We start from the raw sequence: 55,320 nt of genomic DNA on the forward strand, positions 1-55,320 counted from the left end.
TGGCCCCAGCGGGGCCGATGGTGCCCGAGACGGGACCGCCACCGCGCCGGACACGGGCGTCACGGCCGAGGCGTCCCCGGCGACGGAAGCGGCCACGGCGTCCGGGGCGGCCGCGACCGGGAGAGGCACACCGGCCGGGAGGGCCACACCGCCCGAGGCGGACACGCCGGCCCAGGCGGCCACGTCGGCCCAGGCGGCCACGTCGGCCGAGGCGATCGCACCGGCCGAGGCGGCCACGCCGACCGAGGCGGTCACGCCGGCCGAGGTGGTCACGCCGCTCCTCCGCGGCATCGCCGTACTCCGCCGGCTGACCGGGGCGAGCGACGGCACCCTCAGCCTCAGCGCCCTGGAGAAGTCCACCGGCCTGGCCCGCTCCACGGTCGACCGCCTCACCGCGACCCTCGCCCGCATGGGCTACGTCCGCCTGGACGGCCGCGACGTGACCCTGGCCCCCCGCCTGATGGAACTGGGCAACGCCTATCTCGCCGCCCTCCGCCTCCCCGCCCTGCTCTCCGCCCGCGCCGACGCCCTGGCCGACGAACTGGACGAGTCGGTGTCGCTGGCGGTCGGCGACCGGGACGGCATCCGCTTCATCCACCAGGCCACCCGCCGCCGCGCCATGTCCCTGAGCTTCCGCATCGGCGACCTGCTCCCGGCCGAACGCACCGCCCCCGGCCCTCTCTTCGCCACGCAGTGGACGGACCCCGACTGGCACCACTGGCGAGAACGCCGGGCCGCGGACCCGGCGGACCACACCTTCCCCGCCGTACCACCCCGCGAACACCCCACCCCGGACGAGGACTTCACCCTCCGTACGGCGAGGGCGGCGACGGACGACTACGCGCTGGACGACCAGCTCATCGAACCGGGCCTGGTGGCGCTCTCGGTCCCCGTACGAGACCCCGGCACCGGCCGGGTGGCCTGCGTGGCGAGCGTCGTGAGCCACACCAGCCGCCACACGGCACCGGACCTGCGGACGGCCCTGCTCCCCCGCCTGCGCGCGGCGGTCGCGGCGATGGAGGACGACCTGCGCACCGCACCGCCGCCGGAACCGGGGCCGCCCCGGGCGGGCCTCGCCACCTGGACGGGCGCGTCGAAGCAGGAACTGGGCCGGGAGTTCGTGGAATCCCTCGCCCGCGGCCTGACCGTACTGACCGCCTTCGGCGAGGGCCGCTCCGCGCTGACCCTGACCCAGGTCGCCAAGGCGACCGGCCTGGCCCGCGCGACCGCCCGCCGGGCACTGATCACCCACGTCCACGCGGGCCTGGTGGCGCCCGCCCCCGACCACACCTTCACCCTCACCCCCCGGGTCCTGTCCCTCGGCTTCCCGCCCCTGTCCCGCACCTCCCTCGCCGAGATCGCCCAGCCCCACCTGACCGCTCTGGCCGACCGCGTCCACGAGTCGGCGTCCCTGGCCGTCCTGTCGGAATCGGGCGAGGAGATCCAGTACACGGCCCGGGCGTCCACGACCCGCGTCCTGAGCGCCCGCGTCACGGTCGGCGCCCGGCTCCCGGCCCGGGCGACGGCCCCGGGCCACGTCCTGCTGGCCCTCCCCGAGGCCCGGACGCGGGGTTACGCCCTGGTCGACGAGGAACTGGAGGCCGGCCTGCGCTCCGTCGCGGTCCCGGTGCGCGACCGTACCGGGCGGGTGGCGGCGGCCCTGAACGTCGCGATGCACGCGGCCCGCCGCACGACGGACGCCTGCCGCACGGAGATCCTCCCGGAGCTGTCCCGAACGGCCACCCGCATCGAGGCGGACCTCGCGGTGGCGGGCCGCTTCGTCCACGTCCCCCTGACGTGACGCGGGCCGGCACCCACCTCCACCTCCACCCCGGCCCCCGATCCGCTAACCTGTTGGCACCGCCGCCCAGCGACGGCACGCCTTCGTAGCTCAGGGGATAGAGCACCGCTCTCCTAAAGCGGGTGTCGCAGGTTCGAATCCTGCCGGGGGCACCAGTTCAGAAGGGGGCCACCTCCGGATTTTCGGAGGTGGCCCCCTTCTGACATCCACGGCTGCCATCAATGCGTGCGGGCGTCCACTGTCGCCTGCGTCCTCACCTGATGCCGCAGACTCACACTGTCAGACGATCTTCAGGATGCGTCGACGTAGGCGTGATGGGCGTCACAGACGGTGCAACGGAAGAGCATGGCTGTCATCCCCTCGCCGAGGTGGGTCAAGAGGCGCTCAAGCTGGATTTCGTCGTGGTGGCCACCGATGCGCAGATCGGTACGCAGCTGGTCGAGGGCTTCGGGATGCTCCGCCAACTCGGTGTACCCGACTTCGCCCACGAAGGCACTCGCGTCGCGGCAGTGGACTAGCCAGTGCGGATCCTGCCAAGCGTGGAACCCAGGTGTGCGGCGGGTGACTTCGTACAACACTTCGTCGCTCACGCCGTCGAGCCCGTAGGAGTCGGTGAATTCACCCGCGAAACGATCAGCCGCGCTTCCGTCTGCGATGCACCAGGGGCAGAAGCGTCCGCTGACCTCTTGCGCGGAGTAGAAGGTTGCCGTGTAGATCCAGCCCGTGTTGCGGCCGCAGCAGGCGCACGACTCGGCGGACGCGCGGATGGACCCGCTTGCCAGAGGATCCGGGTGATACCGGAAGAAGGGCAGGTCGGCACTCATCGCAGCTTCTTGATCTGCGCGGCGATGGCCACGCCTACTGATCCCATGAAGGGCAGTCTGTCCACAAGGAAGTACGGGATCAAGTGGCGTCATCGAACTGCTTCCGGCCCGCCAAAAGGCCCCAGACCAATCACGGTCCGGGGCCCTTGATACCTACGTGCTTCGACTCGGTTGGTCACTGACGACCAGGGCGCCTCCGCAGCAGCCGGTCCATGTGGCTCATGGCCTCACGCTGCGTGTCCTGCACGACGTGCGTGTAGACGTCCATGGTGATGCTGATCTGTGAGTGCCCGAGGATCTCCATCACGACGCGAGGCGCGACTCCGGCCGCCGTAAGAAGCGTGGCGGTGCCGTGCCGGGCGTCGAGCAACCGGATGACGCGGAGGCCGGCGGACTGGGCGACGCGGGTGAAGGAGCGGTAGACGTTCCGCGGCTCGACCTGGCGGCCGGTGCGGGTGGTGAAGACGTAGCCCGACTCCTGCCACTGCTCCCCCGCCTTGACCCGAGCAGCCGCCTGCCGCATCCGGTGCCAGCGCAGGGGCGCGATGCAGAGGGCGGGCAGCGGGACGGCCCAGCGACGGTGACTCTTGGGATCGTCGTCGTAGAGGACACCGCCGACGCTGCGTCTGCTGGCGGACGTAGAGAACGCGGTCGTCGAGGTCGAGTTCCGACCAGCGCAGGCCGATGATCTCTCCCCGGCGGAGCCCCATGCCGCGCCGTAGTGGTCTCGAAGTGCCATTCCTCGGAGGGCGCCCGATCGTGGATGCCCCAGGTCAGTTCGACGTGGCTACCACGGTGCTCCGCTGAGAGTTTCAGGTCAAAGCACAGGGAGTGCCGGGTACGTGTGCCTTCCCAGCCCCCGGAAGTCCTCGGCAAGCGAGCCGAGGAAGGTGTCGAGACCGTCGCCGTTCCAGGTCTCCACGGAGGTCGACTGCTCCGGCTGTACAGCAGCGAAATACAGCATCCACAACGACCAGACCTGTCCTACGGCAGCCGCACCGAGCCGATGCATGTCCCCATACGACCGGTCGGGCCGATCCACATTGAGCTACGGATCAGAAGGCGTACCGTGCCGAGTGGTGAGGTCGTCCGCACGGTAAAGGCCGCGACCCGGGGTGCGACAAGGGTCGGCTGCCTCACCACCACCGCAGGACCGTCCCACTCGGGACCAGTTCAGTGGCTTGATCCCCTCGGACCGGTCCTTTGTCGTGAGCCGTGGCCGACTGCGGGACCGTAGTGGTGGGTGGGGGCGATGGCGGAGACGCTTACAGGAACAGGCGGATCGTCTCGACCACGAGCGGATACAGCGGAAGCACGATGAAGGTCCAGCCAACCAGCCGTGTGACGCCCCCGTAGCGTCGCTCGGCTGCCTGGGACGGTGGCCCGATGCCGGACTGATAGAGGCTGCTCCGGAACCCTCGGTAGTCCCGGACGATGGCTGTGCCCAGAGCGACGAAGGGGACAGCGATGGCCAGGGCGATGAACCAGTCCACGCCCGCAGGGTAGTTGAGGCAACGCGACGCGATGCCCTCGGTGCCGGGCGCGGCGTCGCACCTGCGCTTTCGCAGAGGGCCCTTACGATGGGCCCGTGACCAGGAGCATCCGATCGAGCAGCCGCCCAGGCGGGCGGCTGTTCGTGGTGCTGGTGCTTGCGGTGCTGGCCGGGGTACTGGGGATGCACGGTCTTGCTCCCGGTGGGACGTCGGCGGTGCGGGCGGGTGCTGGGCACGAGATGGTGATGGCCGCGGCGGACGGGGTTCCGCACGCGGACGGGGGGTGTACGCACACGGATGGCGGAGCGGGTCACCTCGATCATGCCGATGGGACGTGTGCGGCCGCCGGCGTCGGTTCGGCGTACACGCCGCCCGCGCTGACCGGCGCCCTGCTGAGCGTGCCTGCGGCCGTGGCGCCCGGTGCGGTGTCCCCGCGGTCGCCGCACGACGGCCGCGCTCCGCCCGACCTCTCCGAACTGCAACTCCTGCGGATATAGAGCGACCCGCAGGCGCCCGTGTGCCCGGTGTCTGCCGGTGCCGGGTGCCGTGCCTTCGCACACTCCACATCCGTTTCCACCGCGTGCCGCGAAACGGCTCGCGTCAAGGAGTTGCACCACCATGATCCGCAAGCGTTCCCTCGTCCGCCGTACCGCCGCCGTGACTGCCGCAGGTGCGGCAGCACTCGTCCTGGCCGCCTGCGGTGGCAACGGCGACGACGACGGCTCGGCCGGACACGGCGGCCACGCCGCCACCGCCTCCTCGTCCGCCCCGGCGTCCGCGTCGGCATCGGCATCGGCATCGCAGGGGCAGCACAACGCTGCCGACGTCGCCTTCGCGACGGGGATGATCCCCCACCACCGCCAGGCCGTCGAGATGGCCGACCTCGCGCCCGACCGTGCGGGGTCGGCCGAGGTGAAGAAGCTCGCCGCCGGCATCAAGAAGGCCCAGGACCCGGAGATCAGGACGCTCTCCGGCTGGCTGGCCTCCTGGGGCGAGGACGTGCCCGCCGAGGGTGCCATGGACCACTCCACGCACGACATGGGCGGCATGATGACGGGCGAGGAGATGACCGAGCTGGAGAACTCCTCGGGCAAGGCGTTCGACACCGCCTTCACGCAGATGATGATCAAGCATCACGAAGGCGCGGTCGAGATGGCGAGGACCGAGCAGGCCGACGGCGCCTACGGACCGGCCAAGAAGATGGCCGGAGAGATCATCGACTCGCAGCGCGCGGAGATCGAGCAGATGAACGAACTGCTCGGCAAGGGCTGACCGCACCAGGCCGGTGCGGGGCGGACACCGAGCGCGTCCGCCCCGCACCGGCCCGTGCCCGCGGCTCACCGCGAGACCCGGGTATCACTCCGCCGTCCCGCGGAGTCGTGTTCCTGCGGGCCGGAGACAGGCCTGGTCACGATACTGAGGGCATGCCCGGGCAACTCCGTGCCATGGTCCTGCCGGACCGGCAACGCCGATCTCTGGACGAGCTCCAGCAGGACCTCGATCTCTCGTACGGGGACAGCCGGTCGAAGCAGTCGGCCTTCTGGACCATGCTCACGCTGTCCGCGGTCATCGCGGCGTGCGGGATCCTGACCGACTCCACCGCCACCGTCATCGGGGCGATGATCATCGCTCCGCTCTCCACCCCGATCATGGGTATCGCCCTCGGTGCCGTACAGCGCCGCCGCGCCACCGCCGCCGCCTTCGTGGGCCTCGGGTGCCTGCTGGTGATGCTGGTCGGGGCGGTGGCCTCACTGGTGGTGCCGCAGTCCTACGACCTGCTGACCAACGGCCAGATCTCCGGCCGGACCTCCCCGGGACTGCTCGACCTGGTCTCCGCCCTGGCCACGGGCTTCGCCGGGGCCGTGGCACTGGCCCGCAGGGACGTCGCCGCCGTACTGCCGGGGGTGGCCATCGCGATCTCGCTCGTGCCGCCCCTCGTCGTCACCGGCGTCTGCGCCGGCCAGGCAGCCTGGTGGCCGGCGCTGGGCGCCCTGGTGCTGTTCCTTTCCAACCTCTTCGCCCTCGTCTTCGCCGGCATGGTCGTCTTCACCGTCCTCGCCTACGCCGGGACCGCCGGCCGGCGCGCCCACCGCGGGCCACGGCGCGCCTACGTCATGCTCGGGCTGCTCTTCACGGCCGTACTGCTCCCCCTGGCCGCCAACACGGTCGCCACCGTGCTGCTCAACACCTGGACCCTCAGGGCCAAGAGCGCCGCCGAGCGGTGGCTCACCCACAGCCCCGGCGCGACGGTCACCAGCGTCGACACGCAGTCCAGGACCCTGTACATCCACGTGCGCGGACCCGATGAACTGCCGCCGATCAAGAGCCTGCTGAACGACCTGGAGGGCGAGATCCCCGACGGCATCCCCATCGTCGTCGACACCACGCGCGGCCAACAGATCACGGCCGGACGGGTCGGTGGGTGACACTCGCCGGCAGACTCACGGCGGGCCGGCCGGCCCCGGCAGCGCGCAGGCCGCCGGTCACTGCCGGGTCACCGCGCGGGAGATGCCCGCGGTGACCGTCGTGGCCAGGATCCAGCCCGCCGCTATCAGGGTGTAGGACAGCCACTGGCCGGGGCCGTGTGGGGCGAAGGCCGGCTCCTGGCCGAAGGTGATGATCGGGACGAGGAGGTCGAGGGTGTAGAAGACGGCGTTGAAGGGCGGTGCCTTGCCGGGGTCGAGGGGGGCCGGGGTGTGCAGGGCGAAGTAGAGGGACCCGCAGGCGAGCAGGGCCAGGAGCCACAGGCCTGCGCGGAGGGGGCGGTAGCCGTAGCCGACGGACAGGTCCTGGGCGTGGCCCCACAGGCGGGTGTGCGCGGGGAGGGTGGCACGGCGGTGGCGCTGTTTGGCCAGCAGGACCGTGCGGGCTTCGTCCTCGTGGCCGAGACGCCGGTAGGTCGCCGCCAGTTGCTCGTACGGCTGGGGGAGGTAGTCGCCGGTCGTGCGGCGGATCCAGCGGACCCGTTCCGCGGCGGGGAGCGGGAACGCGAGGGTCTCGTACGTCGCGTCGGCCAGGCGGAGGTCGGTGGGCCAGGTGTCCCGGTCGTCGTACAGCGTGCCGAGTCGGGCGTTGCGGGCGTCCACCGCTCCGTCGACCGGCCGGCGGGTGCGCAGGTCCGTCTCCCGGGCCTGGACCGCCCGCAGGGACAGGGCGGTGCCGTCCCCGTGGGTCAGTTCGGCGTCGCGGAAGCTCAGTTCCGTACCCACGCGTGTGCCGTCGAGTTTCACCGCGCCGTCGACCGTGAGGCCGAGGCCCAGGTCGAAGTTGCGGTCGACGGTGACGTCCACCGCCTCCAGGGCGGTGTCGCCCGGGTTGCTCAGCCGGGCCCCGCAGAAGCCGATGGCCGCCGCGACGGTGGCCCCGGAGAGGATGATCCGGCCCTCGGCGCTGAAGCCGGGGTGGAAGGTGAAGTCCTCGGCGACACGGACGTGGTAGGCGTCCAGGGCGTGACGGCCGGGGGCGCGGAGCGAGGCGCCCTCCAGGTCGAACTCGCCGTCTATGGACGCGCCGGAGAGGCGGAACGTCCCCTCGACGGCCAGGTTCGCGCAAAGCGCGTCGCCGCCCACATGGGCGTGGTTGGCCGATACGGCCTCGCCCGCGGGGAAGCCGATCGCCGTCTCGCGCAGGTCCAGGTCCCCGTTGATCTGCGCGCGGTTGAGGACCAGGGGGCCGGTCAGGCGGCAGTGGGTGACGACCAGGCGCCCGTCGATCTGCGCCGTGTCGGCCACCAGGCCGGGCAGCGTGCAGTCCGTGAGGACCAACTGCCGGGTCCGGGCGCCCTGCAGCAGCGGTGCTTCGTCGAAGCGGCAGTCGGTCAGGTGGATCGGTGCCGCGACGTCGGTGAACCCGAGGTCCAGGCGGCCCGTGATGTGCGCACCGGTCAGACGCAGCGCGGGGCGGTCGCCGGGGGCGGGCTCGGCGTGGGCGCCCAGCAGCAGTGCCGCGACGACGTCCGATCGGATCACCGGGTCCGGCGCGGCCGGGTCGTCGGACACGTCGAGGCGGCGGCCTTGCGAGAAGGCGTCCCACAACCGGCGTTCATGGGCGTTGAGTTCGTCGATGCGCACGAACGACGATCTTCCTGGCCGACCGTGCGCCGGACAACCCCGGTTCCGTCCGCTCCGTCCGCCTCTCAGGCCGGGCGGCGTGCCCCGCGGGTGAGGCGGAGGGCGGAGGCCAGGAAGAAGACGCCGCCGAGGAAGGCGTAGCCCGCGAGGCTGCCCAGCGACGGGTCGTCGGCGCCGGCCTGCGTGGCGAACGAGATGCCGGCGAGCGTCGAGATGGCGCCGCTGACGATCATCGCCCACTGCCCGCCCAGTCGGCGGCGGACGGCGCCCGCGACGAGCTGGACGATTCCCGCGGTGACGGCCCACGCGCCCCAGACGCGCAGGACGGCGGGGATGCCCGAGGTCGCGGCGAGGGCGAGGGCGAGGACCGTCAGGGAGCTGATCGCGATGTTCGCGTACAGGGGTGCGACCGGTGCGCCGTCCGCCCTCGCCGACCGGACGTCGACGACCGCGGCCGCCACGTCGAACAGCGGGTAGACCAGCAGGAGTGTCGTGCTCAGCGGGCCCAGCGTGTCGGCGGTGGCGAAGAGCAGGGCGGCCCATACGGCGGCGAACGCGAAGCGGAGGAAGTACAGCTTCCGGAGGGTGGCGGGGAGGCCGGCGGGCGATGCGACGACGAGGGTGTCCACGGGAGTGCCTTTCGGTGAGGCGTGCGGTGACCAATGCGGTGCGGATGCAGCGAGAGTGAGAGAGGGAGAACGTTCGGTCTCGTCGTGCAGTCAACGGCCTCCCGCCATCGCTGTCAAGACCGAACGTTCTCCCTCAGCGCCTTGATACGCTGGCCCCATGAGTCCGAGCACAGAAGCCCGCAACACCTCCGCCGCGCGAGCCCGGCTGCTCGGTACCGCCACGAAGATCTTCTACGCCGAGGGGATCCACTCCGTCGGCGTCGACCGGATCACCGCCGAGGCGCAGGTCACCCGGGCCACGCTGTACCGGCACTTCTCCGGCAAGGAAGACCTCGTCCTCGCCTACCTCGACCAGGCCGACCAGGGGATCCGGGAGCAGGTGGCCGCGGCCATGGGCAGTACGCCCTCGGCCGTCGGCCAGGTCCGGGCCGTCGCCCGGTCCATCGTCGAGGGGATCCGGTCGCCCGGCTTCCGCGGCTGTGCCTTCCTCAACGCCGTGGCCGAGTACCCCGACCCCGCCCACCCGGTGCACCGCGCGGTGCTGGCCCACCGGCAGTGGTTCCTGGACACCGTCACGGAGCTGCTGGCACGGGTCGGCGACGGCGACGTGCCCGCCGATGCCGCCGGGCGGCACCTCGTCATGCTCCGGGACGGCGCGATGGCCGCCGGGTGCCTCTTCGATCCGGAGCTGGTGTCCGAGACCTTCCTGCACGGCGTGGAAGGGGTCCTGGAGCAGAGGACGGCGGCGGCGGACGAGGTCGACAAGAAGTCCCGGAAATAATTGCCGCCCGGCCGTCCGGCCGTGTCGAGAACGAGGTTCCGGCTCCGTCCCAGGGGTGAACGAGGCCACAATGGCCGCACCAGCACCTAGGAGACGCATCATGGCCAAGTACCTGCTGCTCAAGCACTACCGTGGCGCCCCGGACCCGGCCAACAACGTGCCCATGGACCAGTGGACGCCGGACGAGATCTCGGCGCACATCCAGTACATGAACGACTTCGCCGCCCGGCTCGAGAAGACCGGCGAGTTCGTCGACGGACAGGCACTCGCCCCCGAGGGCACCTGGGTGCGGTACGACGGTGAGGGGAAGCCGCCGGTCACCGACGGGCCGTTCGCCGAGACCAAGGACCTCATCGCCGGCTGGATGGTGATCGACGTCGACGGCTACGAGCGCGCCGTCGAGCTGGCCGGGGAGCTGTCCGCCGCCCCGGGGGCGGGCGGGAAGCCGATCCACGAGTGGCTGGAGCTGCGTCCGTTCATGGGCGCGCACCCGACCGTCACGGAGTGATCCCGCCGATGGACGAGGCCCTGATCAGGAGCCTCACGCCCGGCGTGCTGACCGCCCTCGTCCGCCGCGGAGCCGACTTCGCGGCGGCCGAGGACGCGGTCCAGGACGCGCTGGTCGAGGCGGTCCGCGCCTGGCCGGCCGACCCGCCCCGGGACCCGAAGGGGTGGCTGGTCACCGTGGCCTGGCGGCGGTTCCTCGACGCGACCCGCGCCGAGACCGCCCGCCGGCGGCGCGAGGACCGCGTCGAGGAGGAGCCGGCGCCCGGGCCCGCCCCGGACGTGGACGACACGCTCCAGCTGTACTTCCTGTGCGCGCACCCCTCGCTGACGCCGTCCTCCGCCGTCGCGCTCACCCTGCGCGCGGTCGGCGGGCTGACCACCCGGCAGATCGCCCGTGCCTACCTGGTGCCCGAGGCGACCATGGCGCAGCGCATCAGCCGGGCCAAGCGCACCGTCTCCGGCGTCCGGTTCGACCGGCCCGGCGACGTCGGCACCGTGCTGCGCGTCCTCTATCTCGTCTTCAACGAGGGCTACTCCGGTGACGTCGACCTCGCCGCCGAGGCCATCCGGCTCACCCGGCAGCTGGCGGCCTCGGTCGACCATCCGGAGGTGTCGGGGCTGCTGGCGCTGATGCTGCTCCACCATGCGCGGCGAGCCGCCCGGACCGCGTCCGACGGCAGTCTGGTGCCGCTCGCCGAGCAGGACCGCGGCCGGTGGGACACCGCGTCCATCGCCGAGGGGGTACGGATTCTGCAGGCGGCGCTCGCCCGGGACCGGCTGGGCGAGTTCCAGGCCCAGGCCGCCATCGCCGCCCTGCACGCCGACGCGCCCACCGCCGGGGAGACCGACTGGGTGCAGATCGTGGAGTGGTACGACGAGCTCGCGGGCCTGACCGACAACCCCGTCGTCCGGCTCAACCGCGCGGTCGCCGTCGGGGAGGCCGACGGACCGCGCGCCGGGCTGGCGGCGCTCGCCGCGCTGGACGACGCGCTGCCCCGGTACACGGCGGTTGCGGCGTACCTGCGCGAGCGTGACGGCGACCTGGACACGGCGGCGCGGCTGTACGCCGAGGCGGCCCGCAAGGCGTCCGACATCGCCGAACGCGACCACCTGACACGCCAGGCCGCCCGCCTCAACTCCCGTCACCGGCAGGGCCGCTGACCAGCCCCGGGGAGGGCCGGCGGCAGCCCGGCCCCCACGGCGTGCCCTGGGCGCGGCGGCCGTACTCCGCGAGGGCCGGGGTCAGCAGGTCGAAGGCCCGGGGTGCCTCCCGTGCCAGCACCTCGGCGATCTCCGGGTTGGTGCGCCCCGCCAGGGTCAGTTCCTGGATGCGGGTGAACAGGACGCGGTGGACGCCGCCCAGCAGGGTCGCGGCCGTGCGGGGGGTGATGTCGTCGGGCGGGGCGCCCGTCGTGTCGGCCAGGGCCGCGGCCAGCGCCTCCTCCCGACGGTCGTGCAGGCCGCGCAGACACGAGGCGAGGGTGGGACTGTCCGCGATCATGCGGATGAAGGCCGGGCCGGCGAAGCCCGCGACCGGGTCCTGGGCCGCCACGGCCGCCAGGAAGGCGCGGCGCAGCGCCGCCAGGGGGGTCTCGTCGGCTCCGCGTGCCGTCACGGTGGTGGCCAGGGCGGCGACGAACTCGTCCTGGTGGTCCAGGGCCAGGTCCTCCTTGCGCGGGAAGTAGTTCGTCACCGTCTTCTTGGCGACGCGGGCGGCGTCGGCGATCTCGGCGATCGTCGTGTGCTCGAAGCCGCGCTCCATGAAGAGCCTGGTGGCGTGGTCGGAGATCAGCTGCCGCGTCTCGCGCTTCTTGGCCTCGCGCAGGCCCAGCGCCGGGGCGTCGTTCGGGTCCATGGGCGAATCTTACCTCGGTAGTATTTTTATGTTGACAGCCAAAATAGCCTCAGCATACTTTTCTCCCGATGAACGAATTCAACGAGAGGCACGACACCGACTCCGTACGCGAGTTCACGGTCGGCGACGCGGACGCCGGCCCCTACGCGCTCACCGAGGGACCGGACGGCGCCCTGTGGTTCACCCTCGTCCACCGGGGCGCCGTCGGCCGCAGGGACCCGGACGGCGGGCGGGTCACCGTCCATCCGGTCGGCGAGGGGCCGACCGTGATCGCGTGCGGGCCCGACGGAGCCCTGTGGTTCACCGAGTACCGGACGCACCGCATCGGCCGGATCACCCCGGACGGCGACTACTCCTCCTTCGCGCCCCTCACCCCCGAGGGCGGACCGTTCGGGATCACCGCCGGGCCGGACGGGGCCATGTGGTTCACGCTCTCCGCGGCCGACCGCGTCGGCCGCGTCACGGTGGAGGGCGACGTCACCGAGTACGCGGCGCCCGGCGCCTTCCCGTCCGCCCTCACGACCGGGCCGGACGGCGCCCTGTGGTTCACCCTCAACCAGGGCAACGCCGTCGGGCGGCTGACCACCGACGGCCACGGCACCGCGTTCCCGCTGCCGACGGAGGGCGCCGCACCGGTGGGCATCGCCGCGGGGCCCGACGGCGCCCTGTGGTTCACCGAGATCGGGGCCGGGCGGATCGGCCGGATCACCGTGGCCGGCGACATCACCGAGTACCCGCTGTCCGACCCCGCGGCCGGGCCGCACGCGGTCACGCCGGGGCCCGACGGGGCGCTCTGGTTCACCGAGTGGGGCAGTGGCCGGATCGGCCGGATCACCACCGACGGCGGCGTCACCTCGTACGCCCTCTCCCGCGCCGACAGCGAGCCGCACGGCATCGCCGCACACGGCGGCGCCCTGTGGTGCGCCCTGGAGACCGGCTCCCTGGCCAGGATCGAGGTCCCGTCCTGACCGGCGCCGCCCCCGATCCCACACCCCGCGCCCGCTCCGGGTGCCGTCCCCGACCCGGTGTGCGGCACCCCCTCGCGCAGCATCCGCGTGTCCCCACGGAAGGAAGCATCCGCTTGACCGACCCGACGCACTCCCCCGTCTTCGACGCCGCCGCCGAGTTCGACCGGCAGGTCCGCACCCTCGTCTCGCTCGGCTACCCGGCGCTGTCCGGCCGCACCCCGGACCGGTTCGCCGAACTGGTGGCGCCGCTGCGCGCCGAGGCCGTGGCCCGCACGGACTCCGCGGCGTACGCGGGACAGGAGCCCGCCGTCACCGGCCGGATCCCCTTCGTCCTGGTCGTCGGACGCGAACTCGCCCCGGTCGAACGGACCGTGCCGCTGACCACCCTGCACGGCGGCCGGCTGCCCGGGTTCGTCGACCGCACCTTCGAACCGGGCTCCCTGGAACGGTTCGTCGCCACCGGGCCGGCCCTGCCGCCCGGACCGGACGGCGTCCACCTGCTGTTCGACGTCGAGCGCGGGGAGGAGTTCTGCGGGGTCGTGCCGGCCGACGCGATGGCCACCGTCGCCGGGCGGGGCCGCACGCCGCTCACCATCGAGGAGGGCGTCGCCGTGCTGACCCAGGTCCCGGAGGTCCTGGTCAAGAACAAGTGCTTCTCGCTGGGCGGTTCACGGTGCGGCGACCGACGGGTCCCGGCGCTCTGGATCAGCAAGCGCGCCCCGAAGCTCGGCTGGTGCTGGGAGGGCAACCCGCACACCTGGCTCGGCATGGCGTCGGCCGGTGCGCGCCACGCCTGAGCACCGTCACGCCTGACCGCTCAGAGTTCCCGAGCGGTCCTCGGCCCGGTCGAAGCCGAGTCGCGCCACCGGACCGGCACGTCGCACGGACCGGTACCTCTCGCGGACCGGCGCCTCACGCGGACCGTATGGCCGCCCGCCTGGGCAGCAGCCCCCCGTCGGGCGCGTCCCGGCGGCTCGCCACCGTCAGTGTCAGCGTCACCGCGAGCGAGGTGAGCGCCATCACCGACATGGCCGTCGCCGGTGAGGTGAACTGGGCCACCGTGCCGGCCAGGGTCGCGGCGAGGCCCTGAAGGGTGAGCATCCCCGCGGAGTGCAGACCGAGGGCGTGCCCGGAGAGTTCCTCGGGCGTGAGGGCGACCAGGCGCTCCTGCTGCACCAGGCTCGCGCCGAAGCCCACCGACGCCAGGCCGACCAGTACGGCCGTCAACGGCAGCGGCGGGCGCAGGAAGAGGACCAGGTACGGGGCCGCCAGCAGCACCAGGAGCGGGACGCCGAGGCGCGGGCGCAGCCGGGCGGGCACCAGCCGGCCGATCGTGACATCCCCGGTGAGCATGCCCAGCGCGCCGCAGGCGAACAACGTGCCCGCGGCGCGCGGGTCGTAGGAGACGAACAGCGATTCGCAGCCGACGACGAGGCCGTTGGGGATCCACAGGGCCAGGTACACGTGGCGGCGCGGACGGGCGGACCAGAGCAGGGCGTTGGCCCGCCGGGTGGCCGTGACGGAGGGGCGGCCGGAGACCCGGGGCGGGCGGCGGGTCAGGCGGAGCGCGAGGGCGGCCGAGGTGCCGTACAGGGCGGCCGCGAGCAGCAGGCACAGGCGCGGCGACAGCAGGGTCACCAGGACGCCCCCGGCCGCGTATCCGGCGATCTGCATGACGCCGCTCATCATGTTGAACAGCGAACGCCCCGTCAGGTAGCCGTCCTTGGCGAGGATCTCGGTCAGCAGGCCCCAGCGGACCCCGCCGCCGAGCGAGGCGATCAGCCCCTCGACGAGGACGATGACGAGCATCGCCCACACCGGCAGGCCGGGCAGCGCGAGGGCCGCGGTGGCGGCCGCGAAGCAGAGCGAGAGGCCCGCCAGCGTCGCGCGCGGCGGCAGCCGGTCGGCGCCGGAGAGGAAGAGCGTGGCGCCCAGCACCTGGGCGAGCGCCGGGCCGAACATGCTGACCGCGGACAGCAGCGGCGAGTTCGTCGCCCGGAACACCAGGGTGCCGAGCGCGAGGCCGCTCACCGTCTGGGCGGCGATGTTGGCGGAGGAGGAGAGGAAGAGGGGGCTGAACTCGGGCGTGCGGAAGAGGTCGGCGTAGGTCCTGCGGGCGGTGTCCGGCATGCGGGGAGTGTGGGGCGGAGCCGGGCGCGGCCGTTATTGTTTCGCGCCGAGGCGAAAGGTGCGGAGGACGGGGACCGTATGGGCTGGTGGGAGATCAACGCCGACACCCTCGCGCGCAGCCGTTTCGTCGTCTCGCCACTCGACGAGACCCTCGCCTGTCTGAAGTTGCTGCACGCGGGAGTGGCCGGGCACCCCGGTGAGCGGGCCTGGCTCGCCACCCACCGGCCCGCCCATCTGCGCCGCATGGCGGCCGACCCGGTGACCGCGCTGCTGGTGGCCTCGGGCCTGGGCCGGGAGTGGAACGCCGACTTCCTCACCCCCGCCCCGGCCGAGGGCGTCGGCTTCGCGGAGGGCGTCGCACGGATCCGGGCGACCCGGCCCGACGTGGCGCGCGCCGACCTGGCCGTCTCCCTGGGGGGCACGCTCCCGGCCGCCCTGGACCGCGACGACCTGCCGGAGCGGGCCGCCACGCTGCTCGAGGAGGTCTGGGCCGAGGCGGTACGGCCGGACTGGGACCGGCGCCGCCGGGTCCTGGAGGCGGACGTCGTCGCACGGACCGCGCAGGTGAGCCGGGGCGGCTGGGCGACGGTGCTGGACGACCTGCGGCCGGGCACCCGCTGGCTGGGCGACAACCGGCTCCAGATCAACCTGAACCCGTACCCGCCGCGCGAACTGTCCGGGGCGGAGCTGATCCTCGTCCCGATCACCGCGCAGCGGCACGGCTGGGTGGCCTGGGAGGAACCCGAGCGGTACGCGGTGGTCTACCCGTGCGCGGGCGCCCTCGCGGACGACGGTGCCCGGCACGTGCCCGCCGCCCTCGGCGCGCTGCTCGGCCCGGCCCGCGCGGGCGTGCTGACGCTGCTCGGCACCCCCATGAGCACCAGCCAGCTGGTCGGCGTGACCGGCCAGGGCCTCGGGTCGGTCGGCCGGCATCTGCGGGTGCTGCTCGACGCGGGCCTGGTGGAGCGGCGGCGCGCGGGCCGCTCGGTGCTGTACTCGCGGACACCGGCCGGGGAGGTGCTCGTCGAGGCGGGCATGGGCAGCGGGAGGGGGCCGGGGGTGCCGGGCTAGCATCCGGTGCATGACGACCTCAGCGAACACGCGGAACGACGACAGCCTCCCCCTCGACGTCGAGATCGGCGCCCTCCAGGGCGGGACCGCGGACCTCTCCCAGTACGCCGGCCGGGTCGTGCTGGTGGTCAACGTGGCCTCCAAGTGCGGGCTGACCCCGCAGTACTCCGGCCTGGAGCGACTGCACGCGCGGTACGCGGAGCAGGGTTTCACCGTGCTGGGCGTGCCCTGCAACCAGTTCATGGGCCAGGAGCCGGGCAGCGCCGACGAGATCGCCGAGTTCTGCTCGGCGACGTACGGGGTCACCTTCCCGATGACCGAGAAGGTCGAGGTCAACGGGGAGGGCCGGCACCCGCTGTACGACCGGCTGACCGGCTTCGCGGACGCCGAGGGCCACAGCGGGGACATCCGCTGGAACTTCGAGAAGTTCCTGATCGGCCGGGACGGCAGGGTCGCCGCCCGCTTCTCGCCGCAGACCGAGCCGGAGGCGGCCGAGGTCGTGGCGGCCGTCGAGGAACGCCTCGCCGGTTGACCTTGCCCCTGGGGGAAGGCCGATCGTCCCCGTCACCGGGCGGAACAGCCGCCCGGCGACGGAGGATGACGGCGTGGACGACTACGTGGACGGCGGCGTGGACGAGGTGTGCGACGACGAGTTGCTGACCATCGGCGCGTTCGCCGCGCGGGCCCGGCTGTCGGCCAAGGCACTGCGGCTGTACGACCGGCTGGGCCTGCTGGCGCCCGCCCACGTGGACGGGGCCACCGGCTACCGCTACTACCGCGCCGGACAGGCCGAACGCGCCCGGCTCGTGGCCCTGTTGCGCCGGCTGGACATGCCGCTCGCCCGGATCGCCGAGGTGGTCGGGGCGGACGGCGGCCGCGCCGCCGGTCTGCTCGACGCCTACTGGGCGGACGTGGAGACCCGGGTGGCCGGGCAGCGCACGCTCGTCGAGTACCTCCGTGGACGACTGTCGGGAAGGGACTCCGAGGTGTACGGAAAGTTCGTGGTCGAGACGGTGGACGTGCCCGAGCACGTGGTGCTCAGTGAGACCCGGCACACGCTGGCGAGTGAGCTGCCGGCGTGGATCGGGGCCTCGCTGGGGCGTCTGGAGGAGGCAGCCCGGGGCTGCGGGGGCGTGACGGCGGCGCCGTACGTCGTCTACCACTCGGACGTGTCGATGGAGAGCGACGGACCGGCCGAGTCCTGCGTGCCGGTCGCCGACGAGGCGGCCGCGCGGGCGTGGAGCGGGGAGCGGGGACGGGCGTGGCAGACGCGGGTACGGGTGGAGCCGGCCGGCCGGCTGGCCTACACCCGGATCACCAAGGCCCAGGTGGCGTACCCGCAGATCCTGGCCGCCTTCGGGGCGGTGGAGGAGTGGATCGCCGCGCAGGGACTGACGGTGGCCGGGCCGTGCCGCGAGGTGTACTTCGCCGACTGGGAGGCAGCGGGCCCCGAGGACCCGGTGTGCGACGTGGCGTTCCCGGTGAGCTGAGCTGATCCGGGCCGGCGGGCGCCCTCTCGGCAAGGTCGGCGAACTGGTCGAGAGGGCTCCGTCGGTGGTACCGGCGGGTGAGGCGTGGCGGCGTTACTCCTTGACCGACGTCACGAAGGCGGTCCACGCGTCGGCGGGGAACGCGAGGACCGGGCCCTCGGTCACCTTGGAGTCGCGGACGGCGAGCGCCGCCACGACCGGTGACCGGACCTCGACGCACGCGCCGTTCCCTCCGGAGTAGGAGGACTTGGTCCACGATTCCTGGGCGCCCTGAAGAATTGCCATGTCTGCTCCGATGGCGAGTCGCGAGTGTGGTTTACGCCAATGACGTTTGATCTTTGGCGTGATCGACGCTACTCGCTGGCCTCCCCGCACGGAGCAGGCATTCACTCGACCGGATGGCATATTCCAGGTGAGTCTTCCGGTGCATCGGGGCAGGGGTGTACTATCCCGCCTTCGCCCGGTTTCTCGGGCTTCAACGGCTCAGTCGCGCGTATTCCTTCGCCACGTCCTCGATGCGCTGCCGCGACTGCTCCACGTTCAGGGCCTGGGCCCGCAGGTGCTCGTACATCACCGTGTACTTCTGCACGTCCGGCGCCTTCTCCAGATACAGGTCGCTGGTCACGCCCTCGATGTACACCACGCTGGAGTCGGCCGTGTCGGCGAACTCCAGGATGGAGTACTGGCCGTTGATACCGGGGTGCGCCCCGACGTCGAAGGGCAGCACCTGCACGGTGATGTGCGGCAGCTGCGACATCTCGGCGACGTGCTCCAGCTGCTCCCGCATCACCTGCCTGCTGCCCACCACCCGGTGCAGGCAGGCCTCGTCGAGGACGACCCACAGCCGCAGCGGGTTGTGGTCGGCGGAGATGCGCTCCTGCCGCCGTATGCGGACCTGCACCCGTTTCTCCACGTCGGCCACCGACGTCTCGGGCAACGCGCCCTGGATGAGGGCCTCGGCGTAGGGGCGGGTCTGCAACAGGCCGGTGATGATCTGGGGTTCGTAGGTCCGCAGCGACTCCGCGTCGGTCTCCAGGCCGATGTAGACGCTGTACGGGATGTCCCCGAAGGCGTGCCACCAGCCCTGCTGGCGCGAGTCCTTCGCCATCTGCATCAGCGAGTCGACGATGCGCTGGTCCTCGACCTCGTACACCCCGCACAGGTCGCGGACGTCCCGCTGGCTGATGCTGCGCCTGCCGTTCTCCAGGCGGCTGATCTTCGACTGGGAGACCAGCAGCCGCTCGGCGACCTCCTCGGCCGTCATGCCCTTCAGCTCACGGAGCCGGCGCAGCTCCTGGCCCAGCCGACGCCGCCTTACGGTGGGATTGACACTCGACGCCACGGGACGCGCACCTCCGGCTGGGTGACTCATACTTGCCACTTTGTGTATCTGCTGCTGAGCAGACTGCCACCAAGGTGCTTTCTACCGCTGGGAAACGGTCGATATGCGCCGCGTACACGCCAGTTCGGAACGCCACCCCCACATGCGGCCGCGCGGGGTGGCGGAACCTTTCCGCGGTCCGGGCGGGCCGGACACACGGTCGGTTCCGCCGCCCCGCGCGGACCTGCGGCTCCCGTGACCGGGCTTGGGGACTGGCGGTGCGGCGGTGCGGTCGTGCTGTGGTGCGGTGCGGTGGTGCGGTCTTCCGGCCTGCGGCGGTGGCTAGTGGGCCACCGCCCGCGCCATCGACCCGTGGCGCGGTTGCGCCGGAACGCCGCGGGCGGGTTCCGGGGCGGGCCTGGCTCCCGGTCCCGGGGCCTGGCGGCCGGCCGGGGCCTGACTGCGGCGTGGCTGTGCCGCAGCGCCGTTCTGGACGTCCATCACCGCGTGCGCCACCAGACCGCCCATGGGGTCGTGCCTGATGAGGTCCCGCAGCCGGGACCGCGACGAGCGTCCTTCGTTGCCCGGATAGAGGTGCTTGCCGAGTCCGACCGCGTGGGCCAGCGCGGCGAGCGCCGCGGTCCGCGGGTCCGGCGGGACGCCGGTGCGGATCGCCGAGTCCAGCCGGGCCTTGATCTCCCTGCTGATCGCCGTGTCCGTCGCCTGGTAGCGAGTCGTCGGCAGCACCCCGCACATCTGGCCCTCCACGGCATGCACCATGCCGCATCGCTCCAGATGCGAGAGGTAGGTCTGGCGCAGCCCCAGGCGGGGTCCGCCAATCCAGTTGACCGCCCGTACGGGAGCGCCACGCCTTCGCAGCAACTCCAACGCGCAGTCGAGTGTTGGATCTCCTGTCGGCCGTGGGGCCACCACGGCGATACGATCCCCGTCTGGGGCTATCCGTCCGGCCAGCGCCAGCTCCACCAGCTGTGCTCCGGCCAGACCGAGGTCGAGCGACTGCGGCTGTGCGGTGGTGCCCGTGGTCGGGTCCAACGCCAGCAGCAGAAGCTCCTCCGGAAGTGTTCTGCGGCTCCTGCCCATCCATGCCTCCCCGCGTGGATGACAGACAGGGTGACCCCTCTCACATTGGTCTGTCGAGGGTGCGTGACCGCTTCGTAGTGGAACCAGTAGGTATGTCGTTCTCGTCTTCCGCGTGGGTTCCACCCGTACACAGGACACTGGTAAATGGTTTCGGTACGGGTTCGGTAGCGCGCACAGGACGTGCGGCGCATGGAGGAGGCATCGGTGGCGGGCGAGTCCCCCGACAGTTCGAAGCAGCGCGAGTCGTCGGAAGAACCGACGTCGGGGAGCGCGGGTCCGGTTCCCGAAGCCAGGACCGAGGCGAGCGAGCGGAGTGATCCGCGGCTGGCGGTGGCACGGGAGGACGCGAAGCGCTCCGCGGGGTCCGGTGCCGGGTCCCGCGGTGGCGTCGACACGGCGACCCGCGTGCTGTCGGTCCGCGAGACGGAGGCGGAGGCCTCCGGCGGTGACGACGACGCCGGGACGCCCGAGGCGGCCGATACGCCGTCGGACGCGTCCGGGGAGTCCGAGGGCGACCGCGTGGAGTCCGCCGCCGGCAAGGACGGCCGGCTGCGGGACGCCGTCGCGGCCTGGGTGGCCACCGCGGACGAGCGCGCCGCGGCCAACGCGCGGCCGGAGGACGCGGAGAAGCCGTCCGGGGACGGCGGCGAGTCCGGCGGCCGGCGGGCCGCCACGGCCGCGGACACCCACGAGGACGAGACGGCCCCGCGGCCCGCCGGCGAGCCCGAGGGCGCCGCGGACGACCCCACCGCAGGCACACCATCGGCCGCGGGCTCCGGCACGGACGCAGGCCCGGACCCCGACGTGGCCCCGGCCCCCGGCTCCGGCACGGGCCCGGCGTCGGACACGGCCTCGGCCTCCGGCACGGGCCCGGACTCGGACGCGGGTGGGGCGGCGGGCTCCCCCGCCGCTACGGACCGCGGCTCGGACGAGGGGGCGGGGACCGACACCGCTTCCGGCGCGGACGCCGCCCCGGAGGCGGCCTCGGACTCGGCGCCGGTGTCCGACACGGACCCGAAGCCGGGCGCGGACACCGACCCGGAGCTGGACTCCGGTGCCGACGCCGGCGCTGCCTCCGACCCGGAGCCGGGCTCGGGAACCGACCCGGAGCCGGGCTCGGGAACCGACCCGGAGCCGGGCTCGGACGCGCAGACGCGCGCGGACGCCGACCAGGGTGCGAAGGCGGGCGCCGACGCCGACCCGGACGCCAAGGCGGGCTCCGGTGCGGACGCCGACCCCGAGCCGGGCGGCGACGACGACCCCGAGCCGGGCAGCCGTGACGGCGACCCCGAGCCGGGCAGCCGTGACGGCGACCGCGAGTCGCCGGTCGATCAGCCCACTGCCGTGTTCAAGGCGCCGCGGCCCGCCGTGGATCAGCCGACGACCATGCTGAAGCTGGGCGACGCCGCCGCCGCGTCCAAGAAGGCCGGGAAGGCCGGGAAGGCCGGGCAGTCCGGGCCGGGCGACGACGCCGAGCGGACCAGCAAGTTCGTGGCGCTGCGGAATCCGGACGATCCGGCGACCCGCAAGCCCCCGCGGGCCCCGGAGAACCCGGAGAACCCGCCGGCCCGGACACCCCCCGCCGAGGCGCCCAAGGCGTCGCAGGCGCCCCGCACCGGGGTCACCGCCGCCAGGTCGCACGTCGGGCCCGACCGGACCACCCAGCAGCCGCTGCCGCCCAAGCCGCCGCTGGACCTGCTGGCGGAGCTGACGAACACCCCGCCGCCGCCGGAGACCCCGCTGCGCACGACGGTGCGCCGGGTCAAGATCTGGACGCCGCTGGTCATCCTGCTGCTGATCGTCTTCGGCGTCGTGCAGTCGATGCGCCCGCTGCCCGCGCCCACCCTCGACCTCACGGCGCAGGACAGCTTCACGTTCGACGGCGGCAAGCCGGAGATCCCCTGGCCGTCCAGCGGGCAGGCCGCGCTCGACGTGCAGGGCATCGGCTCCTTCGGCTCGTCCGGCGACCAGAAGCCGGTGCCGATCGCGAGCGTGGCCAAGGTCATGACCGCGTACGTCATCCTGCGCGACCACTCGCTCAAGAGCGGCGCCGACGGCCCGAAGATCAAGATCGACCAGGCGGCGGAGGACCAGTCGCAGGCCGGACAGGAGTCGACGGTCAACGTCACCGCGGGCGACTCGATCTCCCAGCGCGAGGCCCTGGAGAGCATCCTGATCGCGTCCGCGAACAATGTGGCGCGGCTGCTGGCCCGCTGGGACGCGGGGTCCGAGAAGGCGTTCGTGGCGAAGATGAACGCCGCCGCGAAGGACCTCGGCATGACCAACACGACGTACACCGACCCGTCGGGGCTGAACAACACGACGGTGAGCACGGCCGTGGACCAGGTGAAGCTGGCCAAGGAGGCGATGAAGGAGCCCGCGTTCCGCGAGGTCGCCGCGATGATGTCGTACGACGACTACAAGGGTGTCAACCACTCCAACTGGAACCACCTGGTCGGCCACAACGACGTCGTCGGCATCAAGACCGGCACCACCACCTCCGCTCTCGGCAACCTCGTCTTCGCGGCGAAGAAGGAGGTCGGCGGCGAGACCCGGACCATCGTCGGTGCCGTGGTGCGCCAGCCGGCGGGCGGCGCGGACAACACCATCCTCGGTGCCGCGCTGGACTCCAGCGACAAGCTGATCCGGGCCGCGCAGGACACCCTGAAGTCGTCGACGATCCTGAAGAAGGGCAGCGTCGTCGGGTACGTCGACGACGGCCTCGGCGGCCGTACGCCGGTCGTCGCGACGCAGGACGTCAAGGCCGTCGGCTGGGCCGGACTGACCGTGAAGCTGACCTTCGACGCGGACGAGGTGCCGCACACGGCGCCGGCCGGCACCAAGGTCGGCACCCTCACCGTCGGAGACGGCGGCACCAGCGGCGCGGTCAAGGTGCCGGTGGCCCTGCGGGACGACCTGGCCGAGCCGGGCCTCTCGGCCAAGCTGACCCGCCTGGGCTGACGGGCGGCCCGTCCGGGCCGAAGCGACGCCCCGTGCCCCCGCGGCCACCCGGCCGCGGGGGCCTTCGCGTCCTCGCGGCCCGCGGGCGCCCCGGGGCCGCGAAAGGCAGGAGGCAACGGTGCGGGGGCGCGTGCTAGCGTCACGAAGCGGGGCAGTCGCCGGTCGCGGGAACGGGACACGGCCCAAAGGAGAAGACGGGACACGGGGAGTGCCTTCAGGTGGCCACTGCGGAGCCGACACGCGCCGACGACACCGATCCGGGTTCGGGAGGCGGCCCGCGACCACGCGTACCCGCGCCCCGCAGGGACGACGGTGAGCCCCGTCCCGACGGGCACCGGCCGGCCGAGCCGAAGGCGCCGTCGGCGGTGAACGCCGCCTTCCTCGCCCTGCGCGAGCGCATGCTGCGCCACCCGGTGCTGTCCGTGACCGCCCTGGCCGGGGTGCTCCACATAGCGTGGTTCTTCACGTTCGCGAACAGCGGCGGCGACCTCGCGGCGCAGGACGCGTGGGCCGAGTTCGTCGGCCGGCACCCGGCCTCGGCGTACAACCTCGCCTGGTACGGCGGCATGCATCCGGTGTCGTACAGCGTGATCTCGCCGTATCTGATGTCGGTGCTCGGCGTGCGCACCACGATGATGATCGCGGGGACGGTGTCGGCCGGGCTGCTGACGATGGTCCTGATCCGCAGCCGGGTGGTCCGCAATCCGCTGTGGGCGTCGCTGGCGGGCCTGTTCGCGCTGCTGGGCAACGCGGCGTCGGGGCGGGTGACGTTCGGGCTCGGCATGATGTTCGGCCTGGGCGCGGTCGCGGCGGTGTTCTGCTGGCCGTACCGGTGGCGGCACGAGCGCTGGGCCAAGGGGCTGTGCGCGGCGCCGCTGGCCGCGCTGTCCACCATGGCCTCGCCGGTCTCGGGCCTGTTCGTGGGCCTGGTGGCGGTCGCCCTGTTCCTCCAGAAGCGCCGCCCGGGGGCCTGGGCGCTGGGTGTGGCGCCGAGCGTGGTCGTCGCGCTGTCGGCCGTGCTGTTCCCCTTCTCCGGCACGCAGCCGATGGGCTTCGGCTCGGCGGTACTGCCGATCCTGTACGCGGGCCTGGTGTACTGGTTCGTGCCGGACACCTGGAGGACGGTGCGGATCACGTCGGCGGTCTACGGCCTGTCCGTGCTGCTGGTCTGGCTGATCAGCTCGCAGATCGGCTCCAACATCACACGCCTGCCGATGCTCTTCGCGGGGGTGGCGCTGGTGGCGGCGCTGCCGTTCACGGTGCCGAAGTCGCGCAAGTGGTACGCGCTGGTGGTCTCGATCGTCGGCTTCGTGGGCTGGATCGGCTTCAAGTCGGCCGACGACATCATCCACACCACGCCCGCCGCCTCCTGGGCACGGGAGCTGGCGCCGCTCGTCAACGAGTTGCAGGAGGTCGGCGCCGAGCAGGGCCGGGTGGAGGCCGTACCGGCCCGCTCCCACCGGGAGGCCTCGGCGCTCGCTCCGTACGTGAACCTGGCCCGCGGCTGGACCCGGCAGGCGGACATGGAGCGCAATCCGCTCTTCTACGACGACACGCTCAACTCGGCGAACTACCACGAGTGGCTGAAGCGCTGGGCGGTGCACTACGTGGTCCTGCCCAAGGACGAACCGGACGGCGACGGCGGCAAGCGCGAGCGGGAGCTGCTCCAGCGGGGCCTGCCGTATCTGAAGCAGGTCTGGGGCGACGCCAACTGGCAGCTGTTCCAGGTGACCGACCCGACGCCGCTGGCGGAGCCCGACGCGGTCGTCCAGCGGGCCGAGCAGGACGAGTGGGTCATCGACGTGCGGCGGCCCGGCCGCATCCTGATCCGGATGCCGTACTCGCCGTGGCTGAGCCTCGTCGACGACGAGGGCAACAAGCTCGAGCCGCCCCAGGAGACGGAGGCCTCCAAGGACGCCCCGGAGGGCACGCCGAAGACGTACGACAACGTCAACGGCTGTCTGACGGAGACCGAGGAGACCGCGGACGGCGACGTGTGGACGACGCTCGTCGCCCCCCGGGCGGGTACGTACCGGCTGTCGGCGCCGTACGGGCTGAAGCGGGGCACGCCGTGCCCGGACGAGCTGAAGTAGCGGACCGGGCGGCCGCCGCCCACCCCCGCCGACGTTCATGTAGGTGAACGCAGGTCAGTAAGCCGAACCTTTTTACTTCCTCTTGACCTTCCGCTTCCTTGTCGTGCCCGCGTCGTCGCACCCACGATGAGCGGGCACTTCGCGGCCTGCCACGCCCCTACCCCGCTCGTGCGAAGTGCCAACCAGCTGAGCGGAGTTCACAAGGCGGACCCCGGAAGGGGGCACATGAACGGTCTCGACTGGTCCGTGCTCATCGGCTACTTCGCCGTCATGGTGGCGATCGGTGTCTGGTCGCACAAACGTGTCGACGACGTCAGCGACTTCTTCACGGCCGGCGGCAAGATGCCGTGGTGGCTGTCCGGCATCTCGCACCACATGTCGGGCTACAGCGCGGTGATGTTCACCGGCTACGCCGGCATCGCCTACACCTACGGCGTCACGTCCTTCGTGACGTGGTCCTTCCCCATCGCGCTCGGCATCGCGATCGGCTCCAAGCTGTTCGCGCCGCGCATCAACCGGCTGCGCTCACGGCTGCACGTGGCCTCGCCGCTCGAGTACCTCAAGAACCGGTACAACCTGCCCACCCAGCAGGCGCTGGCCTGGTCCGGCATGCTGCTGAAGATCGTGGACGTGGCCGCGAAGTGGGCGGCCATCGCCACGCTGCTGTCGGTCTTCACCGGCATCTCGCTCAACCAGGGCATCCTCATCACCGGCGTCATCACGGGCATCTACTGCACGATCGGCGGTCTGTGGGCGGACGCGCTGACGGAGCTGGGGCAGTTCATCATCCAGCTGCTGGCCGGTGTCGCGATGTTCGTGGCCGTCGTCATGAAGCTCGGCGACCACGGCGGCTTCTTCGGCGTCTGGGACGAGCCCGCCCTCCAGGGCCACGGGAAACCGCTGGTCGGCCCGTACGGGACGGTGTTCCTGCTGGCCTTCCTCTTCATCAAGCTCTTCGAGTACAACGGCGGCATGCTCAACCAGGCCCAGCGCTACATGGCCACGGCCAACGCCCGCGAGGCCACGCGCTCCGCGCGGCTGTCGGCGGTGCTGTGGCTGGTCTGGCCGTTGGTGCTGTTCTTCCCGATGTGGATGTCACCGCTGCTGGTGGAGTCGCAGAAGCCGGACGGTTCCGACTCCTACGCCCTGATGACCGAGCAACTGCTGCCGCACGGGCTGCTCGGACTGGTCATCGTCGGCTTCTTCTCGCACACCATGGCCATGTGCTCCTCGGACGCGAACGCCATCGCGGCCGTGTTCACCCGTGACGTGGCGCCGGTGCTGTCGAAGCGGGCGCGCGGCTGGGGCCGGCGGTCCGGACTGCTGGCCGCCCGGCTGACCACGGTGATCTTCCTCGGTCTGTCGATGGCGGTGGCGACGCAGGTCGACTCGCCGACGTTCAAGGACATCATCACCGTCGTGATCAAGTGGGTCGCCGGGCTGATGGGCCCGATCGCGATCCCGATGATGCTCGGTCTGCTGCGGGCCTTCCGCCGCTCGGGCCCGACGGCGGCGCTCACCAGCTGGGGTCTGGGCCTGATCGCGTTCTGGCTGGTCAACTACCCGATCAACTGGAACGTGGACGGCGGGGTGCCCCTGGAGTACCAGGTCTCCGTCCCGCTGGCGGTCTCGCTGATCCTGTACGTCCTGGTCGGCTACCTGAAGCCGGAGGACACCCCGGAGCGGCTGGCGATCATCGAGCGCGTCAACACGGACGGGGACGGCGACGCCTCCGGCGCGGCGGCCGCGATCCCGGCGCAGAAGGACGACGAGGCGGTGAAGCCGGTGGGACGGAGCCAGGTGGGCGACTAGGCGCCGTCCGGCCGGGCGTGAGCGACCGGTGCCCGCACGGGGGGGCACCGGTCGGGATCAGCGCAGCTCCTGGATGCGGATCTGGTTGCCCGCCGGGTCCCGGAAGGCGCAGTCGCGGATGCCGTACGGCTGCTCGGTCGGCTCCTGGACGATCTCGGCGTTCCCGGAGCGCACCTTCTCGAAGGTGCCGTCGAGGTCCTCGGTGGCCAGGAGGATCCACCCGTAGGTGCCCTTGGCCATCATCTCGGCGATGGTGCGGCGCTCGGTGTCGGTGATGCCGGGGTCCACGGCGGGGGGCGACAGGAGCAGCGAGACGTCCGGCTGGCCGGCCGGGCCGACCGTGATCCAGCGCATCTTGCCGTTCCCGACGTCCTGGCGGACCTCGAAGCCGAGGACGTCCCGGTAGAAGGCCAGGGACGCCTCCGGGTCGTCGTGCGGGAGGACGGTGGTGTGAATGCTGATGTCCATGGCTGCCACGCTAGCCGCGGCCCCCGGGCCACCGCTTCTCGAAACCTGACCGCTGCGCCCGACCTGGCCGCTACGCCCGCGGATACCGCGCCAGCCACCCGGGGGACGAGCCGGCCGGGCCGTGCAGGGCGGGGCCCTGGGTCATCTCCATGGCGAAGTCGTCGGCCAGTTCCAGCACGGTCGGGCGGCCCTCCAGTTCGGCCAGCCAGGCCGGGGGCAGGGCCGTCTCGCCGTGCAGGGCGCCGAGCAGGCCGCCGGTCAGGGCGCCGGACACCGCCGAGGGGCCGTCGTGGTTGACGGCGAGCCGCAGCCCGTGCCGTACGTCCTCGCCGACCAGGGCGCAGTACACGGCGGCGGCGACTATGCCCTCCGCCGTCCCCGGGCCGATCAGCTCGGTCACCCGGACCGGGCTGGGCAGTCCCTGCCGTACCGCGCCCAGCGCGTGTTGCAGGGCGTTGGTCACGGGCTCGTGCCCGGGCCGGGCGACGAGCAGCGCCAGGGCCCGCTGCACGGCGGCGTCCAGGCTCTCGCCGCGTGCCAGCCCGTGCACGATCACGGCGTACGCGCCCGCCGCCAGACAGCCGGTGGGGTGGCCGTGGGTCTGCGCCGCGCACTCCACCGCGAGCTGGGCGACCAGCTGCGGCTCCCAGCCGACCAGGAGCCCGAAGGGCGCCGAGCGGGCGGCGGCCTCGGGCCCGCGCTCACCGGGGTTCTTGGGCGACTCGGGGGTGCCCATCGTCTCGTCGCCGAGGCCGAGCAGCAGCGCGCGCGGCGCGTCCCGGCGGACGTACAGCCACTCCTCGTGGGCCAGCCAGCCGTCGTCCTTGCGCCGCAGGTCGGGCCCCCAGTCGCGCTGGGTGGCGGCCCAGCGCCGGTAGGCCCGGTGCAGGTCGGTCGGCGGGTGCCAGGCGCCGGTGTCCCGCCGGACCTGGGCGCGGATCAGCCCGTCCACGGAGAACAGGGTGAGCTGGGTGAGGTGGGTGACGGCACCGCGCCGGCCGTAGGCGGGGGCCAGGTCGGACAGTCCCTCCGCGCCGTGCTCCTCCCGGATCGCGTCGAGGCCGAGGCCGGCGACGGGCGCGCCCAGGGCGTCCCCGAGGGCCACACCGAGCAGCGTCCCGCGCACCCGGCTGCGGAAGTCCTGCTGTTCGGCACGTCCCCAGACGGCGCCGGCTGTCCCGCCCACCCTGGACCTCCCCTCGGCACCGTCCACGCCACTGCCCGTGCGTACGGCCGCCCGTACGTACGACGTCCAGCACTGTATGCGAACGGAAGTGGTCGGTCAGGGCCGGAACCGTGTGGAAACGTTCACGTACCGGCGCAGACCTCGCGGCAGCAGCGGACGAAGTCCTGGACGACGGGGTCGGCGTCGTCGGCGGGGGCCCAGGCGACCCCGACCCGGCTGGGAGCGACCCCGGTGACGGGGCGGTAGACGACGCCGGGCCGGGTGTAGAAGCGGGCCGCCGACTCGGGCGCGAGGGCGATGCCGTAGCCGTTGGCGATCGCGGTGAGCCAGTCGTCCGGCTGCTCGGTGACGGCGCCGATGCGTACGGGGTGGCCCCCGCGCTCGTCGGCGGCCAGCCAGTACGCACGCCAGGGGCCCGTCTCGGCCGGGGCGGCCACCAAGGGCTCGTCCCGCAGTTCGCGGATGTCGATCGTCTCGCGTGCGGCCAGGGGGTGTGTCCCGGCGAGTGCCACGCAGCGTGGCTCACTGAACAGCTCCACCACCCGCAGCGCCTCCTGGCCGGGGAACGGCAGCCGCACCAGGGCGACGTCGACGTCCGAGTCGGCGAGCCCGGCGGACGGATTCGACCAGGCGGCCTGCCGCATCTCGGCCCGCCAGCCCGGCCGGCGCCGGGAGAACTCCGAGACGATCGGCTGCGTCGCCTCGTTGGCGGCGCTGGCGAGGAAGCCGACCCGCAGGACGCGGGCCCCCCGGCTCGCCACGGCTCTCGTCTCCCGCAGCGCCGCCTCCCACCCGGCCAGCAGGGCGGGGACCCGTTCCGCCAGCGCCCGGCCCGGCCCGGTGAGCGTCATGCCGTTCCGCGAGCGGGTGAACAGCTCCGTGCCCACCACGGCCTCCAGCTGCCGGATCTGCTTGGTCAGCGCGGGCTGGGACACGTACAGCCGCTGGGCGGCCCGGGTCAGGCTGCCTTCCTCCGCCACGGCCGCGAAGTACCGCAGCAATCGGGTGTCGACATCCATTCCACCAGGTTATAGACGCAGGTATTGGACGTCGCGGCGGGCGGCGGTGAGGCTGGACGCAGGTTGCCGCTGAAAGGGGTTCCCGTGTTCACCGCCTATGTGGTCGTCACCGTCGCCGCGATCGTCGCCGACGTCGGGATCGCCGTCGCGGACCTGGTGCGGGCCAGGTCCGTCCTCGCCAACTCGGCCGAGGTGGCGGTCCCCGAGTCGTGGCTGCCGGGGCTCGCGGCGCTCAAGGCCGCCGGAGCCGCCGGGCTCCTCGTCGGTCTCCTGGGCGTCCGGCCCCTCGGCATCGCCGCCGCGGCCGGTCTCGTCCTCTTCTTCGTCGGCGCGGTCGCCGCGCACGTCCGCGCCCGGGTCTTCCACAACATCGCCTTCCCCGCCGGGTACCTGGCTCTGCACGCGGCCGCGCTCGCCCTGGTGGCCGGGGTGAGCGGAACGGCGTGAGCCCGCACCGGAGGGCCCGTACGCTGCGAAGTGATCACGTTCCCGGGCCCTGCCTGCTCGCCCCGTCCCGGGCTTGGGAATAGTGCTGCCATGACCAACATCCCCCGCAGCACCCTTTTACTCGCCTCCACCGTGCTCACCGCGGTCCTCGCCCTCTACATCGCCCTCGTGGCCCTCGGGAACATCACGGACTTCGACAACAACCAGCAGTACGTGCGTCACGTCCTCGCGATGGACACGACGTTCAAGGACGACGACCTGATGTGGCGGGCGATCACGAGCAAGGGGCTCCAGGACACCGCCTATGTGGCGATCATCGTGTGGGAGACCGCGGCGGCGCTCGTCCTGATCTGGGCGACCTGGCTCTGGATACGCCGGCAGCACGCTCCCGCGCGGCGCTTCACCACGTACGGCACGCTCATGCTGATGCTGCTCTTCGGCGCCGGGTTCCTCGCGATCGGCGGGGAGTGGTTCGCGATGTGGCAGTCGGAGGACTGGAACGGGCTGGACGCGGCGACCCGGGTGCTCCTGTTCAGCGGCGTGGTGCTGATCGTGGCGCACCTGCCGTCCGGCGAGGCGGAGACTACGCGACCACGGTGACCGTGGTGCCGGACGTGCCGAACTCCCAGAGCGCGTCGCCGTCCGCCTCGGTCAGCCGTATGCCGCCCGTCCTGGCACCGCCGGCGGGCGGCGGCGGGGAGGACCCGTCCACGGCGTTGGAGAAGGCGACCCAGACGCCGTCCTCCTGGGTGAAGTACATGATCTGCTCGATCCGGACCCCGTCGGAGCCCGTCGTCGGTTCCTGGCGGCGGGTGCCGACGCTGTACTTGCCGGGGTCGGGGTCGACCGTGCCCGGCCACACCTTGAACGACCGCCGGGTGGCGTCGCTGGCGTCGACCAGCCACACCCGGTCCTGACCGACCGAGTAGACGACCCGCCGCCCGGAGCCGGAACCCTCCGGTACCGGGGCCGGGGCGGTCTCCTTCGGCGCGGGGTGCGCGTCCGCGGACGCCGACGGCTTCGGCTTCGTCGCCACGGCGGTGGGGTGGGGCCCCTGGTCCGCCTGCACGGCCAGGACGGTCACCGCCGCGATCGCGCCCACGGTCAGACCGGAGACCCACGCCCATGAGGGAAGTCGGGCAGGCACGGGCACGCATCTCCTCAGCTACGAGAACCCCGACACACCGGGGGCCCGATCATCGTACTGCGCGCCCGCCGCACTCCCGAAGCGCGCGCCCGTGCCCGCCGACGCCCGCGACGGCTCAGTCCAGCACCGGCAGCAGCTCCGGCAGGTGCCCGTCGGAGTCCCGCGCCGCGCGCTGCCGCTCCTCGGGGACCGGGCCGTAGAGGGTGGTGCGCGGCTTCGCCGGGCGGCCCGCGGCGTCGGCGACCGCGATCAGGTCCCTGACCGACTTGTACGACCCGTAGGAGGAGCCCGCCATGCGCGAGATCGTCTCCTCCATGAGGGTGCCGCCGAGGTCGTTGGCGCCGGAGCGGAGCATCTCCGCCGCGCCCTCCGTGCCCAGCTTCACCCAGCTCGTCTGGATGTTGGGGATGTGCGGGTGCAGGAGGAGGCGGGCCATCGCCGTCACCGCGCGGTTGTCCCGGAGGGTGGGGCCGGGCCGTGCGATGCCCGCGAGGTACACCGGGGCGTTGGTGTGGATGAAGGGGAGCGTCACGAACTCCGTGAAGCCGCCGGTGCGCTGCTGGATCCCGGCGAGCGTGCGCAGGTGGCCCAGCCAGTGGCGGGGCTGGTCGACGTGGCCGTACATCATCGTGGACGAGGAGCGGATGCCCAGTTCGTGGGCGGTCTCGATCACCTCGATCCAGGTGGCCGTCGGCAGCTTGCCCTTGGTCAGGATCCAGCGGACCTCGTCGTCGAGGATCTCCGCCGCCGTGCCCGGAACGGAGTCCAGGCCCGCCTCCTTGGCCGCGGTCAGCCACTCGCGGACCGACATCCCGGTGCGGGTCGCGCCGTTGACGACCTCCATCGGCGAGAAGGCGTGCACGTGCATGCCGGGGACGCGTTCCTTCACCGCCCGCGCGATGTCGAAGTACGCGGTGCCGGGCAGGTCGGGGTGGATGCCGCCCTGCATGCAGACCTCCACCGCACCCACCTCCCACGCCTGCTGCGCGCGGTCGGCGACCTGGTCCAGGGAGAGCGTGTAGGCGTCGGCGTCGGTGCGGCGCTGGGCGAAGGCGCAGAAGCGGCAGCCGGTGTAGCAGACGTTGGTGAAGTTGATGTTGCGGGTGACGATGTACGTCACGTCGTCGCCGACGACGCTCTTGCGGACGTCGTCCGCGACGGAGCACAGGGCGTCCAGCGCCGGACCGTCGGCGTGCAGCAGGGCGAGGGCCTCGTCGTCCGTCAGCCGCGTGGGGTCGTCGGCCGCCGTGGCCAGCGCGGCACGTACGTCGGTGTCGATGCGCTCGGGCGCCATGCCGGGGGCCGCGGCCTCGCGCAGGGCGCCCCAGTCGCCGTACACCTCGTCGAAGTCGTCGCGGCGGTCCGACGTACGGCCCTCGGTGTCGATGGTGGCGTGCAGGTCGGTGCGGCCGGTGGCGGTGAACGCCTCGTCCGGCTCCTGCCAGGCGTGTCCCTCGACCACCGCGGCCTCGCGCGCCAGGCCCGTCTCCGGATCGGCGAGCGCCGCCACGTGCGGGCGCAGCCGGGGGTCGAGCCAGGGTTCGCCGCGCTGGACGAACTCCGGGTACACGCACAGACGTTCCCTCAGCTCGAACCCGGCCGCCCGGGACTTGGCGGCGAGTTCGTCGATCTGCGGCCAGGGGCGCTCGGGGTTGACGTGGTCGATGGTGAGCGGGGAGACGCCGCCCCAGTCGTCGATGCCGGCGCCGATCAGCCGCTCGTACTCCGCGTCCACCAGGTTCGGCGGGGCCTGGAGGCAGGCGGACGGGCCCATGATGTGCCGGGCGACGGCCACGGTGGCGACCAGTTCGTCCAGCTCCGCGTCCGGCATGCCGCGCATCGCGGTGTCGGGCTTGGCGCGGAAGTTCTGGATGATCAGTTCCTGGATGCCGTGGTAGGAGCGGGCGACGCGGCGCAGCGCGAAGAGGGACTCGGCCCGCTCCTCGTACGTCTCGCCGATGCCGATGAGGATGCCGGAGGTGAAGGGCACCGAGGAGCGCCCGGCGTCCTCCAGGACGCGCAGCCGTACGGCGGGCTCCTTGTCGGGCGAGCCGTGGTGCGGGCCGCCGGGCTCGGACCACAGGCGGGTCGCGGTGGTCTCCAGCATCATGCCCATGGACGGCGCGACGGGTTTGAGCCGCTGGAAGTCCGTCCAGGTCATGACGCCGGGGTTGAGGTGCGGGAGCAGGCCCGTCTCCTCCAGGATGCGGATCGAGATCGCGCGGACGTAGGCGATCGTGTCGTCGTACCCGTGGGCGTCCAGCCACTCCCTGGCCTCGGGCCAGCGGTCCTCGGGCTTGTCGCCGAGGGTGATGAGGGCTTCCTTGCAGCCGAGGGCGGCGCCCTTGCGCGCGATGTCGAGCACCTCGTCCGGCGACATGAACATCCCGTGGCCGGCGCGGCGCAGCTTGCCGGGGACGGTGACGAAGGTGCAGTAGTGGCACTTGTCCCGGCACAGCCGGGTCAGCGGGACGAAGACGCTCTTCGAGTACGTGATGACGCCGGGCCGCCCGGCGGCCTCCAGGCCCGCGTCCCTGACCCGGGCGGCGGACGCGGTGAGGGCGTCGAGGTGCTCGCCGCGCGCCTGGAGCAGCACGGCGGCCTCGGCGGCGTCGAGGGCGACGCCGTCCCGGGCGCGTTTGAGGGCGCGACGCATGGAGTTCTCGGTGGGGCCGGTGGGGTCGGCGGGTCCGGTTCCGGAGCTCGCGGAAGTCGTCATCCTTCGAGCATACGAGCGGCGTGATCACACCGGGTGTCCCGTCCGGCCGCCCACCGCCCGGTTCCCGGTCCTCAATGCGCCGAACCCCTTTCCTTGTCCGGGAGTTCACGGCTCAATACGAGGGTTGCACGCACCACCCCCTGCACCACCGATGTCATGTCACTGACGACACTGGGAGCAGCAGCATGTGCGAGGACGACCACGGGCAGGACCCTGCCGGGATCGGCAGACGCGCGGTGTTCGCGACGGGAGCCGCCGCCGCGCTTACGTTGGGAAGCGTGAGCTTCGCCTCGGCGGCACCCCGGGAACGGCGCGGGACAACGGTGCGCGGCACCCTCCCACCCGGCTCCCCCGACTTCGTGTACGTCCCGGTGGAAGTCCCCCGGGGCGTGCGCGAGATCCACGTCGCCTACACCTACGACCGCCCCACCGTCCCGGCCGGCACCCCGGGCAACGCGCTGGACATCGGCCTCTTCGACGAGCGCGGCACCGAGCTGGGCGGCCGGGGCTTCCGCGGCTGGTCGGGCGGGGCGCGCACGGAGTTCTTCGTCCGCGCGGACGCCGCCACCCCGGGCTACCTCCCGGGGCCGGTGCGTGCGGGCACCTGGCACATCGCGCTCGGCCCGTACACGGTGGCCCCGCAGGGGCTGTCCTACGAGATCACGGTCACGCTGACCTACGGCGAGCAGGACCTGACCCCGCGGCCGGTGTACCCTCCCGAGCGGGCCAAGGGGCGGGGCCGGGCCTGGTACCGGGGCGACTGCCACCTGCACTCCGAGTACTCCGACGGCCGCTACACCCTCGCCGAGATCGCGCAGCTGGCGCGGTCGGCGGGCCTGGACTTCATCAACTCCTCCGAGCACAACACGCACTCGGCGCACCCGCACTGGGCCCACCTCGCCGGGGACGACCTGCTGATCCTGCTGGGCGAGGAGGTGACGACCCGCAACGGCCACGTCGTCGCCCTCGGCACCGACCCCGGCACCTTCGTCGACTGGCGCTACCGGGCCCGCGACAACCGCTTCGGCCGCTTCGCCCGGCAGATCCGCCGCGCCGGGGGCCTGGTCGTGCCGGCCCACCCGCACGCCACCTGCATCGGCTGCAACTGGAAGTTCGGGTTCGGGGAGGCCGACGCGGTCGAGGTGTGGAACGGCGCCTACACGCCCGACGACGAGGTGGCGCTCGCCGACTGGGACGGCATGCTGGTCGCCTCCGTGCGCGAGGGGCGCGACGGCCGCGGGGGCGGCCGGGGCTGGATCCCGGCGATGGGCAGCAGCGACTCCCACCGCTCCCCCGACGTGATCGGCCGCCCGCAGACCGTCGTCCTGGCCGACGACCTGACCCGCGAGGCGATCCAGGAGGGCATCCGGGCGGGCCGGTCGTACGTGGCCGAGTCGTCGAAGGTGTCGCTGTCCTTCACCGCGTCCGGCGGCCGGGGCGAGCACGCCGGGATCGGCGAGCGGCTGCGCGTGGCCGCCGACACCCCGGTCACCGTCCGCCTGGAGGTGACGGGCGCCCCGCGCTGCACGGTGCGCTTCGTCACGGACCAGGGCGTGCTGTTCACCAGCGATCCGCTGCCGGTGTCCGGCGCGGGCACGGTGGAGTGGCGCACGACCGCCTCGTACGCCGCGTACGTACGGGCGGAGGTGCGGCACGAGGCGGCGGCGGGCCCGCTGCCGGGCGCGCTGGCGGCGTTCACCAACCCGGTCTTCCTGGGGAGTTAGTCTCCAGGGGCCACCGGGCTCCGTCACCGACCGCGGAGCCCCCGAGCGAGACGGAGCGGGGACCCACGATGCCGAAACCGCCGAACCCCGAGCGGAAGTACCGGACCGTCACGGCCTTCCAGCGCCGGCTGAACGCCGTCGTGCGCCGGCTGCCCGGCCAGACCCTCCTGGAGACCACCGGCCGCGCCTCCGGTCTCCCCCGCCGCACACCGGTGGGCGGCCGCCGGGAGGGCGGCTCGTTCTGGCTGGTCTCGGAGTTCGGCGAGCGCTCGCAGTACATCCGCAACATCAAGGCCGACCCGCGGGTACGGGTGCGCATCCGGGGCCGCTGGTACCCGGGGACGGCCCACCTCCTGCCCGACGACGACCCGCTGGCCCGCCTGCGCCGCCTCCCCCGCTTCAACAGCATGGCGGTACGGGCGATGGGCGTCACGACGGGGCATCTGACGGTACGGGTGGAGCTGGAGGGGCAGGGGTAGCGAAGCTGATGAAGAACCTGTGATCGGCGTCTCCCACGGCTGACGTGGTCGGCATGAACAAGGCAAACTGACGTGGTTGCTCAGGATGTCTAGGGGGACGGCATGGACGGTGGACCGCGGGTTCCGGAGCAGCGGCGTCCCGGATTCCCGGCGGACGGGGAGGAATCGGGTGCGCTGCGCTTCGGTGTGCTCGGGCCGGTGCGCGCCTGGCGGGGCGGGGAGGCGCTGGCCACCGGCTCCCCCCAGCAGCGCGCGCTGCTGGCCGCCCTGTTGCTGCGCGAGGGCCGTACGGCCACGGCGGCCGAGCTGATCGACGCCCTGTGGGGCGAGGAACCGCCGTCGCAGGCGCTGGCGGCGGTACGGACCTACGCGTCCCGGCTGCGGAAGGTCCTCGACCCCGGCGTGCTGGTCAGCGAGTCCGGCGGGTACGCCGTGCGGGGCCTGGCCGAGGGGGCGTCGGACCTGGCCGCGGCCCAGGACCTTGCCGCCGGGGCCGAGAAGGCCAGGACCGCCGGGGACCTCTGCCACGCCCGTGACCTGCTGCGCCGCGCGCTGGCCCTGTGGGACGGCGAGGTACTGGCCGGCGTGCCCGGCCCCTACGCCGAGACGCAGCGCGTCCGGCTGGAGGAGTGGCGGCTCCAACTCCTGGAGACCCGGCTCGACATGGACCTGGAGCAGGGCTGTCACGCCGAGGCGGTCTCGGAACTGACGGCGCTCACCGCGGCCCACCCCTTGCGTGAACGCCTGCGCGAGCTGCTGATGCTGGCCCTGTACCGCAGCGGCCGCCAGGCGGAGGCGCTCGCCGTCTACGCGGACACGCGCCGCCTGCTCGCCGACGAGCTGGGCGTCGACCCGCGCCCCGGCCTCCAGGAACTCCAGCAGCGCATCCTCCGGGCCGACCCGGGGCTGGCCGAGCCCTCGGCACCGGCCGCGGAGACCGCGCCGGCGACGGTCCGGCCGGCGCAGCTCCCGGCGACGGTGTCCGACTTCACCGGGCGGGCGGCCTTCGTCCGTGAGCTGAGCGACGTACTGTCCGCGGCGTCCGGCGAGTCGGGCCGCGTGATGGCGGTCTCGGCGCTGGCCGGCATCGGCGGTGTCGGCAAGACGACCCTCGCGGTGCACGTCGCCCACCAGGCGCGGGCCGCCTTCCCGGACGGGCAGCTGTACGTCGACCTCCAGGGCGCGGGCGCGCGGCCCGCGGAGCCGGAGGCGGTGCTGGGCGCTTTCCTGCGGGCCCTGGGCACGGCCGACTCGGCCATCCCGGACTCCCTGGAGGAGCGCGCCGCCCTCTACCGCTCCGTCCTGGACGGCCGCCGTGTCCTCGTCCTGCTGGACAACGCCCGCGACGCCGCCCAGGTACGGCCGCTGCTGCCCGGCACGGACGGCTGCGCGGCGCTGGTGACGGCACGGGTGCGGATGGTGGACCTCGCCGGGGCGCACCTGGTCGACCTGGACGTGATGTCGCCCGAGGAGGCGCTGGCCCTCTTCACGAAGATCGTGGGCGAGGAGCGGGTCGCCTCGGAGCGGGAGGCGGCGCTGGACGTCGTCGGCGCGTGCGGGTTCCTGCCGCTGGCGATCCGCATCGCCGCGTCCCGGCTGGCCGCCCGCCGCACGTGGACCGTCTCGGTCCTGGCCGCGAAGCTGGCGGACGAGCGACGCCGGCTGGACGAACTGCAGTCCGGCGACCAGGCGGTCGAGGCCACCTTCGAACTGGGCTACGGGCAGCTGGAACCGGCCCAGGCCCGCGCCTTCCGCCTGCTGGGCCTGGCCGACGGCCCGGACATCTCCCTCGCGGCGGCGGCGGCCGTCCTGGACCTCCCGGTGGAGGACGCTGAGGACCTCCTGGAGTCCCTGGTCGACACGTCCCTGCTCGAATCGGCGGCCCCGGGCCGCTACCGCTTCCACGACCTGGTCCGCCTCTACGCGCGTGCGTGCGCGGAACGAGACGAGAACCCGCCCAGCGAGCGGGAGGCGGCGCTGTCGCGGCTGCTGGACTTCTACCTGGCCACGGCCGCGGGGGTCTACGCGATCGAGCGGCCGGGGGACCGGCTGGTGGAGGACCTGGAGTCGACGCGGTACCCCGGCCTGCGCTTCACCGACGGACCCGCGGCACTGGACTGGCTGTACACCGAGTCGTCGTCCCTGCTGGCCTGCGTGCGCCAGGCCGCCGGCACCGCGCGGCTGCGCCGGGCCGTCGACCTCCTGTGGGCCGCCCGGGACCTGGCGGAGTCGGGCGCCAACTCCCGTCAGTACGAGGTGACGGCCCTGGCGATGCGTGAAGCCACGCAGGCGGTGGGGGACACCCGGGCCGAGGGCAGAGCGCGTATCGCCCTCACCGGCTTCCTGCTGGTGTCGGGCCGCATCCGGCCGGCCGCCGAGGAGGCGGCCCTCGCCATGGAGCGCGCGACCGCCTCCGCGGACCCCACCGCCGCGAGCTGGGCCGCGCAGGACTGCGGCCTCATCGCTCTCCACCGGCACCGTTACTCCGACGGCAAGATGTTCTTCGACCGTGCCATCGAGGGCTTCCGGGCTGCCGGGAACGGCTTGTGCGAGGCGACCGCCCTGTGCAACCTCTCGCGTGCCTACATGGGGATGGGCAACACCGCCAAGGCCGTCGAGTTCGCGGAGAACGGCCTCGCCGTCCACGTCCGGGTCGGCAGCACCATGCGCCTGGCCAACGGGCACTACGCCCTGGGTGTGGCCCTGACCACGGCCGGCCGGCACATGGACGGCCTGGCGCAGTTCTCCCGGGCCCTGACCATCTTCCTCGACCACCGGCAACGGCTGTGGGCGGGGACCACCCACTTCAGGATCGCCGAGACCCATCTGGCGGCGCGGCGCCCCGGCCCGGCCGCGCAGCACGCCGAACAGGCCCTGGCCCTGGGGTGCATCGGCGGTGACCAGACGCGCGGCCATGTCCTGAAACTCCTCGGGCAGGCATTGAGCGATCTCGGACAGGTCGACCGGGGCAGGGCCTGCTGGCGTGAGGCGCTTCCCCTCTACGAGGCGAACGGCGCTCCCGAAGCGGCCGCCGTACGAGCCCTGCTGGAGCCCGCGACAGCGGCCTGACGCCGGCGACGGCGGGCGTTCAGCGTTCGTTTATCGGCCTCGGGCACTCTCGTCCCTGTCACACCGTCGCGTCGGGGGGCAGACGGGTGACCAGCGAGCCGACGGATTAGTGTGCGGCTCCGAACGTCCGTCCGGTGAGCCACGGGGGAGTCACCGGACGGACGTTCCACACTCGTTCACCATCGCAGAGGAGCACGCGCATGAGCGACAAGAAGACGGAGCCGGTCGCCACCCCGCAGGACAACAACATGCCCGTCCCGCCGGCAACGGACGAGACCATCACCACGATGGACAACAACATGCCCGCCCCGCCGGCCAAGGACACCATCACCACGATGGACAACAACATGCCGGCCCCGCCCGCCCTGGACCGGGACGGCGACGGCAAGTAGACCTTCCTCCACACGGGGATCGGCCGCGGCGGCGCGGAGGGGAGCCGCCGCGGCCGACGTGTGTCCGGCGTCAGCCGAGGAGGGCCTGGGTGATCTGCCGGGTGGTCTGCGCGGCGACCCGGGGATGGCCGGCGGCGTGGGCGACATGGGCGTTCAGCCCCGTGGCCAGGGCCCAGCCGCGTCCCCGCGTCCACGTAGCGTCGTCCACGCCGAGCGCGTCGCGGAAGACGGCACGGCTCGCGGGCGACATCAGGGTGAAGGCGATCATCAGGTCACGGGCCGGGTCGCCCCGGCCGAGCCCTTCGAAGTCGATGACGGCGCTGAGGCGGCCGTCGACCGTCAGGAGGTTCCCGGTGTGGAAGTCGCCGTGGAACCAGACCGGGGGCCGGTCCCAGCCGGGGGCGGCCAGCGCCTCGTTCCACAGGTCCGTGAGCGCCGCCGCGTCGAACACGCCGTCGGTGCGCTCGATCGCCTCCCGCGTCGCGCGGTCCCGCTCGGACAGCGGGCGGCCGGTGAGACCGTCCCCGGCGCGGTCTTCGGGAGCCTCGAACCGCTGCAGGGCGGTCAGGAAGCCGGCCAGTTCCACGGCGGCACCGGCCGAGTCGCCCAGCGCCGCCACGGTGGCCACCTCACCCTCCAGCCAGCGGGAGACCGCCCACGGCCAGGGATATCCGAAGCCGGGCTCGCCCACCGCCACGGGCTCCGGGACGGCCAGGGGGAGGTGCGGGGCGAGCCGGGGAAGCCACCGGAACTCCTTCGCGGCCTGCCCGACGGCACCCGCGTGACGGGGCAGCCGGACGGACAGCTCGTCGCCGAGCCGGTGGATCACGTGGTCGGAACCGGCCGGGTCGACCGGCTCCAGCGGGAGCGCCGACCACTGCGGGAACCGCGCGTCGACCAGCCGTCTGACCAGCGTCGCGTCGATGCGCGGTCCGGTGTCCACCGAGGTCACACCGGTGCCGTCACGGTGTGATCCAGTTCGCAGTGGTCCGGGGCGGCGGAGCCGTCGAAGGGGACCCGGACCGCGGTGACGCCGTCCGCCGGGACGGTGACCTCCGCACTGCCTTCGGTGAGCGTCGTGCCGTCCGCGTCCTTGAAGAGGACCGTGACGGGGAACGTGTACTCGGCCGGGTTCGGGTTGGTGACCTCGACGGTGGACCACGACTGGGTTTCCGTGGCGCAGGTGACCAGCATCAGGGTGGCGGCCTCGACACCGGCGGTGCCGCCGCTGCCCGTGTCGTCGTAGGTGTCGTCGTCGTAGTCGTGGTGGCCGCTGCCGCCGGTGCCGTACGTGTCGTCGTCGTCCTTGTACGCGCCGCCGCCCGAGGTGGACGACGAGCTGTCGTGGTCCTGGCCGGAGCTGCTGCAGCCGCCGCCCCCGTCGCCTCCGTGACCGTGGCCGTGGCGGCCGGTCGAGAAGCCGGTCAGGCTGAGGACCACCAATGCCGAGATCGCCGTGTACCTGAGTGCTCGCCCCCGTGTCGTCATGATGATCACGCTAGTGCGCGGATGTCACGGACACGTCACCGACCGGGCACGGCCCCTCACGCCGTGCAGGGCATCACGTCGTACGGCTCCGCACGCCGTACGGCCCCTCACGTCGTCCGGGCCGTCCCCGTGCCCTTCTCCGCGTCCAGGGCGTACACGCAGCGGTCCTTGCTGCACGCGTACACGATGCCGTCGCGGACGACCGGGGAGCCGGTGATCTCGCCGCCGGTGGCGAGCTTCCAGCGCAGGCGGCCGTCGTCGGCCTTCAGCGTGTAGAGCAGGTGGTCGGTCGAGCCGAAGTGGATGCGGCCCTCGGCGACCGCGGGCGCGCCCACGATGTCGCCGCCCGCCTGGAAGCGCCACTTGGGGGTGCCGGTGACCGCGTCCAGCGTGTAGAGCCCCTTGCCGCTGCCCACGTGGACGTGCCCGGCGGCGACCAGGACCGGGTCGGTCGAGGAGCGGGCCTCGGTCGCGATGCGCCAGCGGTCGCGGCCGTCGGTGGCGTCGAGGGCGTAGACGGTGCCGAGGTAGTCGGCCAGGTAGACGCCGCCGCCGGTCACGGCCGGGCCCGGCACGAAGGTGGGCGGGGCGAGGAAGACCGCCGGGGCCTCGAAGTGCCAGCGGACGTGGCCGGAGGCGACCTCCAGGGCGAGGACCCGGGTGCCGGCCGCGACGTACACGTAGCCGTCGGGGGCGTGTCCGAGGCGGACCGGAACGCCGCCGCAGGAGGCCGCGTCGCCGATCGGGTACGACCATCTCTCGTCGCCGGTACGGGCGTCCAGGGCGCGCAGCCGGGCGTCCTGCCAGACGTACGCCGTGCCGTCGTGCAGCGCGGCGCCCGCCTCGGGGGACTCGAAGTCGGTCTGGGCGCCGGTGACCTCCCACAGCTTCTGGCCGGCCGAGGCCTCCCAGGCCTGGACGCCGCCGCCGCGGGTGGCCGTGAGGACGGTGCCGCGGTCGGCCTGGAGCGAGTACACCCAGGCGTCCGTCTGGACCCGCCAGAGGTCGGCGCCCTCACGGGCGTCCAGGGCGAAGAGGGTCGGTCCGTCGGAGGCGTGGATACGGCCGTCCGCGACCGCCATCGACCAGGCGACGTCCCGGGTCTTGAAGCGGCGGCGGCCGGTGCCCACGTCCAGGGCGTGCACCTCGAAGGAGGTGACGTAGACCAGGTCCTCGGCGACCCGCGGCGTGCCCCAGACGTCGTTGGACATCCGGAACCGCCAGGGGCGCCACCCGGCGGGCGAGGCCTCCGGGGGCGCCGGGGACGGAACCGGTACGGCTGGGTCGGCGCCGTTGACACCGGGGCGCGGGCGGGACCAGGACGCGGCGAGGGCGGACTCCGGCGGGGGCGCGGCGACGGCGGCGGCGCGCATGTCGGCGACGCGCGGGCCGGGGCCGATGGGCACCGGGGCGCCGGGCAGCCGGACCGGCCCGCCGTCGGGGGCGCCGGCGGGAGCGGGCACCGCCGGGCCGTGCGCGGGCGGCCCCGGTACGACGGGGTCGTGCGCGGGCGGGGGCGGCAGCGGGGGCGCGTGGACGGGGGCGCGGGCGCCGGAGGGGCCCGGGCCGCGGCCGCCGGCCGTGGTGGCGGGCTTGGCCGCGGGGCGGCCGTTGCGGCGGCCCTCGATCAGGCCCACGGCCCGCTCGGGCAGCCACGCGGACGCCGTACCGCTGTCGTCGGAGCCGGAGCCGAAGAGGTGCGGGGCGAGCTGGGCCTGGAGGTCGGCGGGGTTGGGACGGCCGGTGGCCTCCATCTGCATGCAGGACTCGATGAGCGGGCGCAGCTCGTCGGGCAGGCCCTCCAGGTCGGGGCCCTCGCGCAGCAGCATGAAGACCGTCTCGACCGGGTTGGCGCCGTGGAAGGGCGGGTGTCCGGTCGCGGCGAAGACCAGCATCGAGCCGAGCGAGAACACGTCGCTGGCCCCGGTGACGCTGCGGGAGTCCTTCGCCTGCTCCGGGGACATGTAGGCGGGGGTGCCGACGGCGACGTTCGTCATGGTCAGACGGGTGTTCGAGACGCCGGACGCGATGCCGAAGTCGATCACGCGGGGGCCGTCCTCGACGACGAGGACGTTGGAGGGCTTCAGGTCGCGGTGGACCAGGCCCGCGCCGTGGATCGACTGGAGCGCCTCCGCGACGCCCGCGGCCAGCCAGCGCACCGCCTGGGCCGGCAGCGGCCCGCACTCGTTCACTATCTCCTCGAGGGAGGGTGCGGGTACGTAGGCCGTGGCCAGCCACGGCACCGCGGCGCGCGGGTCGGCGTCGACCACGGCCGCCGTGTAGAAGCCCGAGACCGCGCGGGCCGCCTCCACCTCGCGGGTGAAGCGGACGCGGAACAGCTGGTCCTCCGCCAGTTCCGTGCGCACCGTCTTGATCGCCACGCGCCGCCCGGACGCCGAGCGCGCGAGATAGACCAGCCCCATGCCGCCGGCGCCGAGCCGCCCCAGCACCTCGAACGGCCCGATCCGCCGCGGATCGTGCTGCGTCAGCTGATCCACCACTTGCCTGCCACCTCCCCGTACGGGCCGCGCCACCCACATATGTACGCGACCGAAGTGCAGCGTCTCACCACCGCACCTCCGTGGCGCCACGCACCCCGATTCTTCCTGTCCGAGGCGCTGGTGGCGAACCTGGCGACAATCGGGGTGTCTTGCCTGATTCCGGGCAAAGAACCCTGCACGCGACCGTTCCCGGCCCCCCTCGGCGCCGTGGCCGCCGTTCAGCGCTGCAGCAGCGCGAACGACGCCCCCTGGCCGTCCGAGACCACCGCCACCCGCCCGTACGACGTCCCGAAGGGCGGCACCCGGACCCGGCCGCCGAGCCGGGTCACCGCGGCGAGACCGGCCTCCACGTCCTCGGTCAGGAAGTGGACGAGGAAGTGCGGCGGCATCTGCGCGGCGAAGACGTCCGAGACCCGGGCGCGGCCGAAGTCGGGGGACGCGTCCGGGCCGAAGAGCGCCTCGTGGAACAGGTCGCCGTAGAAGGCGTTGGCGGCCTGCGTGTCCCGGGTGTACAGCTCGGCCCAGGCGAAGGTGCCCGGTTCGTGCCGGCGCCCGAAGCCCGGGTGGCGGCCCGGCTGCCAGAGCCCGAAGACCGCACCGTCGGGGTCGGCGGCGAGGGCGGCGGTGCCCAGGTCGCCGACCGGGTGGGGCGGGGTGACGACCTGACCGCCGGCCGCCCGGATCCGCGCGGTCAGGGCGGCGGCGTCCGGGGTGTGGAAGTACACGGACCACACGGTGGGCATCCGGCCGTCCGTCTTGCGCACCAGCGCGGCGACCGGCTCCCCGTCCAGGCACGCCCGTACGGACTCCCCCGCCGCCCCCTCCCCCGTCTCCTCCGCGCTTTGGAAGGTCCAGCCGAACAGCTCGCCGTAGAAGCGCCTGCCCGCCTCCACGTCGGAGAGCTGTGCGTCCACCCAGCAGGGGACGCCCTCCCGGCGGCCGGACGGACGGTCCGACGCCCTCTTCTCGAATGCCCCGTTTTCGGCCATGCCGTCAAAAGTAACCGCGCCGCCCGCACCCCGCAGACCAGGCACACCAGCCTCTCTCCACCCCCGCACCCCATTTGCAGTCGGCCGAATCGCGCTCGGATCACCCGTCGGTAAGCTGACGGCATGACAGGACAAGTGCGTACCGTCGACGGCCGCGTGGCCGGTCGGCGTGGGCAGGCGACCCGGCAGAAACTGCTCGACTGCCTCAGCGAAATGCTCAGCTCCTCCCCCTATCGCGATGTCAAAGTCATCGATGTCGCCCGCAAGGCGGGCACGTCGCCCGCGACCTTCTACCAGTACTTCCCGGACGTCGAGGGCGCCGTCCTGGAGATCGCCGAGCACATGGCCGCCGAGAGTTCCTCGCTGGCCGGACTGACGGCGGGCCGCTCCTGGGTCGGCAAGGCCGGCTGGCAGACGGCGCAGGAACTCGTCGACGGATTCCTGGAGTTCTGGCGGAAGAACGACGCGATTCTTCGCGTGATCGACCTCGGCGCGGCGGAGGGCGACAAGCGGTTCGCCAGAATCCGCATGAAGATCCTCAACTCGGTGAATTCCCCCCTCACTGATTCCGTCGCGGAACTCCAGGCAAAGGGCAAGGTCGACAAGGACGTGAACCCCGCGGCGATCGCCGGGTCACTGGTCGTCATGCTCGCGGCCGCCGCCTCGCACCAGAAGGGTTTTTCCTCCTGGGGTGTGAAACAGGCTGAACTCAAGCCGCATCTCGCTCTGTTGACCTATCTCGGCATCACCGGAAAGAAGCCCGCCAAGTAGCAGGCAGTACGCCACGCGGCAGCCTGTCATCTCCGCTCCGCCGCGTCGCCGCCCGTCGTACTTCCCGCACCTCCCGCGCTTCTGCACCTCTGCACTCCGCACCTCTGCACTCCGCACCTCTGCACTCCGCACCTCTGCACTCCGCACCTCCAGCCTTTTGCCGCCCCGTCGGCCGCCCGCTCGAACTCGGCGACCGTGCCCCGGCCCTCCGGCCGCACCGGCACGACGTCCAGCGCCTCGAAGTTCAGCCCCGTGACGGCCCCGGACGGGGAACAGCCGCCCGTCCGGCCGACGTTGTCCCAGCATCCGTACCCGCATCGCATCCGCATCCGCTGGAGGAGACCGCCATGGCCCTGACCCGCGAAGAGCGTGAGACGTTCCTGGCCGAGCCGCACATCGCCGCGCTCGCGGTCGACGCGGGGGCGGGACGCGCCCCGCTGACCGTGCCGATCTGGTACCAGTACGAGCCCGGCGGCGAGGTGTGGATCATGACGGGCCTCGACAGCCGCAAGAACAAGCTGATCGGCGAGGCGGGCCGGTTCTCGCTGATGGTCGACCGGCTGGAGCCCACCATCCGCTACGTGTCGGTGGAGGGGCCGGTCGTCGAGACCGTCACCGCGACGGAGGAACACCTGCGGGAGATCTCCGCGCGCTACCTCCCGGCCGAGAAGGTCGACGGCTACGTCGCCTTCGCCTCGGCCAACCACGGCGAGCAGGTCCTCGTCCGGATGCGCCCCGAACGCTGGGTCTCCTCCGACCTCGGCTCCGTGTGAGCCCCGGGCACCCCTGGCCGCAGGACGATCGGGGTATGGGAACCGATCTCCACGAGCTGCTGAGGTCACTGCGGGTGTGGGACCCCGCCGTCACCGAACTGCCGCCCCTCGACCCGGCCGACGCGCCCGGCGACCCGCTGGAGCTGTTCACCAGGTGGTTCGCCGAGGCGGTCGCGGCCGACGAGCGCGAGCCGCACACGGTGACGCTGGCGACGGCGGACGCCGAGGGCCTGCCGGACGCGCGCGTCGTGATGCTGCACGGCGCGGACGCGGACGGCTGGGCCTTCGCCACCCACGCCGACAGCCGCAAGGGGCGCCACCTCGCCGCCCGCCCGTACGCCGCCCTCACCTTCTACTGGCCGGTGCTGGGCCGCCAGGTACGGCTGCGCGGGCCGGTCGCCGTCGCCCCGGCCGAGGAGGCGCGGGCCGACCTGCGCGCGCGGTCGGCCGGCGCGCTGGCCGCCGCGCTCACCGGCCGGCAGAGCGCGGAGCTGGACTCGCCCGACGAACTGGCCCGCGCCTCTGAGGCGGCCTGGGAGCGGGCCGAGCGGGAACCGGACGCTCCGGTGGCGTCCTGGACTCTGTACCGACTCCGCCCCGACGAGGTGGAGTTCTTCCAGGGCGAGGCCCGCCGGCGCCACGTACGGCTGTCCTACCGCCGGGCGGAGAAGGGAGGTTGGGACCGGCGGCTGCTGTGGCCGTGAGGTGCGCTCACCGCGCGCCGGGCGGCGTCGGCTCCTGGTCCGTCGCCAGGCGTGCGTGCAGGTGCACGTCCCGGAACGCGTCGTGCCGGCCGGCCTCGAACATCGCCTCGCGCAGGGTGCCCTCGGCGCGGTAGCCGCTGCGCTCGGCGACGCGGCAGGAGACCTCGTGTCCGACGGCGTGGCCCAGTTCCAGGCGGTGGAGGCCGAGTTCGGCGTAGGACCAGCGGGAGGCGAGCAGCAGGGCCCGGGTGGCCACGCCCCGGCCCCGGGCCTCGGGGAGCACCCAGTAGCCGATCCGGGCCACCTTCATCTGCCGGCTGATCTCGTTCAGGCCGATGTGCCCGAGCGTCGTACCGCTCTCGTCGTCGGTGATCCGGAACGACGCCGACCTGCCGTCCGCCGCGTCCCGCGCCCGCCCCCGGAGCGACTCGCGGGCCCCGGCGAGATCGGTCCACAGCTTGAGCGGTGTGTTCCAGCGCTGGAACTCGGGGTCGAGGCAGCCGCGCAGCCACGTCTGCGCGTCGTCGTCCGAAGCGGCGTCCCAGGCGCGCAGGCGCAGGCCGTGTCCGCGCGGTTCGGTGCGGGAGAGGGAGGGGTCGAGGGTGTACATGCGTGTGTGGGCCATCCGGCCATTCAAGCCGACCGGTCCCGGTCGTGACCGATCCGCAACCGATTCCGGTCTTGACCGAGACCCATCAAGCGAGGGCGCGATTACGCTCGCCGCATGGCCGACTCCACCGCGTCCGCTGAACCGCAGCGGCCCGCCCACGCCGCGGGCCGGCCCGTGTACGTCATAGGCGCCGGTCCCGGCGGTCTCGCGGTCGCCCGCGCACTGCGCGCCCGCGGTCTGCGGGCCGTCGTCCTGGAACGGGCCGACCACGTCGGTTCCTCCTGGCGGCGCCACTACGACCGGCTGCGGCTGCACACCACCCGCCGCCTCTCCTCGCTGCCCGGCCTTCCGATGCCGCGCCGGTTCGGACGCTGGGTGGCCCGGGACGACGTGGTGCGGTACCTGGAGAAGTACGCCGAGTACCACCAGCTGGAGATCGTCACCGGCGTCGAGGTCTTCCGCGTCGAGCGGGTGCCCGACGGGGCCGGGTGGCTGCTGCACGCCGCCGGGGGCCGGGAGCTGGCCGGCGCCGCGGTGGTGGTCGCCACCGGTTACAACCACACCCCGCGCGTGCCGGACTGGCCCGGCCGGGACACGTACACCGGCGAGTTCCGGCACGCCGCCGAGTACCGCGCCCCGGCCCCGTACGCCGGCCGGGACGTCCTGGTGGTCGGGGTGGGCAACACGGGCGCGGAGATCGCCGTGGACCTGGTGGAGGGCGGGGCCGCCCGGGTCCGGCTCGCCGTGCGCACGGCGCCGCACATCGTCCGCCGCTCGACCGCCGGATGGGCCGCCCAGTACACCGGTGTCCTGTGCCGGCGGCTGCCGGTCGCGCTGGTGGACCGGCTGGCCCGGCCACTGGCCCGGATCAGCGTGCCCGACCTGTCGGACCAGGGGCTGCCGCGTCCCGGCACCGGGCTCTACAGCCGGGTGGCCGAGGGTGCCATCCCGGTGCAGGACGTGGGCCTGATCGACGCGGTGCGCTCCGGCCGGGTGGAGGTCGTCGCCGCGATGGACGGCTTCGAGGACGGCAAGGTCCTGCTGGCCGACGGCACCCGCATCGCCCCGGACGCGGTGATCGCGGCCACGGGGTACCGGCGGGGCCTGGAGGGGCTGGTCGGGCACCTCGGCGTCCTCGACGGCTCCGGCCGGCCCCTCGCCCACGGGGGCCGCGCCCCGGCCGCGGCACCGGGCCTGTACTTCACCGGGTTCACCAACCCGATCAGCGGCATGCTCCGCGAGCTGGCGATCGACGCGGAGCGGATCGCCGGCGCGGTCGCGAAGAGGGAGGCGGGGCGGGTGTCGCGGCTGCCGGGCTAGCTCCGGGTGAGGATCAGCAGGTCACCGGCGTCCGGGTCGCCGAACAGCGCGAACAGCTCGGGCGCCTGTTCGCTCCCGCCGATCCTCCAGTGCGTCGCCTCCCCGCAGTCGCCGTCGAGCCTCACGAGGACGGCCTCGCGGTCGCCGTACCGGTCGCGGGTCCAGGTGCCGGTGCCGCCGCACCTGGTGTAGTCCTGGTCCGCTTCGAAGTCGGGCTGGGCCGGGACCCGGGTCAGCTCGGCCCGGCCGCCGGGGGCGAGCCGCAGTACGGCCCCGTGGTCTCCGCGGTAGTCCCCGGCGAGCTGCCCGGCGGACAGCCGAGGGGGTTCGTAGTCGTCGGCGAGGGCCGCCACGGCCAGCCCGCCGGCGACGAAGAGGACGAAGCAGGCGGCGGCCGAACGGAGCCAGACGCTCCACCCGCCCCACGCCCGCCGGCGCAGTGGGGCGAGGAACAGCACGGGAAGGATTCCGGCACCCGCGAACCAAGGGACCGTGTCGCTGAGCGACCAGTCCCACACCATGTGCCCCAGCACGGCCCACCCCGCGCCGACCAGCACGGAAGCCACCGCGTGCCGGGCCCACTCGGGCCCGCGCGGGCGGCGCGGGAAGAGACGGGACAGCGTCGCGGCGGGCATGATCTGCGCACTGGAGTGCAGGACTCCGAGGAGCGGCAGGATCAGCGGGACGCAGAGGACACCGAAAGCTCCCCCGCCGCGCCCGTAGTCGTCCTGCCCCGCCCCCACGAGGAGCCACCACGCCAGCCACACCAGCGGCAGTTGCGCCGCGCACAGCGCCGCCGCCAGGTTCCACTCGTCGTTCGACCACGCCAGGCGCCGCCGTCCGGCCGCCCCCGGCCCTGCTCCCCACCCCATGCCCGGGAGCCTACGACCTGCTCATGACAGTGCGGTCACCGGCACCGGACGCCGCCGGATCACCAGTGCCATCAGGGCCGCCGCCGCGCACAGCGCCCCGGAGGCGATCCACACCACGTCGTAGGAGCCGAAGTGGTCGCGGGCCACGCCGCCGAGGAAGGCGACGAGGGCGGCGCCCACCTGGTGGGAGGCGAGGACCCAGCCGAAGACGATCGCGCTGTCGTCGCCGTAGTGCTCGCGGCACAGGGCGAGGGTGGGCGGGACGGTGGCGACCCAGTCGAGGCCGTAGAAGACGATGAAGAAGAGCATCGGCGGGTGGACGCTCGGCGCGAGCAGCATGGGGAGGAAGAGGAGGGACACGCCGCGCAGGGCGTAGTAGACGGCGAGCAGGCGGCGCGGTTCGAAACGGTCGGTGAACCAGCCGGAGGCGATCGTGCCGGCCACGTCGAAGACGCCGATGACGGCGAGCAGCGAGGCGGCGGCGGTGATCGGCATGCCGTGGTCGTGGGCGGCGGGCACGAAGTGGGTCTGGATCAGGCCGTTGGTGGAGGCGCCGCAGATCGCGAAGCTGCCCGCCAGCAGCCAGAACGGGCCGGTGCGGACGGCGGAGAACAGGACCGCGAGGGCACGGCGGGCGGCGCCGGGGACGGGCGCGGGCTTGGGCACGAACTCCTCGGCGCCGTACGGCTTGTGGCCGACGTCGGCCGGGTGGTCGTGCAGCAGGAGCCAGACGAAGGGGACCACGGCCAGGGCGGCGAGGGCGACGGTGACGGCCGCCGGGCGCCAGTCGTACGTCTCGACGATCCAGGACAGCAGCGGCAGGAAGATCAGCTGTCCGGAGGCGGAGGCGGCGGTGAGGACGCCGGTGACCAGGCCGCGCCGCTCGGTGAACCAGCGGTTGGTGACGGTGGCGGCGAAGGCCAGGGCCATCGATCCGGAGCCGAGGCCGACCAGCAGCCCCCAGCACAGGATGAGCTGCCAGGCGGAGTTCATCCACACCGTGAGGCCGGAGCCGACCGCGATCACCATCAGAGCGACGGCGACCACCCGCCGGATGCCGAAGCGGTCCATCAGCGCGGCGGCGAAGGGCGCGGTGAGCCCGTAGAGGGCGAGGTTCACGGAGACGGCGGCGCCGATCGTGCCGCGCGACCAGCCGAACTCCTGGTGGAGCGGGTCGATGAGGATGCCGGGCAGGGAGCGGAAGGCGGCGGCCCCGATGATCGTCACGAAGGTGACGGCGGCGACCCACCAGGCGCGGTGCACGCGCCGACGGCGGCGGGGGCCGGCGTGCTCCGGCCGGTCGGTGGGGGCCGGCTGGTCCACGGGGGAGGCGGCGGCGTCGGTTGTCTGGGTCACGTCACAGAGTCTCCGAGCGGGGCCGCGTCCGATCCAGTGGCCCGAAGGACAGCGTTCGCTAGGATCGGGCCATGGCCTCCGACACCCTCGACGCCCCCGCCGCTCCCGCCGCCTCCGACGACCCCCGTACCCCCGTCCGCCCGCACCGCGTCGTCGTCCTCGCCCTCGACGGCCTGCTCCCCTTCGAGCTGGGCATCGCGCAGCGCATCTTCGGCCTCGCCCGCGACGAGCAGCGGCGCCGGCTGTACGAGGTCGTCACCTGCTCGGTCCGCCCGCCGGGCCCGGTTGCCACGGACGCCGACTTCGAGATCCTGGTCGGCAACGGCCCCGAGGCCCTGGCCACCGCCGACACGGTCGTGGTCCCCGCCTCCTACGAGTTGGGTCCCGTCTACGAGGAGGGCGTGCTGACCGGGGAACTGGCCGCCGCGCTGGCCCTGGTGCGGCCCGGCACCCGGCTCGTCGCGATCTGCACCGGCGGGTTCGTACTGGCCGCCGCCGGATATCTGGACGGCCGTCCGGCGACCACGCACTGGGCCTCCGCCGAGCACTTCCAGGGGCTGTTCCCGAAGGTGCGGGTGGACGCCGACGTGCTGTTCGTCGACGACGGGGACGTGCTCACCTCGGCCGGGGTCGCGGCCGGGATCGACCTGTGCGTGCACATCGTGCGCCGGGACCACGGCACCGCCGTGGCCAACGAGGTGGCCCGCCGCACCGTCGTACCGCCGCACCGGGACGGCGGGCAGGCGCAGTACATCGAGCGGCCGGTGCCCGATCCGCAGCAGTCGTCCACGACGGGGGCCCGCGCCTGGGCGCTGGGCCGCCTGCACGAGCCGATCCAGCTGCGGGACATGGCCGCCCAGGAGTCGATGTCGGTACGCACCTTCACCCGCCGGTTCCGCGAGGAGGTCGGCGTCAGTCCCGGCCAGTGGCTCACCCGGCAGCGCGTCGAACGGGCCCGGCACCTGCTGGAGTCCACCGCGCTGTCGGTCGACCAGATCGCCCAGGACGCGGGATTCGGCACCGCCCAGTCGATGCGGCAGCACCTGCAGGCGGCGCTCGGGGTCACGCCGACCGCATACCGGCGCACGTTCCGCACGGAGTTGTCCACAGCCTGTGGACAGTGAGCGGGACTCGTCGGCCGGCGGCGCGGCGTTGTCCGCCCCGAGCACGGCACCGCGCGCCGCCACCCGACTCCGGCGCTCCCGCCCGGCTCCCGTCGCCCCCGAGGGAACCGCCGCCGACACGACCCACGCTCGTCGAGGGCTCCGTCACCGAGCCCTCGTCGTCCCCTCGCGGCGAATCGTTGCCTACAAGCGTGAGGAAACGGTCACGATCCGTCAACCGGGGAGGGGGATTTCATCCCTTGCGTTCCGTTTCGCCGGGCCGCGCACGGAAGCACACCCCGGCGCACGGCCGTTACACCACTTCGTACGCGAAGCCCTCGTACGCCACCGTGCCGCCGCCGCTCCCGCAGGCGGGCGGACTCTCCTCGCCCGCGGCGCACCGGTCCAGTTCGCACCAGATGCGCTTGCCGGTGCCCTCCCGGCTCCAGCCCCAGCGGTCGGCGAGGCCGTCCACGAGGGCGAGGCCCCGGCCGCCCGTCGCCTCGCCGCCCGCACAACGGGGCACGGGGGCCCGGTCACTGGCGTCGTCCACTTCGAGGCGGACGGTGGCCTCCTCGGTCTCCTCGGTCACCGCGCCCGGCAGCACCAGCCGCAGCACCGCCGAACGCCCGGTGTGCACCACGGCGTTGGTGACCAGCTCGGAGACGAGCAGGACCAGCGTCTCGGCGAGTGGTTCATCGGCCCGTATCCCCGAACCCGCGAGCCGTGAACGCGCCCAACGCCGGGCGCGCCCCACTTCCGAGGGGTCTGGACGGACCTCCAGCTGCACTTGAAGCACCTGCACCGCTCACACCATCCGAACCGGCGGACACAAAGGCTCGCGCCTCATGAGGGCCACGATCGTAGCCATTTCCAGCATGGCCAGAACAACGGCCGGGGCAGGGGTCACGGAACGTGAATCCCCCGCAGGACAGCATGGTTGACGTACAGTCACGCCAACAAGCGCTTCGGGCATATTCCAGCGCGAAGGAGTACGCGTGCGGCATACTGTGCGACGCACGTTCCGTGGAGTCGAACAGGCGGTTGCCGACGGCCGTCGCACCCTGCGGGGCAAGGCGCACACCGCCGGTTCCGGAGCCACCACAGGGGCAACTCCGGCACCGCCGGCGCTCGGGACCACTCGCATCTCCCACAAGGTACCGGAGTGTGGCACCGACTCCGGGCCGTAACCGGCGACTCGGCGGACACGCCCCGGTATCAACGCTCCGTGACGCCGTTCCGCCACGATCCGCGACACCCGGGGGGGGGCGGGCTGCTCCGTGCGCGCTACTCGGGCACGGTGAAGTAGCGGGCGAAGGCCGGGACGATCTCCGCCTCCCCGATCCTGCCGTCGCCGTCGGTGTCGAGCGCGGCGGCGGCCGGCCGGGCGAGGTCCTCCGGCACGCCGAACGCGGTCAGCGCCCGCGCGGTGTCCGCGACGGTGGCCGCTCCGTCACCGTCGGTGTCGGCGACGTCCAGTGCGGCGTGCAGGAAGGGGCGGGCGATCTCGGCGAAGCGGTCCGGCTTGTCCCGCAGCCGCTTGACCGCTCCGGTGACGAACTCCTCGCGGGTGATGCGCTGGTCGCCGTCCCGGTCGGCGATGCCGGCCAGGCCCTGCCAGAGCGCCTCGGCACCGCCGTACAGGGCCTGCCCCTTGTCGGAGCGGGCGGCGACGCCGAACTCGGCGAGCAGGGCCTTGGCCGCCCCGCTGAAGTCGGAACGGTCGATGTGGCCGTTGCCGTCCTGGTCGAAGGTGGTGAACCGCGCGGCGATCCTGCGCTCGTACTCGCTGTTGACCATGTCTCTCTCCGGCCGCCTCACGTCGGTGTTCGGGGGTACGTCTCGCCGGGAGCGTACGTCGCCGGACGCCGCCGCGGACGGGACTTGCCGCGATGGGCCGCGCCGCGCCGTCGCCGGGGCTCACCCCGGCGCCGTCGCCGCCGCCGTCGCGCGGCCTACGCGGACAGGGGGCGCGGCTCGTCCCCGGTCGCCGAGTCGAGGTCGGGGTGGCAGTCGAAGAGCCGGCGCACGCCCAGCGCGCCGAGGACGCGGTTGACGTGCGAGCCGTCCACGGCGCCCTGGGCGGGCAGTATCAGGCGCAGCCTGCCCTGGCAGGAGCGGATGAGCCGCCGGGACGCGATGAGGACGCCGACCCCGCTGGAATCGCAGAACAGGACCTCGGAGAGGTCCAGGACGAGGCTGTGCCGCCCCTCGGCCACCGCGTCGTGCACGCGCTGCCGCAGCACCGGTGACGTCACCAGGTCCAGTTCGCCCGACACCTGGAGCACGGCCCACTGGCCCCGCTCGCCGCCGGTCACGTTGAACGTCACCACCATGCCCTTCACCCGTCGGAACGTCTGGAAACTCCGGGAAACTCCCGAAACGGAAGCCGCGCTTACGCTTCTGGCGGCGCGCCTGCCCACCGGCCGTTCCCGCAAACGCCGCGACGGAAACGGAGACCGGTCGGAACTGGCTTGTTTCAGACGGTTTCGATCCTGTTCGATCGAATTCGGTCGCACGATAGAGGGTAGTGGAGGTGCATATCACCTCCGGCCGGTCGGGGGCGCGCATTGGAACAAAGGGGCGTGCGCTGTCGGACGTGCCGACTACATTCGGGGAGAGTGCGGCCGCAGGCTGGGACCAGGAGGGGGTGGAGGGACCGGATGGCGAAGAGGGACGTGCCACTGCGCTGGGACCGCAAGATGCAGCAGCGGCTCGCACGCGGCGAGGCCGCCGCCCTGGGCGAGCTGTACGACCGGTTCGCCTCGCTGGTGCACGGTCTGGCGCACCGCGTGCTCGACGACGAGCGGGCCGCCGACCGCATCACGCGCGACGTCTTCGCGCACGTCTGGGAGCATCCCGACGCCTACGACCCCCGGCAGGGCCCGCTGCGCACCTGGATCGCCGGCCTCACCCACCGCTTCGCCGTCCAGCGGCTGCGCGCGACCGAGACGGCGGCCCTCGTCCGGGGCGGGCCGGGCACCGCGGAGGAGTTGGAGACCAAAGTGCGGCACGCCTCGGTCGCCGCCCGCGCCGACTACATCGTGCAGTCCATGCCGGCTCCGCTGCGCGCCGCGCTGGAGCTGGCCTACTTCCAGCGCCGCGACTACCGCCAGACCGCCGCCGACCTCGGTGTCACGGAGGACGAGGCACGCCGCCGCCTGCGCCTGGGCCTCCAGCTCCTGTCCACCGCCCGCGACGCAGGCACCGCCCCGCACCAGCCCGGGGCCCCGCCCGGATACGGGGGTGCGGCATGACGGCGTACGACGCGGACGA

The 55,320-nt window shown here is 73.1% G+C and carries 52 protein-coding genes, 1 tRNA gene and 2 pseudogenes (2 of these 55 cut by a window edge); 29 read left to right on the forward strand and 26 right to left on the reverse strand.

Annotated elements, in window-relative coordinates:
• Nucleotides 1-1,801: the 3' portion of an IclR family transcriptional regulator domain-containing protein gene (locus ACZ6IM_RS13885; RefSeq protein WP_469556659.1), read on the forward strand. The gene continues 44 nt to the left of window position 1, outside the view; the window shows 1,801 of its 1,845 coding nt (coding positions 45-1,845); the start codon falls outside the window, past its left edge; the stop codon is at nt 1,799-1,801.
• A gap of 79 nt (nt 1,802-1,880) precedes the next feature.
• Nucleotides 1,881-1,956, forward strand: a tRNA-Arg gene (locus ACZ6IM_RS13890).
• A gap of 135 nt (nt 1,957-2,091) precedes the next feature.
• Here the strand turns inward: ACZ6IM_RS13890 and ACZ6IM_RS13895 are convergent.
• From ACZ6IM_RS13895 to ACZ6IM_RS13910, 4 genes and pseudogenes are all read right to left on the reverse strand, one after another.
• Nucleotides 2,092-2,625 (reverse strand): CbrC family protein, encoded by a 534-nt coding sequence (locus ACZ6IM_RS13895; RefSeq protein ID WP_052839245.1) that lies wholly within the window; start codon nt 2,623-2,625, stop codon nt 2,092-2,094.
• Nucleotides 2,626-2,800: 175 nt separating this feature from the next.
• Nucleotides 2,801-3,335: pseudogene (locus tag ACZ6IM_RS13900) on the reverse strand (tyrosine-type recombinase/integrase); the annotation flags it as partial.
• A 64-nt stretch (nt 3,336-3,399) separates the two neighbouring features.
• Nucleotides 3,400-3,501, reverse strand: a pseudogene (locus ACZ6IM_RS13905) (hypothetical protein); the annotation flags it as partial.
• Between the two features lie 389 nt (nt 3,502-3,890).
• Nucleotides 3,891-4,118 carry a hypothetical protein gene (locus tag ACZ6IM_RS13910; protein ID WP_052839244.1) on the reverse strand — a complete coding sequence of 76 codons (228 nt, stop codon included), beginning with the start codon at nt 4,116-4,118 and terminating at the stop codon, nt 3,891-3,893.
• A 95-nt stretch (nt 4,119-4,213) separates the two neighbouring features.
• On the opposite strand from ACZ6IM_RS13910, the gene ACZ6IM_RS13915 reads away from it, so the two are divergent.
• From ACZ6IM_RS13915 to ACZ6IM_RS13925, 3 genes are all read left to right on the forward strand, one after another.
• The gene (locus tag ACZ6IM_RS13915) at nt 4,214-4,615 is read left to right on the forward strand and encodes a DUF6153 family protein (RefSeq protein ID WP_469556662.1); all 402 of its coding nucleotides are present in this window, start codon (nt 4,214-4,216) and stop codon (nt 4,613-4,615) included.
• A gap of 121 nt (nt 4,616-4,736) precedes the next feature.
• Nucleotides 4,737-5,390 carry a DUF305 domain-containing protein gene (locus ACZ6IM_RS13920; RefSeq protein ID WP_469556663.1) on the forward strand — a complete coding sequence of 218 codons (654 nt, stop codon included), beginning with the start codon at nt 4,737-4,739 and terminating at the stop codon, nt 5,388-5,390.
• Nucleotides 5,391-5,542: 152 nt separating this feature from the next.
• Complete coding sequence (locus ACZ6IM_RS13925; protein WP_052839241.1) at nt 5,543-6,544, forward strand: DUF389 domain-containing protein; 1,002 nt, start codon at nt 5,543-5,545, stop codon at nt 6,542-6,544.
• A gap of 57 nt (nt 6,545-6,601) precedes the next feature.
• Here ACZ6IM_RS13925 and ACZ6IM_RS13930 read toward each other — a convergent pair whose 3' ends face one another.
• Nucleotides 6,602-8,188 carry a hypothetical protein gene (locus tag ACZ6IM_RS13930; protein ID WP_052839240.1) on the reverse strand — a complete coding sequence of 529 codons (1,587 nt, stop codon included), beginning with the start codon at nt 8,186-8,188 and terminating at the stop codon, nt 6,602-6,604.
• A gap of 65 nt (nt 8,189-8,253) precedes the next feature.
• Nucleotides 8,254-8,817 carry a hypothetical protein gene (locus ACZ6IM_RS13935; RefSeq protein WP_052839239.1) on the reverse strand — a complete coding sequence of 188 codons (564 nt, stop codon included), beginning with the start codon at nt 8,815-8,817 and terminating at the stop codon, nt 8,254-8,256.
• Nucleotides 8,818-8,974: 157 nt separating this feature from the next.
• Here ACZ6IM_RS13935 and ACZ6IM_RS13940 point away from each other — a divergent pair, with 157 nt between their 5' ends.
• The 3 genes from ACZ6IM_RS13940 (at nt 8,975) to ACZ6IM_RS13950 (ending at nt 11,266) form a co-directional block, all read left to right on the forward strand.
• The gene (locus tag ACZ6IM_RS13940; protein WP_052839238.1) at nt 8,975-9,598 is read left to right on the forward strand and encodes a TetR/AcrR family transcriptional regulator; all 624 of its coding nucleotides are present in this window, start codon (nt 8,975-8,977) and stop codon (nt 9,596-9,598) included.
• 100 nt (nt 9,599-9,698) lie between these two features.
• Nucleotides 9,699-10,106 carry a YciI family protein gene (locus ACZ6IM_RS13945; protein WP_052839237.1) on the forward strand — a complete coding sequence of 136 codons (408 nt, stop codon included), beginning with the start codon at nt 9,699-9,701 and terminating at the stop codon, nt 10,104-10,106.
• An 8-nt stretch (nt 10,107-10,114) separates the two neighbouring features.
• Nucleotides 10,115-11,266 (forward strand): RNA polymerase sigma factor, encoded by a 1,152-nt coding sequence (locus tag ACZ6IM_RS13950; RefSeq protein ID WP_052839236.1) that lies wholly within the window; start codon nt 10,115-10,117, stop codon nt 11,264-11,266.
• Here ACZ6IM_RS13950 and ACZ6IM_RS13955 read toward each other — a convergent pair.
• Nucleotides 11,238-11,960 carry a TetR/AcrR family transcriptional regulator gene (locus ACZ6IM_RS13955; RefSeq protein ID WP_469556666.1) on the reverse strand — a complete coding sequence of 241 codons (723 nt, stop codon included), beginning with the start codon at nt 11,958-11,960 and terminating at the stop codon, nt 11,238-11,240. The two genes, ACZ6IM_RS13950 and ACZ6IM_RS13955, sit on opposite strands and share 29 nt — an antisense overlap.
• 68 nt (nt 11,961-12,028) lie before the next feature.
• On the opposite strand from ACZ6IM_RS13955, the gene ACZ6IM_RS13960 reads away from it, so the two are divergent.
• Nucleotides 12,029-12,928, forward strand: a complete 900-nt coding sequence (locus tag ACZ6IM_RS13960; RefSeq protein ID WP_052839235.1) for a Vgb family protein — start codon at nt 12,029-12,031, stop codon at nt 12,926-12,928.
• A 113-nt stretch (nt 12,929-13,041) separates the two neighbouring features.
• Nucleotides 13,042-13,725: a DUF5701 family protein gene (locus ACZ6IM_RS13965; protein ID WP_052839234.1), complete on the forward strand. Its 684-nt coding sequence runs from the start codon at nt 13,042-13,044 to the stop codon at nt 13,723-13,725.
• Nucleotides 13,726-13,840: 115 nt separating this feature from the next.
• On the opposite strand, the gene ACZ6IM_RS13970 is transcribed toward ACZ6IM_RS13965, so the two are convergent.
• Nucleotides 13,841-15,058: an MFS transporter gene (locus ACZ6IM_RS13970; protein WP_052839233.1), complete on the reverse strand. Its 1,218-nt coding sequence runs from the start codon at nt 15,056-15,058 to the stop codon at nt 13,841-13,843.
• A gap of 78 nt (nt 15,059-15,136) precedes the next feature.
• Here ACZ6IM_RS13970 and ACZ6IM_RS13975 point away from each other — a divergent pair, with 78 nt between their 5' ends.
• The 3 genes from ACZ6IM_RS13975 (at nt 15,137) to ACZ6IM_RS13985 (ending at nt 17,619) form a co-directional block, all read left to right on the forward strand.
• Nucleotides 15,137-16,129: an ArsR/SmtB family transcription factor gene (locus ACZ6IM_RS13975; protein ID WP_052839232.1), complete on the forward strand. Its 993-nt coding sequence runs from the start codon at nt 15,137-15,139 to the stop codon at nt 16,127-16,129.
• Nucleotides 16,130-16,139: 10 nt separating this feature from the next.
• The gene (locus ACZ6IM_RS13980) at nt 16,140-16,661 is read left to right on the forward strand and encodes a glutathione peroxidase (RefSeq protein ID WP_052839231.1); all 522 of its coding nucleotides are present in this window, start codon (nt 16,140-16,142) and stop codon (nt 16,659-16,661) included.
• Nucleotides 16,662-16,734: 73 nt separating this feature from the next.
• Nucleotides 16,735-17,619 (forward strand): MerR family transcriptional regulator, encoded by an 885-nt coding sequence (locus ACZ6IM_RS13985; RefSeq protein ID WP_469556669.1) that lies wholly within the window; start codon nt 16,735-16,737, stop codon nt 17,617-17,619.
• 93 nt (nt 17,620-17,712) lie between these two features.
• On the opposite strand, the gene ACZ6IM_RS13990 is transcribed toward ACZ6IM_RS13985, so the two are convergent.
• The 3 genes from ACZ6IM_RS13990 to ACZ6IM_RS14000 form a co-directional block, all read right to left on the reverse strand.
• Nucleotides 17,713-17,904, reverse strand: a complete 192-nt coding sequence (locus ACZ6IM_RS13990) for a DUF397 domain-containing protein (protein ID WP_052839230.1) — start codon at nt 17,902-17,904, stop codon at nt 17,713-17,715.
• Between the two features lie 190 nt (nt 17,905-18,094).
• The gene (locus ACZ6IM_RS13995) at nt 18,095-18,961 is read right to left on the reverse strand and encodes a helix-turn-helix domain-containing protein (RefSeq protein ID WP_469556670.1); all 867 of its coding nucleotides are present in this window, start codon (nt 18,959-18,961) and stop codon (nt 18,095-18,097) included.
• Nucleotides 18,962-19,282: 321 nt separating this feature from the next.
• Nucleotides 19,283-20,041, reverse strand: coding sequence for a GOLPH3/VPS74 family protein (locus ACZ6IM_RS14000; protein ID WP_052839229.1), 759 nt, complete (start codon nt 20,039-20,041; stop codon nt 19,283-19,285).
• A gap of 189 nt (nt 20,042-20,230) precedes the next feature.
• Here ACZ6IM_RS14000 and ACZ6IM_RS14005 point away from each other — a divergent pair, with 189 nt between their 5' ends.
• From ACZ6IM_RS14005 to ACZ6IM_RS14015, 3 genes are all read left to right on the forward strand, one after another.
• The gene (locus ACZ6IM_RS14005; protein ID WP_469556673.1) at nt 20,231-23,002 is read left to right on the forward strand and encodes a D-alanyl-D-alanine carboxypeptidase; all 2,772 of its coding nucleotides are present in this window, start codon (nt 20,231-20,233) and stop codon (nt 23,000-23,002) included.
• Between the two features lie 218 nt (nt 23,003-23,220).
• Nucleotides 23,221-25,095 carry an MFS transporter gene (locus ACZ6IM_RS14010; RefSeq protein WP_052839228.1) on the forward strand — a complete coding sequence of 625 codons (1,875 nt, stop codon included), beginning with the start codon at nt 23,221-23,223 and terminating at the stop codon, nt 25,093-25,095.
• A 225-nt stretch (nt 25,096-25,320) separates the two neighbouring features.
• On the forward strand, nt 25,321-26,907 hold the full coding sequence (locus ACZ6IM_RS14015; RefSeq protein WP_052839227.1) for a sodium:solute symporter family protein: 1,587 nt from the start codon (nt 25,321-25,323) through the stop codon (nt 26,905-26,907).
• 57 nt (nt 26,908-26,964) lie between these two features.
• On the opposite strand, the gene ACZ6IM_RS14020 is transcribed toward ACZ6IM_RS14015, so the two are convergent.
• The 3 genes from ACZ6IM_RS14020 to ACZ6IM_RS14030 form a co-directional block, all read right to left on the reverse strand.
• Nucleotides 26,965-27,375, reverse strand: a complete 411-nt coding sequence (locus ACZ6IM_RS14020; protein WP_052839226.1) for a VOC family protein — start codon at nt 27,373-27,375, stop codon at nt 26,965-26,967.
• A 70-nt stretch (nt 27,376-27,445) separates the two neighbouring features.
• Entirely contained in the window at nt 27,446-28,561 is a 1,116-nt protein-coding gene (locus ACZ6IM_RS14025; protein ID WP_052839225.1) for an ADP-ribosylglycohydrolase family protein, read from the reverse strand.
• Between the two features lie 122 nt (nt 28,562-28,683).
• A complete protein-coding gene (locus tag ACZ6IM_RS14030) occupies nt 28,684-29,580 on the reverse strand; it encodes a LysR family transcriptional regulator (protein WP_052839224.1) in 897 nt (298 codons plus the stop codon).
• A gap of 84 nt (nt 29,581-29,664) precedes the next feature.
• Between ACZ6IM_RS14030 and ACZ6IM_RS14035 the strand changes: the two genes are divergently transcribed.
• Both ACZ6IM_RS14035 and ACZ6IM_RS14040 read left to right on the forward strand, forming a co-directional pair.
• Nucleotides 29,665-30,027 carry a DoxX family protein gene (locus ACZ6IM_RS14035; protein ID WP_469556675.1) on the forward strand — a complete coding sequence of 121 codons (363 nt, stop codon included), beginning with the start codon at nt 29,665-29,667 and terminating at the stop codon, nt 30,025-30,027.
• A 90-nt stretch (nt 30,028-30,117) separates the two neighbouring features.
• Entirely contained in the window at nt 30,118-30,627 is a 510-nt protein-coding gene (locus tag ACZ6IM_RS14040; RefSeq protein WP_052839222.1) for a DUF2165 domain-containing protein, read from the forward strand.
• Here ACZ6IM_RS14040 and ACZ6IM_RS14045 read toward each other — a convergent pair.
• Nucleotides 30,611-31,174 carry a hypothetical protein gene (locus tag ACZ6IM_RS14045; protein WP_469556678.1) on the reverse strand — a complete coding sequence of 188 codons (564 nt, stop codon included), beginning with the start codon at nt 31,172-31,174 and terminating at the stop codon, nt 30,611-30,613. The two genes, ACZ6IM_RS14040 and ACZ6IM_RS14045, sit on opposite strands and share 17 nt — an antisense overlap.
• A 115-nt stretch (nt 31,175-31,289) precedes the next feature.
• On the reverse strand, nt 31,290-33,893 hold the full coding sequence (locus ACZ6IM_RS14050; RefSeq protein WP_052839220.1) for a bifunctional FO biosynthesis protein CofGH: 2,604 nt from the start codon (nt 33,891-33,893) through the stop codon (nt 31,290-31,292).
• A 185-nt stretch (nt 33,894-34,078) separates the two neighbouring features.
• On the opposite strand from ACZ6IM_RS14050, the gene ACZ6IM_RS14055 reads away from it, so the two are divergent.
• The 4 genes from ACZ6IM_RS14055 to afsS all read left to right on the forward strand — a co-directional run bounded on the left by ACZ6IM_RS14055 (nt 34,079) and on the right by afsS (nt 39,557).
• Nucleotides 34,079-35,617: a CehA/McbA family metallohydrolase gene (locus ACZ6IM_RS14055; protein ID WP_052839219.1), complete on the forward strand. Its 1,539-nt coding sequence runs from the start codon at nt 34,079-34,081 to the stop codon at nt 35,615-35,617.
• A gap of 68 nt (nt 35,618-35,685) precedes the next feature.
• A complete protein-coding gene (locus ACZ6IM_RS14060) occupies nt 35,686-36,096 on the forward strand; it encodes a nitroreductase family deazaflavin-dependent oxidoreductase (protein WP_052839218.1) in 411 nt (136 codons plus the stop codon).
• A gap of 102 nt (nt 36,097-36,198) precedes the next feature.
• Nucleotides 36,199-39,165, forward strand: a complete 2,967-nt coding sequence (gene afsR, locus ACZ6IM_RS14065) for an SARP-family global regulator AfsR (protein ID WP_469556681.1) — start codon at nt 36,199-36,201, stop codon at nt 39,163-39,165.
• Nucleotides 39,166-39,365: 200 nt separating this feature from the next.
• Entirely contained in the window at nt 39,366-39,557 is a 192-nt protein-coding gene (gene afsS / locus ACZ6IM_RS14070; RefSeq protein WP_052839216.1) for a regulatory protein AfsS, read from the forward strand.
• Between the two features lie 70 nt (nt 39,558-39,627).
• On the opposite strand, the gene ACZ6IM_RS14075 is transcribed toward afsS, so the two are convergent.
• From ACZ6IM_RS14075 to kbpA, 4 genes are all read right to left on the reverse strand, one after another.
• Entirely contained in the window at nt 39,628-40,509 is an 882-nt protein-coding gene (locus tag ACZ6IM_RS14075; RefSeq protein WP_469556683.1) for an aminoglycoside phosphotransferase family protein, read from the reverse strand.
• Entirely contained in the window at nt 40,506-41,045 is a 540-nt protein-coding gene (locus ACZ6IM_RS14080; RefSeq protein WP_469556685.1) for a hypothetical protein, read from the reverse strand. Before ACZ6IM_RS14080 ends, ACZ6IM_RS14075 begins: the two co-directional genes overlap by 4 nt.
• Before the next feature lie 107 nt (nt 41,046-41,152).
• Nucleotides 41,153-43,546, reverse strand: a complete 2,394-nt coding sequence (locus ACZ6IM_RS14085) for a protein serine/threonine kinase AfsK (RefSeq protein ID WP_052839215.1) — start codon at nt 43,544-43,546, stop codon at nt 41,153-41,155.
• A 218-nt stretch (nt 43,547-43,764) separates the two neighbouring features.
• Nucleotides 43,765-44,535: an AfsK-binding protein KbpA gene (kbpA, locus tag ACZ6IM_RS14090; RefSeq protein ID WP_469556688.1), complete on the reverse strand. Its 771-nt coding sequence runs from the start codon at nt 44,533-44,535 to the stop codon at nt 43,765-43,767.
• A 135-nt stretch (nt 44,536-44,670) separates the two neighbouring features.
• Between kbpA and ACZ6IM_RS14095 the strand changes: the two genes are divergently transcribed.
• The 3 genes from ACZ6IM_RS14095 to ACZ6IM_RS14105 all read left to right on the forward strand — a co-directional run bounded on the left by ACZ6IM_RS14095 (nt 44,671) and on the right by ACZ6IM_RS14105 (nt 46,783).
• Nucleotides 44,671-45,306, forward strand: coding sequence for a TetR/AcrR family transcriptional regulator (locus ACZ6IM_RS14095; protein WP_052839213.1), 636 nt, complete (start codon nt 44,671-44,673; stop codon nt 45,304-45,306).
• A 347-nt stretch (nt 45,307-45,653) separates the two neighbouring features.
• Nucleotides 45,654-46,079, forward strand: coding sequence for a pyridoxamine 5'-phosphate oxidase family protein (locus ACZ6IM_RS14100; protein ID WP_052839212.1), 426 nt, complete (start codon nt 45,654-45,656; stop codon nt 46,077-46,079).
• A gap of 35 nt (nt 46,080-46,114) precedes the next feature.
• The gene (locus ACZ6IM_RS14105) at nt 46,115-46,783 is read left to right on the forward strand and encodes a pyridoxine/pyridoxamine 5'-phosphate oxidase (RefSeq protein ID WP_469556690.1); all 669 of its coding nucleotides are present in this window, start codon (nt 46,115-46,117) and stop codon (nt 46,781-46,783) included.
• Between the two features lie 7 nt (nt 46,784-46,790).
• Here the strand turns inward: ACZ6IM_RS14105 and ACZ6IM_RS14110 are convergent, their stop codons facing one another.
• Nucleotides 46,791-47,408, reverse strand: coding sequence for a GNAT family N-acetyltransferase (locus tag ACZ6IM_RS14110; RefSeq protein ID WP_469556692.1), 618 nt, complete (start codon nt 47,406-47,408; stop codon nt 46,791-46,793).
• 99 nt (nt 47,409-47,507) lie between these two features.
• On the opposite strand from ACZ6IM_RS14110, the gene ACZ6IM_RS14115 reads away from it, so the two are divergent.
• Entirely contained in the window at nt 47,508-48,713 is a 1,206-nt protein-coding gene (locus ACZ6IM_RS14115) for a flavin-containing monooxygenase (protein ID WP_052839210.1), read from the forward strand.
• Here ACZ6IM_RS14115 and ACZ6IM_RS14120 read toward each other — a convergent pair.
• Together ACZ6IM_RS14120 and ACZ6IM_RS14125 are read right to left on the reverse strand one after the other, a co-directional pair.
• Entirely contained in the window at nt 48,710-49,585 is an 876-nt protein-coding gene (locus ACZ6IM_RS14120; protein ID WP_052839209.1) for a hypothetical protein, read from the reverse strand. The two genes, ACZ6IM_RS14115 and ACZ6IM_RS14120, sit on opposite strands and share 4 nt — an antisense overlap.
• A 21-nt stretch (nt 49,586-49,606) precedes the next feature.
• Entirely contained in the window at nt 49,607-50,941 is a 1,335-nt protein-coding gene (locus ACZ6IM_RS14125) for an MFS transporter (protein ID WP_469556695.1), read from the reverse strand.
• 71 nt (nt 50,942-51,012) lie between these two features.
• Here ACZ6IM_RS14125 and ACZ6IM_RS14130 point away from each other — a divergent pair, with 71 nt between their 5' ends.
• Complete coding sequence (locus ACZ6IM_RS14130) at nt 51,013-52,065, forward strand: GlxA family transcriptional regulator (protein ID WP_052839207.1); 1,053 nt, start codon at nt 51,013-51,015, stop codon at nt 52,063-52,065.
• Nucleotides 52,066-52,357: 292 nt separating this feature from the next.
• On the opposite strand, the gene ACZ6IM_RS14135 is transcribed toward ACZ6IM_RS14130, so the two are convergent.
• From ACZ6IM_RS14135 to ACZ6IM_RS14145, 3 genes are all read right to left on the reverse strand, one after another.
• A complete protein-coding gene (locus ACZ6IM_RS14135; protein ID WP_052839206.1) occupies nt 52,358-52,834 on the reverse strand; it encodes an ATP-binding protein in 477 nt (158 codons plus the stop codon).
• 497 nt (nt 52,835-53,331) lie between these two features.
• Nucleotides 53,332-53,844, reverse strand: a complete 513-nt coding sequence (calD, locus tag ACZ6IM_RS14140; protein ID WP_052839205.1) for a calcium binding protein CalD — start codon at nt 53,842-53,844, stop codon at nt 53,332-53,334.
• A 155-nt stretch (nt 53,845-53,999) separates the two neighbouring features.
• Complete coding sequence (locus ACZ6IM_RS14145; RefSeq protein ID WP_052839301.1) at nt 54,000-54,380, reverse strand: STAS domain-containing protein; 381 nt, start codon at nt 54,378-54,380, stop codon at nt 54,000-54,002.
• A 327-nt stretch (nt 54,381-54,707) separates the two neighbouring features.
• On the opposite strand from ACZ6IM_RS14145, the gene ACZ6IM_RS14150 reads away from it, so the two are divergent.
• Both ACZ6IM_RS14150 and ACZ6IM_RS14155 read left to right on the forward strand, forming a co-directional pair.
• A complete protein-coding gene (locus ACZ6IM_RS14150; RefSeq protein WP_052839204.1) occupies nt 54,708-55,301 on the forward strand; it encodes a sigma-70 family RNA polymerase sigma factor in 594 nt (197 codons plus the stop codon).
• Nucleotides 55,298-55,320 carry the beginning of a maleylpyruvate isomerase N-terminal domain-containing protein gene (locus ACZ6IM_RS14155; RefSeq protein WP_469556698.1) on the forward strand. 1,258 nt of this gene lie beyond the right edge of the window, so 23 of the gene's 1,281 nt are visible here — the first part of the coding sequence; the start codon lies at nt 55,298-55,300; its stop codon lies beyond the right edge, outside the window. Before ACZ6IM_RS14150 ends, ACZ6IM_RS14155 begins: the two co-directional genes overlap by 4 nt.

This window comes from Streptomyces sp. NPDC042336, assembly GCF_055581985.1.

What these genes read in the sequence shown, in the direction of transcription:
- ACZ6IM_RS13940 (WP_052839238.1), top strand. Translation starts at nt 8,975, where the DNA reads ATGAGTCCGAGCACAGAAGCCCGCAACACCTCCGCCGCGCGAGCCCGG.
- ACZ6IM_RS14020 (WP_052839226.1), bottom strand. Translation starts at nt 27,375, where the DNA reads ATGGACATCAGCATTCACACCACCGTCCTCCCGCACGACGACCCGGAG.
- ACZ6IM_RS14030 (WP_052839224.1), bottom strand. Translation starts at nt 29,580, where the DNA reads ATGGATGTCGACACCCGATTGCTGCGGTACTTCGCGGCCGTGGCGGAG.
- ACZ6IM_RS13960 (WP_052839235.1), top strand. Translation starts at nt 12,029, where the DNA reads ATGAACGAATTCAACGAGAGGCACGACACCGACTCCGTACGCGAGTTC.
- ACZ6IM_RS13955 (WP_469556666.1), bottom strand. Translation starts at nt 11,960, where the DNA reads ATGGACCCGAACGACGCCCCGGCGCTGGGCCTGCGCGAGGCCAAGAAG.
- ACZ6IM_RS13925 (WP_052839241.1), top strand. Translation starts at nt 5,543, where the DNA reads ATGCCCGGGCAACTCCGTGCCATGGTCCTGCCGGACCGGCAACGCCGA.
- ACZ6IM_RS14130 (WP_052839207.1), top strand. Translation starts at nt 51,013, where the DNA reads ATGGCCTCCGACACCCTCGACGCCCCCGCCGCTCCCGCCGCCTCCGAC.
- ACZ6IM_RS14110 (WP_469556692.1), bottom strand. Translation starts at nt 47,408, where the DNA reads ATGGCCCACACACGCATGTACACCCTCGACCCCTCCCTCTCCCGCACC.
- calD (WP_052839205.1), bottom strand. Translation starts at nt 53,844, where the DNA reads ATGGTCAACAGCGAGTACGAGCGCAGGATCGCCGCGCGGTTCACCACC.
- ACZ6IM_RS14040 (WP_052839222.1), top strand. Translation starts at nt 30,118, where the DNA reads ATGACCAACATCCCCCGCAGCACCCTTTTACTCGCCTCCACCGTGCTC.
- ACZ6IM_RS14120 (WP_052839209.1), bottom strand. Translation starts at nt 49,585, where the DNA reads ATGGGGTGGGGAGCAGGGCCGGGGGCGGCCGGACGGCGGCGCCTGGCG.
- ACZ6IM_RS14100 (WP_052839212.1), top strand. Translation starts at nt 45,654, where the DNA reads ATGGCCCTGACCCGCGAAGAGCGTGAGACGTTCCTGGCCGAGCCGCAC.
- ACZ6IM_RS14080 (WP_469556685.1), bottom strand. Translation starts at nt 41,045, where the DNA reads ATGACGACACGGGGGCGAGCACTCAGGTACACGGCGATCTCGGCATTG.
- ACZ6IM_RS14055 (WP_052839219.1), top strand. Translation starts at nt 34,079, where the DNA reads ATGTGCGAGGACGACCACGGGCAGGACCCTGCCGGGATCGGCAGACGC.
- ACZ6IM_RS13945 (WP_052839237.1), top strand. Translation starts at nt 9,699, where the DNA reads ATGGCCAAGTACCTGCTGCTCAAGCACTACCGTGGCGCCCCGGACCCG.
- afsR (WP_469556681.1), top strand. Translation starts at nt 36,199, where the DNA reads ATGGACGGTGGACCGCGGGTTCCGGAGCAGCGGCGTCCCGGATTCCCG.
- ACZ6IM_RS13975 (WP_052839232.1), top strand. Translation starts at nt 15,137, where the DNA reads ATGGGCTGGTGGGAGATCAACGCCGACACCCTCGCGCGCAGCCGTTTC.
- afsS (WP_052839216.1), top strand. Translation starts at nt 39,366, where the DNA reads ATGAGCGACAAGAAGACGGAGCCGGTCGCCACCCCGCAGGACAACAAC.
- ACZ6IM_RS13920 (WP_469556663.1), top strand. Translation starts at nt 4,737, where the DNA reads ATGATCCGCAAGCGTTCCCTCGTCCGCCGTACCGCCGCCGTGACTGCC.
- ACZ6IM_RS13990 (WP_052839230.1), bottom strand. Translation starts at nt 17,904, where the DNA reads ATGGCAATTCTTCAGGGCGCCCAGGAATCGTGGACCAAGTCCTCCTAC.
- ACZ6IM_RS14145 (WP_052839301.1), bottom strand. Translation starts at nt 54,380, where the DNA reads ATGGTGGTGACGTTCAACGTGACCGGCGGCGAGCGGGGCCAGTGGGCC.
- ACZ6IM_RS14015 (WP_052839227.1), top strand. Translation starts at nt 25,321, where the DNA reads ATGAACGGTCTCGACTGGTCCGTGCTCATCGGCTACTTCGCCGTCATG.
- ACZ6IM_RS13980 (WP_052839231.1), top strand. Translation starts at nt 16,140, where the DNA reads ATGACGACCTCAGCGAACACGCGGAACGACGACAGCCTCCCCCTCGAC.
- ACZ6IM_RS14050 (WP_052839220.1), bottom strand. Translation starts at nt 33,893, where the DNA reads ATGACGACTTCCGCGAGCTCCGGAACCGGACCCGCCGACCCCACCGGC.
- ACZ6IM_RS13950 (WP_052839236.1), top strand. Translation starts at nt 10,115, where the DNA reads ATGGACGAGGCCCTGATCAGGAGCCTCACGCCCGGCGTGCTGACCGCC.
- ACZ6IM_RS13895 (WP_052839245.1), bottom strand. Translation starts at nt 2,625, where the DNA reads ATGAGTGCCGACCTGCCCTTCTTCCGGTATCACCCGGATCCTCTGGCA.
- ACZ6IM_RS14105 (WP_469556690.1), top strand. Translation starts at nt 46,115, where the DNA reads ATGGGAACCGATCTCCACGAGCTGCTGAGGTCACTGCGGGTGTGGGAC.
- kbpA (WP_469556688.1), bottom strand. Translation starts at nt 44,535, where the DNA reads ATGGCCGAAAACGGGGCATTCGAGAAGAGGGCGTCGGACCGTCCGTCC.
- ACZ6IM_RS14115 (WP_052839210.1), top strand. Translation starts at nt 47,508, where the DNA reads ATGGCCGACTCCACCGCGTCCGCTGAACCGCAGCGGCCCGCCCACGCC.
- ACZ6IM_RS13970 (WP_052839233.1), bottom strand. Translation starts at nt 15,058, where the DNA reads ATGCCGGACACCGCCCGCAGGACCTACGCCGACCTCTTCCGCACGCCC.
- ACZ6IM_RS14000 (WP_052839229.1), bottom strand. Translation starts at nt 20,041, where the DNA reads ATGGGCAGGAGCCGCAGAACACTTCCGGAGGAGCTTCTGCTGCTGGCG.
- ACZ6IM_RS14150 (WP_052839204.1), top strand. Translation starts at nt 54,708, where the DNA reads ATGGCGAAGAGGGACGTGCCACTGCGCTGGGACCGCAAGATGCAGCAG.
- ACZ6IM_RS14005 (WP_469556673.1), top strand. Translation starts at nt 20,231, where the DNA reads ATGGAGGAGGCATCGGTGGCGGGCGAGTCCCCCGACAGTTCGAAGCAG.
- ACZ6IM_RS14060 (WP_052839218.1), top strand. Translation starts at nt 35,686, where the DNA reads ATGCCGAAACCGCCGAACCCCGAGCGGAAGTACCGGACCGTCACGGCC.